This is a genomic window from Trinickia dabaoshanensis (genome assembly GCF_002879885.1).
Taxonomy (GTDB): Bacteria; Pseudomonadota; Gammaproteobacteria; order Burkholderiales; family Burkholderiaceae; genus Trinickia; species Trinickia dabaoshanensis.
On record NZ_PNYA01000026.1, the window covers coordinates 56,541 to 112,569 of the forward strand.

General features: G+C 62.2%; 57 protein-coding genes (2 of these 57 only partly in view). 34 read left to right on the forward strand and 23 right to left on the reverse strand.

What is annotated here, in order from left to right:
• Positions 1-187 carry the final stretch of a LysR family transcriptional regulator gene (locus C0Z18_RS24465; protein ID WP_102648032.1) on the forward strand. It extends 719 nt beyond the left edge of the window, so the window shows 187 of its 906 coding nt (coding positions 720-906); its start codon lies beyond the left edge, outside the window; it ends in the stop codon at positions 185-187.
• 14 nt (positions 188-201) lie between these two features.
• Here the strand turns inward: C0Z18_RS24465 and C0Z18_RS24470 are convergent, their stop codons facing one another.
• The 6 genes from C0Z18_RS24470 to C0Z18_RS24495 form a co-directional block, all read right to left on the reverse strand.
• Positions 202-855: a class I SAM-dependent methyltransferase gene (locus C0Z18_RS24470; RefSeq protein ID WP_102648033.1), complete on the reverse strand. Its 654-nt coding sequence runs from the start codon at positions 853-855 to the stop codon at positions 202-204.
• A gap of 439 nt (positions 856-1,294) precedes the next feature.
• Complete coding sequence (locus C0Z18_RS24475; protein WP_102648034.1) at positions 1,295-1,711, reverse strand: MarR family winged helix-turn-helix transcriptional regulator; 417 nt, start codon at positions 1,709-1,711, stop codon at positions 1,295-1,297.
• A gap of 197 nt (positions 1,712-1,908) precedes the next feature.
• Positions 1,909-2,295, reverse strand: a complete 387-nt coding sequence (locus C0Z18_RS24480; protein WP_102648035.1) for a type II toxin-antitoxin system RelE/ParE family toxin — start codon at positions 2,293-2,295, stop codon at positions 1,909-1,911.
• Between the two features lie 16 nt (positions 2,296-2,311).
• The gene (locus tag C0Z18_RS24485) at positions 2,312-2,611 is read right to left on the reverse strand and encodes a type II toxin-antitoxin system Phd/YefM family antitoxin (protein WP_102648036.1); all 300 of its coding nucleotides are present in this window, start codon (positions 2,609-2,611) and stop codon (positions 2,312-2,314) included.
• Positions 2,612-2,690: 79 nt separating this feature from the next.
• A complete protein-coding gene (locus C0Z18_RS24490; RefSeq protein WP_102648037.1) occupies positions 2,691-3,116 on the reverse strand; it encodes a GlcG/HbpS family heme-binding protein in 426 nt (141 codons plus the stop codon).
• A gap of 24 nt (positions 3,117-3,140) precedes the next feature.
• Positions 3,141-4,154: a zinc-binding alcohol dehydrogenase family protein gene (locus tag C0Z18_RS24495; protein WP_102648038.1), complete on the reverse strand. Its 1,014-nt coding sequence runs from the start codon at positions 4,152-4,154 to the stop codon at positions 3,141-3,143.
• 95 nt (positions 4,155-4,249) lie between these two features.
• On the opposite strand from C0Z18_RS24495, the gene C0Z18_RS24500 reads away from it, so the two are divergent.
• Positions 4,250-5,179: a LysR family transcriptional regulator gene (locus tag C0Z18_RS24500; protein ID WP_102648039.1), complete on the forward strand. Its 930-nt coding sequence runs from the start codon at positions 4,250-4,252 to the stop codon at positions 5,177-5,179.
• Between the two features lie 21 nt (positions 5,180-5,200).
• Here the strand turns inward: C0Z18_RS24500 and C0Z18_RS24505 are convergent, their stop codons facing one another.
• The 3 genes from C0Z18_RS24505 to C0Z18_RS24515 form a co-directional block, all read right to left on the reverse strand.
• Positions 5,201-6,712 carry a sensor domain-containing diguanylate cyclase gene (locus tag C0Z18_RS24505; protein ID WP_102648040.1) on the reverse strand — a complete coding sequence of 504 codons (1,512 nt, stop codon included), beginning with the start codon at positions 6,710-6,712 and terminating at the stop codon, positions 5,201-5,203.
• A 185-nt stretch (positions 6,713-6,897) separates the two neighbouring features.
• The gene (locus C0Z18_RS24510) at positions 6,898-9,159 is read right to left on the reverse strand and encodes a filamentous hemagglutinin N-terminal domain-containing protein (RefSeq protein ID WP_102648098.1); all 2,262 of its coding nucleotides are present in this window, start codon (positions 9,157-9,159) and stop codon (positions 6,898-6,900) included.
• A 388-nt stretch (positions 9,160-9,547) separates the two neighbouring features.
• Positions 9,548-10,186 (reverse strand): TetR/AcrR family transcriptional regulator, encoded by a 639-nt coding sequence (locus C0Z18_RS24515; RefSeq protein WP_102648041.1) that lies wholly within the window; start codon positions 10,184-10,186, stop codon positions 9,548-9,550.
• Positions 10,187-10,267: 81 nt separating this feature from the next.
• Here C0Z18_RS24515 and C0Z18_RS24520 point away from each other — a divergent pair, with 81 nt between their 5' ends.
• A complete protein-coding gene (locus tag C0Z18_RS24520; RefSeq protein WP_102648042.1) occupies positions 10,268-11,383 on the forward strand; it encodes an MBL fold metallo-hydrolase in 1,116 nt (371 codons plus the stop codon).
• 63 nt (positions 11,384-11,446) lie between these two features.
• Complete coding sequence (locus tag C0Z18_RS24525) at positions 11,447-11,815, forward strand: nuclear transport factor 2 family protein (protein WP_102648043.1); 369 nt, start codon at positions 11,447-11,449, stop codon at positions 11,813-11,815.
• Positions 11,816-11,869: 54 nt separating this feature from the next.
• Here C0Z18_RS24525 and C0Z18_RS24530 read toward each other — a convergent pair whose 3' ends face one another.
• Genes C0Z18_RS24530 through C0Z18_RS24545 form a run of 4 tightly spaced genes read right to left on the reverse strand, consistent with a single transcriptional unit; the run spans position 11,870 to position 15,349 of the window.
• Positions 11,870-12,709 carry a heavy metal-binding domain-containing protein gene (locus tag C0Z18_RS24530; protein ID WP_102648044.1) on the reverse strand — a complete coding sequence of 280 codons (840 nt, stop codon included), beginning with the start codon at positions 12,707-12,709 and terminating at the stop codon, positions 11,870-11,872.
• Between the two features lie 24 nt (positions 12,710-12,733).
• Positions 12,734-13,609 carry a heavy metal-binding domain-containing protein gene (locus C0Z18_RS24535; protein ID WP_102648045.1) on the reverse strand — a complete coding sequence of 292 codons (876 nt, stop codon included), beginning with the start codon at positions 13,607-13,609 and terminating at the stop codon, positions 12,734-12,736.
• A 29-nt stretch (positions 13,610-13,638) separates the two neighbouring features.
• Positions 13,639-14,055, reverse strand: coding sequence for a hypothetical protein (locus C0Z18_RS24540; protein ID WP_102648046.1), 417 nt, complete (start codon positions 14,053-14,055; stop codon positions 13,639-13,641).
• Between the two features lies 1 nt (position 14,056).
• The gene (locus tag C0Z18_RS24545; protein WP_102648047.1) at positions 14,057-15,349 is read right to left on the reverse strand and encodes a toxic anion resistance protein; all 1,293 of its coding nucleotides are present in this window, start codon (positions 15,347-15,349) and stop codon (positions 14,057-14,059) included.
• Positions 15,350-15,615: 266 nt separating this feature from the next.
• Between C0Z18_RS24545 and C0Z18_RS24550 the strand changes: the two genes are divergently transcribed.
• Positions 15,616-16,047 (forward strand): GNAT family N-acetyltransferase, encoded by a 432-nt coding sequence (locus tag C0Z18_RS24550; protein ID WP_199189538.1) that lies wholly within the window; start codon positions 15,616-15,618, stop codon positions 16,045-16,047.
• Between the two features lie 80 nt (positions 16,048-16,127).
• Here the strand turns inward: C0Z18_RS24550 and acnA are convergent, their stop codons facing one another.
• The 7 genes from acnA to C0Z18_RS24585 form a co-directional block, all read right to left on the reverse strand.
• Positions 16,128-18,845 carry an aconitate hydratase AcnA gene (gene acnA, locus C0Z18_RS24555; RefSeq protein WP_102648048.1) on the reverse strand — a complete coding sequence of 906 codons (2,718 nt, stop codon included), beginning with the start codon at positions 18,843-18,845 and terminating at the stop codon, positions 16,128-16,130.
• A 114-nt stretch (positions 18,846-18,959) separates the two neighbouring features.
• Positions 18,960-20,411 (reverse strand): bifunctional 2-methylcitrate dehydratase/aconitate hydratase, encoded by a 1,452-nt coding sequence (locus C0Z18_RS24560; protein ID WP_102648049.1) that lies wholly within the window; start codon positions 20,409-20,411, stop codon positions 18,960-18,962.
• A 24-nt stretch (positions 20,412-20,435) separates the two neighbouring features.
• Positions 20,436-20,933 (reverse strand): hypothetical protein, encoded by a 498-nt coding sequence (locus C0Z18_RS24565; RefSeq protein WP_102648050.1) that lies wholly within the window; start codon positions 20,931-20,933, stop codon positions 20,436-20,438.
• A 98-nt stretch (positions 20,934-21,031) separates the two neighbouring features.
• A complete protein-coding gene (prpC, locus tag C0Z18_RS24570; RefSeq protein WP_102648100.1) occupies positions 21,032-22,204 on the reverse strand; it encodes a bifunctional 2-methylcitrate synthase/citrate synthase in 1,173 nt (390 codons plus the stop codon).
• Positions 22,205-22,231: 27 nt separating this feature from the next.
• Positions 22,232-23,128 carry a methylisocitrate lyase gene (gene prpB, locus C0Z18_RS24575; protein ID WP_102648051.1) on the reverse strand — a complete coding sequence of 299 codons (897 nt, stop codon included), beginning with the start codon at positions 23,126-23,128 and terminating at the stop codon, positions 22,232-22,234.
• Positions 23,125-24,132 carry an HpcH/HpaI aldolase/citrate lyase family protein gene (locus tag C0Z18_RS24580; RefSeq protein WP_102648052.1) on the reverse strand — a complete coding sequence of 336 codons (1,008 nt, stop codon included), beginning with the start codon at positions 24,130-24,132 and terminating at the stop codon, positions 23,125-23,127. Before C0Z18_RS24580 ends, prpB begins: the two co-directional genes overlap by 4 nt.
• Positions 24,133-24,416: 284 nt before the next feature.
• A complete protein-coding gene (locus C0Z18_RS24585; RefSeq protein ID WP_102648053.1) occupies positions 24,417-25,400 on the reverse strand; it encodes a malate dehydrogenase in 984 nt (327 codons plus the stop codon).
• Positions 25,401-25,632: 232 nt separating this feature from the next.
• Here C0Z18_RS24585 and C0Z18_RS24590 point away from each other — a divergent pair, with 232 nt between their 5' ends.
• From C0Z18_RS24590 to C0Z18_RS24630, 9 genes are all read left to right on the forward strand, one after another.
• Positions 25,633-26,424 (forward strand): GntR family transcriptional regulator, encoded by a 792-nt coding sequence (locus C0Z18_RS24590; RefSeq protein ID WP_102648054.1) that lies wholly within the window; start codon positions 25,633-25,635, stop codon positions 26,422-26,424.
• 155 nt (positions 26,425-26,579) lie between these two features.
• Complete coding sequence (sdhC, locus tag C0Z18_RS24595) at positions 26,580-26,996, forward strand: succinate dehydrogenase, cytochrome b556 subunit (RefSeq protein ID WP_102648055.1); 417 nt, start codon at positions 26,580-26,582, stop codon at positions 26,994-26,996.
• A gap of 4 nt (positions 26,997-27,000) precedes the next feature.
• On the forward strand, positions 27,001-27,369 hold the full coding sequence (gene sdhD, locus C0Z18_RS24600) for a succinate dehydrogenase, hydrophobic membrane anchor protein (protein ID WP_102648056.1): 369 nt from the start codon (positions 27,001-27,003) through the stop codon (positions 27,367-27,369).
• A 4-nt stretch (positions 27,370-27,373) separates the two neighbouring features.
• Positions 27,374-29,149, forward strand: a complete 1,776-nt coding sequence (sdhA, locus tag C0Z18_RS24605; protein WP_102648057.1) for a succinate dehydrogenase flavoprotein subunit — start codon at positions 27,374-27,376, stop codon at positions 29,147-29,149.
• 28 nt (positions 29,150-29,177) lie between these two features.
• Positions 29,178-29,882, forward strand: coding sequence for a succinate dehydrogenase iron-sulfur subunit (locus tag C0Z18_RS24610; protein WP_102648058.1), 705 nt, complete (start codon positions 29,178-29,180; stop codon positions 29,880-29,882).
• A gap of 111 nt (positions 29,883-29,993) precedes the next feature.
• Entirely contained in the window at positions 29,994-30,236 is a 243-nt protein-coding gene (locus tag C0Z18_RS24615) for an FAD assembly factor SdhE (RefSeq protein WP_102648101.1), read from the forward strand.
• Positions 30,237-30,305: 69 nt separating this feature from the next.
• The gene (gltA, locus tag C0Z18_RS24620; protein WP_102648059.1) at positions 30,306-31,610 is read left to right on the forward strand and encodes a citrate synthase; all 1,305 of its coding nucleotides are present in this window, start codon (positions 30,306-30,308) and stop codon (positions 31,608-31,610) included.
• A 243-nt stretch (positions 31,611-31,853) separates the two neighbouring features.
• Positions 31,854-32,138, forward strand: coding sequence for a hypothetical protein (locus C0Z18_RS24625; RefSeq protein ID WP_102648060.1), 285 nt, complete (start codon positions 31,854-31,856; stop codon positions 32,136-32,138).
• A gap of 8 nt (positions 32,139-32,146) precedes the next feature.
• Positions 32,147-32,671, forward strand: a complete 525-nt coding sequence (locus C0Z18_RS24630; protein WP_102648061.1) for a helix-turn-helix transcriptional regulator — start codon at positions 32,147-32,149, stop codon at positions 32,669-32,671.
• A 50-nt stretch (positions 32,672-32,721) separates the two neighbouring features.
• Here the strand turns inward: C0Z18_RS24630 and C0Z18_RS24635 are convergent, their stop codons facing one another.
• Positions 32,722-33,213 (reverse strand): GNAT family N-acetyltransferase, encoded by a 492-nt coding sequence (locus tag C0Z18_RS24635; RefSeq protein ID WP_102648062.1) that lies wholly within the window; start codon positions 33,211-33,213, stop codon positions 32,722-32,724.
• 338 nt (positions 33,214-33,551) lie between these two features.
• On the opposite strand from C0Z18_RS24635, the gene C0Z18_RS24640 reads away from it, so the two are divergent.
• Entirely contained in the window at positions 33,552-34,217 is a 666-nt protein-coding gene (locus tag C0Z18_RS24640; protein ID WP_102648063.1) for a GntR family transcriptional regulator, read from the forward strand.
• A gap of 112 nt (positions 34,218-34,329) precedes the next feature.
• Here the strand turns inward: C0Z18_RS24640 and pdxR are convergent, their stop codons facing one another.
• The gene (gene pdxR / locus C0Z18_RS24645; protein ID WP_102648064.1) at positions 34,330-35,796 is read right to left on the reverse strand and encodes a MocR-like pyridoxine biosynthesis transcription factor PdxR; all 1,467 of its coding nucleotides are present in this window, start codon (positions 35,794-35,796) and stop codon (positions 34,330-34,332) included.
• Between the two features lie 161 nt (positions 35,797-35,957).
• On the opposite strand from pdxR, the gene C0Z18_RS24650 reads away from it, so the two are divergent.
• From C0Z18_RS24650 to C0Z18_RS24735, 19 genes are all read left to right on the forward strand, one after another.
• On the forward strand, positions 35,958-36,614 hold the full coding sequence (locus tag C0Z18_RS24650; protein WP_102648065.1) for a pyridoxamine 5'-phosphate oxidase family protein: 657 nt from the start codon (positions 35,958-35,960) through the stop codon (positions 36,612-36,614).
• A 214-nt stretch (positions 36,615-36,828) separates the two neighbouring features.
• A complete protein-coding gene (gene leuC / locus C0Z18_RS24655; RefSeq protein WP_102648102.1) occupies positions 36,829-38,238 on the forward strand; it encodes a 3-isopropylmalate dehydratase large subunit in 1,410 nt (469 codons plus the stop codon).
• Between the two features lie 4 nt (positions 38,239-38,242).
• Entirely contained in the window at positions 38,243-38,386 is a 144-nt protein-coding gene (locus C0Z18_RS24660; RefSeq protein WP_102648066.1) for an entericidin A/B family lipoprotein, read from the forward strand.
• Positions 38,387-38,393: 7 nt separating this feature from the next.
• A complete protein-coding gene (gene leuD, locus C0Z18_RS24665) occupies positions 38,394-39,044 on the forward strand; it encodes a 3-isopropylmalate dehydratase small subunit (RefSeq protein WP_102648067.1) in 651 nt (216 codons plus the stop codon).
• A 48-nt stretch (positions 39,045-39,092) separates the two neighbouring features.
• Positions 39,093-40,160 (forward strand): 3-isopropylmalate dehydrogenase, encoded by a 1,068-nt coding sequence (gene leuB, locus C0Z18_RS24670; RefSeq protein WP_102648068.1) that lies wholly within the window; start codon positions 39,093-39,095, stop codon positions 40,158-40,160.
• 133 nt (positions 40,161-40,293) lie between these two features.
• A complete protein-coding gene (locus tag C0Z18_RS33265; RefSeq protein ID WP_199189539.1) occupies positions 40,294-40,437 on the forward strand; it encodes a hypothetical protein in 144 nt (47 codons plus the stop codon).
• An 81-nt stretch (positions 40,438-40,518) separates the two neighbouring features.
• Positions 40,519-41,640: an aspartate-semialdehyde dehydrogenase gene (gene asd / locus C0Z18_RS24675; RefSeq protein ID WP_102648069.1), complete on the forward strand. Its 1,122-nt coding sequence runs from the start codon at positions 40,519-40,521 to the stop codon at positions 41,638-41,640.
• A 216-nt stretch (positions 41,641-41,856) separates the two neighbouring features.
• On the forward strand, positions 41,857-44,292 hold the full coding sequence (locus C0Z18_RS24680) for a FimV/HubP family polar landmark protein (protein WP_102648070.1): 2,436 nt from the start codon (positions 41,857-41,859) through the stop codon (positions 44,290-44,292).
• Between the two features lie 11 nt (positions 44,293-44,303).
• On the forward strand, positions 44,304-45,101 hold the full coding sequence (truA, locus tag C0Z18_RS24685; protein ID WP_102648103.1) for a tRNA pseudouridine(38-40) synthase TruA: 798 nt from the start codon (positions 44,304-44,306) through the stop codon (positions 45,099-45,101).
• Positions 45,102-45,105: 4 nt separating this feature from the next.
• A complete protein-coding gene (locus tag C0Z18_RS24690; protein ID WP_102648071.1) occupies positions 45,106-45,801 on the forward strand; it encodes a phosphoribosylanthranilate isomerase in 696 nt (231 codons plus the stop codon).
• Positions 45,802-45,856: 55 nt separating this feature from the next.
• Positions 45,857-47,050, forward strand: a complete 1,194-nt coding sequence (gene trpB / locus C0Z18_RS24695) for a tryptophan synthase subunit beta (protein ID WP_102648104.1) — start codon at positions 45,857-45,859, stop codon at positions 47,048-47,050.
• Positions 47,051-47,062: 12 nt separating this feature from the next.
• Positions 47,063-47,923 (forward strand): DNA-methyltransferase, encoded by an 861-nt coding sequence (locus C0Z18_RS24700; RefSeq protein ID WP_102648072.1) that lies wholly within the window; start codon positions 47,063-47,065, stop codon positions 47,921-47,923.
• 39 nt (positions 47,924-47,962) lie between these two features.
• Positions 47,963-48,763, forward strand: coding sequence for a tryptophan synthase subunit alpha (gene trpA, locus C0Z18_RS24705; RefSeq protein ID WP_102648073.1), 801 nt, complete (start codon positions 47,963-47,965; stop codon positions 48,761-48,763).
• A 90-nt stretch (positions 48,764-48,853) separates the two neighbouring features.
• On the forward strand, positions 48,854-49,726 hold the full coding sequence (gene accD / locus C0Z18_RS24710; protein WP_102648074.1) for an acetyl-CoA carboxylase, carboxyltransferase subunit beta: 873 nt from the start codon (positions 48,854-48,856) through the stop codon (positions 49,724-49,726).
• A 41-nt stretch (positions 49,727-49,767) separates the two neighbouring features.
• Complete coding sequence (gene folC / locus C0Z18_RS24715) at positions 49,768-51,078, forward strand: bifunctional tetrahydrofolate synthase/dihydrofolate synthase (protein WP_102648075.1); 1,311 nt, start codon at positions 49,768-49,770, stop codon at positions 51,076-51,078.
• A gap of 43 nt (positions 51,079-51,121) precedes the next feature.
• Positions 51,122-51,988, forward strand: a complete 867-nt coding sequence (locus C0Z18_RS24720) for an SPOR domain-containing protein (protein ID WP_102648076.1) — start codon at positions 51,122-51,124, stop codon at positions 51,986-51,988.
• 7 nt (positions 51,989-51,995) lie between these two features.
• A complete protein-coding gene (locus tag C0Z18_RS24725; RefSeq protein ID WP_102648077.1) occupies positions 51,996-52,490 on the forward strand; it encodes a CvpA family protein in 495 nt (164 codons plus the stop codon).
• Between the two features lie 61 nt (positions 52,491-52,551).
• A complete protein-coding gene (gene purF, locus C0Z18_RS24730; RefSeq protein ID WP_102648078.1) occupies positions 52,552-54,099 on the forward strand; it encodes an amidophosphoribosyltransferase in 1,548 nt (515 codons plus the stop codon).
• 262 nt (positions 54,100-54,361) lie between these two features.
• On the forward strand, positions 54,362-55,552 hold the full coding sequence (locus C0Z18_RS24735; protein ID WP_102648079.1) for an O-succinylhomoserine sulfhydrylase: 1,191 nt from the start codon (positions 54,362-54,364) through the stop codon (positions 55,550-55,552).
• A 52-nt stretch (positions 55,553-55,604) separates the two neighbouring features.
• Here the strand turns inward: C0Z18_RS24735 and C0Z18_RS24740 are convergent, their stop codons facing one another.
• A protein-coding gene (locus tag C0Z18_RS24740) for an AraC family transcriptional regulator (protein WP_102648080.1) crosses the window boundary here: on the reverse strand, positions 55,605-56,029 show its 3' portion. Its footprint extends 352 nt past the window's final position; only the last 425 of its 777 coding nucleotides appear in the window; its start codon lies beyond the right edge, outside the window; its stop codon occupies positions 55,605-55,607.

Here is a 56,029-nt window from a genome sequence, read left to right on the forward strand (position 1 = left end):
GATCCAGGCAGGTTCACCGGGCCTCGCCCAATACATCGAATCCGGGGCGTTAGTGGAAGTACTGCCGAATTTGCGGCCCCAGCCGTTGGACGCATCGATAGTCGTGGCACATCGGCGTAACCTTTCGCAACGGGTGAGGGCGTTTATGGGTTGGATCGAGAAGGTGATGCAGCCTTACTTTGATTGATGTGAGCGGGGCGCCTACGGCACCTGCGGTTGCTCATATGGACTCGCCGAGATTCGCGCTTTTTTAAAGCCGAGCCACGTCCATGTGACGCCGCTCCTGCGGTTGCCTTGCTGAACCGACTCTGCCTCCGCGTTAAGCACGAGGGCAAGGCCGTGAGCTTCGGCAAGCGCTATCGTCTCGGCGGCAGAAACATCAAACATGCGGCGGCCGATCGGCGTCGGCCCGTGACGCAGCGACATGATCAAATGACCGTCTTCCTCAATGAGTTTGCCGATCACGTGCATCCCCTGCTGCCGCTGCGACTCGTCAAGGTGCATCCAGACTGCGGTGATCAAGACAGCATTGAAGCGAAATGCGAGCTTCGTTATGGTCGCCAGTTCGGGAAGGCTGTCATCGAACCAGTGGATGTTGGGAGCAGGGTATAAGCTCGTCGCCGCCACACGTAGTTCGTCAACGGGCTCGACCGCCACGACTGAGTGCCCCATCGCCGCTAGAGCTGCGGCATCTCGGCCCATCCCGGAGCCTAAATCGAGAACGCGCGCTGGCGATTTCGGAACGAGATGCAAAACCGGGCGGTGAAGGTTCTCAAAAGAGACGTCACGCCATTTGGCGATCAGAGCGGGGGCCTCCTCGGCGTAGCCCTCGGTTCCGGGCACATTAGTTGACATTCGCTGGGCGGGGGGGGCAGGTGGACGGTATTCGATCCTACCGGTTTGATAAGGTCGGTGTCATTGGGCGGCAAGTCGCAGTGAACATCGCAGCGCTCGAATCCAGTCATCGCGAGCAGACCGTGATAGCTTGCACAAGTGCATCCTGCTCGCTTGGATTTCGAAAGAACGCTTCGAGGGTTGTGTGCTCCTCTTATGCCATCTCCTTCAGACAACGTTCGTTCACCGCAGGACGAGTAGAAATGCTTCGGACGGCAGCCGTGATGAACAACCCGAGAATCGTCAGCGTCACCACGACGCCTTTTACCCATTGTCGAGTCTCGAAGCTCGAGCCGTAGAGCTTGTGCCACCTAGGTTTCGTACTTACAGTCGATTCACACGCAGCCATTTCGCTCGCCCTATTTGATTAGCATGCTAATTATATGTTCCGTCGAATCCGTCACTCCAACGATTCCCGGACCGCTCGGATGTCGGTAACAGTCGCATCGAACAGAGTAGAACCAATTCGTTGTCGTAAACTCTTTGCGATCCGAGCGCTCGCTTGATTCAAAGGGTCGCCGATCAGCTTTCCGGATTCGGTAGGCTCCAACTGCCATTCACGACCGTCCGTTTCAGCTCGGCGGCGCGTAACCAGTTCCTTGACGCACAGGTTGTCGATCAGCCTTGTTGCGGTGGGACGTGAAATCCCCAGCACATCGGCAACCTCGCTGCCGAGGCAGCCGGGCTTAGCCAGGACGACGCGGAGTACGAACCCCTGTGCCGGCGTCAAATCGAAAGCCGCGTATGCGGCCGTCCACTCTCTTTCGACGAGGCGGGCCAACGAGGCGGAATTGAAGTAAAGGCAATGATCGAACATGTAGCCATTCAAACACAAAACGATTAGCAAGACAACTATATCGTGTGAAAAGAGTGTGCAGCCGGGGCAGTGCATGGGGAACTGCGGCTACACGGCGCCTTAGCGACCGTGCCATGGACCGATAGGCATCGCGTTGACCCGGGCCACCTGGGGCGTTGGCAGCATTGGGGCGTAACACCCATCTCTTGCCTTTCTGTTCACCCCGGCCAATGACTTGCAAAATCAAACGACAATTGCCTGTGGTGGCGAATGGAAAGCAGATACACCGCGCCCTCGATGGACGCGTACAGGACCAGGTAGTCCGTCATCACGTACTCGCGCAGTTCGCTTCCTTGCGAGATGGCGTCGAGTTGTTTAGTCAGACGAGCGATGCCGTTGCTCACCTCGACCGAACGAGCACGACGCTCGAGGAAGAGGTGACCCATGCTGGGAAAGCGCTCCAAATTAGGGACGACCGTATCCATCAATTCGTCCAGCAGCACGTCGAACGCCTGCGGAGCGCCGGCTTCCAACAGGAATGCTTCCACTTCTTCAAGGTTGCGTTCGAAGTTCGCGGTGAGCTTAATAGTATGGCGCGCTGTCACTGTGCAATCGAGTCAGTTAGCCTGCCGCCTTGACGCGGCGGCGCTTGATGGCAGACAGCGTGCTGCGGGCGTCTTTCACCTTACGTGCGGAAACATCGGCCAAGCCTTTGCTGGCGTCTTCTATCAGCAACAAGTGGATGCGCTCGCGCTCGAGTTGGTGGTAGTAATCGAGCCGCTGTGCGTCGATGATGGCAACGTAGCTTTCGCCGTTTTTTGTGACGATTTTCTCGGCCCCGGCCTTCACTTGGTCGGCCAGTTCGGAGAGATTGGCCCTGGCTTGCGACAGCGAAATCACATCGCTGGCTGTGATTGACATGGTTCACTCCCGGCAAGATGCTGTACAAAATAGCGTACATATTACCGTAGTTCGCCATAGAAGGCCACGGCCAATAGGCTTACTGCGCGAGCCCTACGCGACGCAATGCCTCCTCGGCGGCCTCGTGGTCTTGGGCCGATGTTCCCCCGGAAATACCGATGCCGCCTACCAGGCGCCCTTCATGGAAGATCGGCATGCCACCGCCGACCGGCATGAGCCGCGGATGGTTCGCCAGCGGGGCGACAGCAGGTTCGGCCATGTACTGATTCCATTGATGCGTGGACATTCCGAACGACGCAGCCGTCCATGCCTTGTCGATGGCGACGTCGACGGTCAGGAACGGGGCGGAATCCGCGCGCTCGAACGCACGCAGGTGGCCGCCTGAATCGGTAATGGCGATCGTCGCCGCGAACCCGCGCGCGGCGCACGCTCGACGTGCTTCTGCCAGCAGTTCTTGCGCAGCTTCGAGGCTGATCGTGGCCGTGTTGACGATTGGCGATTTCATGTTGATGCTCCTTCCCAAACGAGTTCAGTGGTTGGCAACGACGACCTTGCCGATCATGTTGCCTGCCTCGACCAGCGCGTGCGCTTCGATGAGATTTGCCGCATTGATGCCGTCGATACGTCGGGTCACGGTGTGCTTGAGACGACCCTGATCGACCAGTTCCGCCGCGCGGCGCAGCAAGGCATGTTGCCGTGCGATGGTGTCGGTGGTGAACATTGCGCGGGTGAACATGAGCTCCCAGTGAATCGAAATGGATTTCCCCTTGAATGGGCCGATATCCAGTCCAACCGGGTCGTCGATCAGCGCAAATTGGCCTTCCGGACGAAGCACGGCGGCGATTTGAGGCACATAGGCGGCGCTATGGGTCAACCCGGCGGCGTGGGTGACGTGCTCGATGCCCAGCGCGGCCAATTGCGGTGCCCAAGGTTGATGGTGATCGATGACGTGATGCGCGCCGTGAGCCAACGTCCACTCGCGCGTTTCCGGCCGCGAAGCCGTGCCGATGACGGTCATGCCGGTCAGCTCGCGCGCCAGTTGGGTAAGAATCGAGCCGACGCCGCCGGCCGCTCCGACTACGAGCAGCACGTTGTTCTCGGTCGGGTCGGCCGCCTGAACACGCAGGCGATCGAACAGCAGTTCCCAAGCGGTGATCGTCGTCAGCGGCAGCGACGCGGCTTCCGCGAAATCCAGCGATTTCGGCATGGGGCCGACGATACGTTCGTCCACGGCGTGCAGTTCGCTATTGCTGCCGGGGCGCTTGATGTCGCCTGCGTACCAGACTCGGTCGCCCGGCTTGAAGCGCGAAGCGGACGCACCCGTTGCGCGGACGATTCCCGCCGCGTCCCAACCGGCGATGCGCGCCGTTCCTTCCGGAATGTCGCCGCCACGACGGATTTTGGTGTCGACCGGATTCACCGACACCGCTTTCACTTCGACCAGCAGATCGTGGTCGCGCAGTTCCGGCGTAGGCAGCTCGATATCGCGCAGCGCCTCGGGGTGGTCGATGGGATGGTTTTGATAGAAGCCGACGGCTTTCATACATGCTCTCCAAGAGGGTTTGAGACCATGTTATCTTTCGTCGAAACGCGGATAAATATCTGCAGAACTCAAACACTTTCGGTATTTCGGTGAAAATGATTCGACTCGATGATGTCCAAATCTTCGTGCATACGGTGGACTACGGCAGCTTCTCGGAGGCGGCACGTCAGTTGAATATCGCGCCCGCGCATGCGAGTGCGTCGGTGCAGCGGCTCGAGAGGGCGCTGGACACGCGTTTGTTCACCCGTTCGACGCGAAGCATGCAACTGTCCGAGGCTGGCGAGCGTTATCTGCCGCACGCGCGGGTCATGATCGATGCGCTGGTGCAAGGGGAGCAGGCGCTGGCGAGCGGCCGAGGGGCGCTGTCCGGGCCGCTGCGGCTGTCGGCACCGTCTGACTTTGGGCGAAACCTGCTGTTGCCGTGGCTGGATGAATTTCAGCACCAGCACCCAGGGTTATCGCTGCACATCAAAATGAGCGACCGCGCGGCCGACCTCATCCGCCAGCCGCTGGATGCGGTCGTGCGCTACGGGGCGTTGCCTGATTCTTCTTTGCTGGCCCTGAAGCTCGTCGACGACAACCACCGGGCATTGTGTGCCGCGCCGTCATACATCCAACGACATGGCGCGCCGGCCAAAGTCGAGGACTTGCGGCGACACAATTGTCTGCGGTATGTCTGGAGCGAGCAAATACATGAACGCTGGCGCTTTACGCCGCCGGGTGGCGAGCGCACCGTGGCAGTGACAGGCAACCGCATCAGCGATGACGCCGATGCGGTTCGTCGATGGGCGATAGCCGGGGAGGGGATCGTCTACAAGTCGAGACTGGATCTCATCGACGATCTGAAGGCGGGACGACTGGTGGAGTTGTTTCCTCCGGAGCATTGCGAGCCTTCGCCGCTGCACTTGATCTGTGCCCACCGCGCGCAACTGACGCCGGCGATCACCGAGTTACATGCCTTCCTTCGTGAGCGCTGCGCCGCGTTGCTCGCTAGCTATCCCTTGGGAAGCTTTCGGGCTGTGTAGTGGAGGGAGCGCGGATCTTCCCTACGAGCGAATTTCGGTGTCAATGTCGGCGCTATCAGCGGCGACCACAGCGTTCCGTCCACTTCTTTTGGCCGCGTACAGCGCTTGATCGGCTAATTCCGTCAATTCGTCGAGCGACGAGGGCCGTGAGCGTCGACCAGTGGCGCATCCGATGCTCACCGTGAAGGGCGCGATTGTCGCGGAGCCCACGGTCGCTCGGTCATGCTCCACTTCACGACGGATTGCTTCAGCCACTTTAGCCGCTCCCTTCTCGTCCGTGTCGGGTAGCACCACGACGAATTCCTCCCCACCATATCGCGCCGACACATCGCCGGGACGATGTACGTGACGGTTGATGCACACCGCGAGATGCCGCAAGGCGAGATCGCCATGAGCATGGCCGTGGCTATCGTTATATTTTTTGAAGTTGTCCGCATCGACGAATAACAGCGACAGGCAACCGTCGTTGCGTTGAAGCCGGTTCCACTCGTTGTCGAGCACCTCGTCGAGAGCACGGCGATTCTTGAGCCCTGTCAACGCGTCGGTCTGCGTCAACTCCGTAAGCCGCGCCTGCACCTTCGCTTGTTCTTGCAGTGCGAACGCGAGCAACCAGACCGCTGCGCAAAATGCCAGGCTGACGGACGATGCAGCAATTCCGACAACCCACGACAAGTGCTTCCATGCGGCCAATACGTCGCTTTGCGCTGGCGCTACGACGGCGATGAGCGGCGTGCCGGGAATACGCTGGAAGGTATACAGGCGAAGTACCCCGTCAGAGATCGATTTCGCGGCATAGAACCCAGAGTCATGATTGACCATACGCGGAAACACCGGTGAGCGGCCCACATTGACCAGCGCGGCCCTACGGCTTGGGGGATTTCTGGCCATCAGGGTGCCGTCCGTTCGCACGATTGCCGAGATACCCCTTGGCCCCACGTTCAATTGCGTGAGGAGTTGCGTGAAGTACTCGACGTCGATAGCGACAATCGCTACTCCCGCGAATGACCCGTCGGGCCGGTTTATCCTTCTCGTGATCGCAATCGACTGCGCGCCCGGCCGAGAGCGCGCGCGATAGACTGATGACACGTACAGGCCGACATTCGGCGAGTCACGATGAACGGTGAAATAGTCCCGGTCGCTGAAATCCCATTTATGTGTGGAGGAACAGCAGCCATCGATAAGATGACCGCGATCGTCCGTCACGCCCATCCCCGTGACGTATTTCGCAGCGGTTCGATCAAACAGCAATTCGTGGCGCAGGTCGGAGTCCATGTTTTGGACTTCAGGCTTGTCCAGCGCCGAGATCAAGGCGAGAAGCGAGTTATTCGACGTTTCAATCGTCCTGGCGATGTTGCTGACCAACACGGCCGTGACGTTTCTGGACGTTTCATGGGCGTGTTCGATGGCAGCCTCACGGGAGGCCCGCAGTGTGATCAGACTTATTGCCAATACGCCCAATGCCATCAGACTGCCGAGCGTACCGACGATCAAAGGATGGCGGCCGGCGAGAACAGACAGTTTTCCGGGAGTCATGGAAAGAGACGCGGTAATGTTCTAATGGTGTTGCCACGGTCCTATCAACGTCTATCGGTAGTCGCCACCGTCAAGTCGGGCGGGCTGATGGAATCAGCCGCGAACGGTTCTCGAGGTTACTCGGATAGCCGATGACCGGGTTAACGGCAGCGGTCGAAAAAAATATACCCCGGGCGATCGCGGCCTTACTGCGGAGGCAACCCGTCGGCCAATTGCCACCGCAATACCGGGTGGGTCCACCCGGCCGGCATGGCCCAGGCGCCGGTTGCGCTGAAATCCCAACCCACGAAGCTGTCGGGATGACTCATTTGCGCGGTGGTCAAGCCGTTGCTGGCGGGCGCGCCGCCGCCGTTGGTCAGTCCTGTCGTTTGGACGTTCCAGTAGCTGTCGGGCGCGACGATGGCAGTCGTGTCTCCTGTAATCGCACCAGGGTTGGGATCAATGAAGATATCCGCGGGGACCTGGCCCGTGACGAACGACTGGCTGATTGTCCCCGTGTTGAAGAAGGCAAGCCCACTCGCTATGCTGTGGGAACCCGTGACCGGGCCGGTCGAATAGGTTTGAGAGATCGTGCCGGTATTCTCCGCCACCAATCCGGCCGCTAAGCCGAAGTCGGATTCGACCGTAACGTCCGTGGCCGATCGCTCAATGAGGCCTTCGTTCAGCCCCACAAGGCCGCCCAGAAACCTTAGCGCGTCGCTGGTGAGCGAGCCGCTAGCGAACACATTCGCGATATGTCCTTGGTTGACGCCGGCGAGCAGGCCGGCAAAGGGGGGCGGGTGATTAGCATCTCCTGACAGCGACGATCGGCTGTTCGTCAGATTCAGGTTGTGGACCACCCCGGCGATGCCGATGGCACCGAAGAGTCCAAACGATTGCAGCGAGGCGTCCGTCGAATACACAGGCATGATCGTGATGTCGTCGATCGAATGGCCCATCCCATTGAACTCGCCCGCAAACGGCGTCGTGGCGTTACCCATCGACGTAACGTCGGCCCCCGCGCCGTCGAGGTTCTCGCCGAGCGCGTATTTGCCGTTGAGATCTTGCGAGACGTTTTGCAGGTCGGAGATCGAGTTCACGAGCTCGTAGCCGGTGATCTGCGTCGGGGCACTGACTGGCGAGGGCATCCATACCGCGTTCGCTAGTTGCGTGCCGGGCGCGTAGGTGCCGTTCATGTCGTAGAGCGCGTTCACGATACCGGTGCTGTTCGACCAGTCGAGCGTACCGTTGTTGGTGACGCCGCCGTGATTGTCGATGCCCGTCGCATCCGCGCGCAGCGTGAGGTTGCCGGCGCCCTGATTGCCGATCGTCTTCCCTCGGTCGACGGTGATCGAGCCATATGCCCCGAGCATCAGCGACGCGTTGCCTTTCCAGCTCAGATTCGCCCCAACCTCGATGCTGCCACTGGTCGTATCGACGTCGACCGATGTGCCCGCGTTCAAACTATTCGAGAGCGCGGCGCTGATCGGCCACGTCACGGTCAAACTCGGGGTCTTGATGTTCCAGATGCCGGCCCTCACCGTGGTGCCGCCAAGCAGGGAAGGCGCGAACGTCGCGGCGATCGTATCGACGGTGCCGCCCGTGCCGTCGGCGTTCGTCGCATCCCCTCGCCCGACCTGCTTCACGTAGCCGGTATCCGCAACGAGCCAGATATGGCCGTCGCGCGCCGCCGTGCCGGTCGCCCGGATGACGGAATGATTGCCACAAAGCGCGTAGATGTTGCCGTCAGCGCCTTGCAGACTGATTTGCGCCGCCTGCAAGGCGCCGCGATTCAACACGGTGCCGTGGCTGCCCGTCTCCACAAAAACTTGCCTGCTCGTCGTTGAATCCTGCAGCAGCACGTTTTGGCCGACAACGAGTTCGATCGAACCCGCCGGAGCGGCGATACTGCCCGAGTTGCTCACCTCGCGACGCGCGATCATGAAGACGTCGCCGCCGCTGGAACCGATTGTGCCGAGGTTCACGACCTGTGCGTTCGAGTTGCCCGTGAACGTCAGCAGCCCGCCGTTCATGAAAGAGTTGTTGCCCACATCGAGCGTGGATACGACGAAACGGCCCCCCGTCGAAATGACGCCGCTCGGCGCGACGATGACGCCTTGCGGATTGATGAGATAGACACTGCCGGTGGACGTGAGCGTACCCGAAATCCACGACAGGTAATCACCGGTGACGCGATTGAGCGTGGCACCGTTGCCGTTATCGATGTCGACGCGATTGTTTCGGCCGATCGAAAAACCCTTCCAGTCGATGATGCCGCGGCTCGACGTCTGATTGATCGACAATCGCTTGCCGTTGTACTCGATCGACCCGGTGCCGGCGACGAAGTGACCGCCGGCCGGAAGTAGGCCGCCGGCGTGCACGTGAACCGAGGCCAACAGCGCGACCACGGCGAATGAAATAGCGGAAACGGATCTAGCTTTATGCGACGCAGAATTCGAGGATTTCACGGCCCCACTCCTTACCGTTTCGTCGGCCTGGTCGCGCGGCGGCGGCACGTCGCATTGGCGGACGCTGCTATGCGCATTGGATATGGACAAACCGATGAAGCGCTGACTCGAAGCGTTCGCTACGCCGGAGCGGTAAAGTCGAGTACGAGAGATGAATCTATAGGGAGGATAGCTTTTCGTCGTGCAAGGATGCCGGCCTAATCAGTCAATATTGAGGTGTTCCTGGACGTTTTTGGCCAAGCTAACAACCCAATAGCGCGGCGGCCTAAACATCGACGCCTTCATGAACCACGACTTTCGCGCCAATGATCGCGCCGATACGTTCAACAGCAACGGAGATTGCCACGGCTGCTTCTCGTCCCGCAAAAGCGGCCGGCCTCCGATCGATTCACGACCCTACGGAATCGCTACGGCCCGCATACAACGCGAGAAACATATCCGCGGCCGATCCAGCCACCTTCTTCTGCTCGGCCTTACTCAAAGGCGGTTGCCCCATCGTCACCTGCGGCCAAAACGCGAACGCTTTCATGAGCCCTTGCAATTGCAACGCCGCAAACAAAGGATCCGATGTCTTGATCCGGCCATCGGCCGCGGCTGCCCGAATCCATACGGTGAGGTCTTCCTCGCGCTCACCGATACGCGCCACCATATCGCGCGCCCGCTCCGGCGAGTGGATCCCCGCAGCGATAGCCACACGTGCGAGCGACACGAACGCGTCGTCGTTCAAAAGACGCAGCTTGCGCATCAGCAACTCGAGCAACTGCGGACGTAACGGCTCATCGGCGCGATAAGCCGGTGCTTCGCCATCTCGGCTTTCGTCCCAAAGCTCGCGCAAGATCGCCGCGAACAACGCCTCCTTGCTCGAGAAATGGTTATAAACCGTGCGCTTGGACACACCCGCGCGAGCGGCGACGCGATCCATGCTGGTCGCTTCGAAGCCGGCCGCTTGGAATTCCTCGATGGCCGCATCGATGATGGCCGCGCGTTTCCGGTCGGTTAGACGTTGAGGGGGAGTACTTGATTGCATTGCAAAATTCTACACCAGACAGTTTACTTTTCTTGAAAACAAACTACACTATTCAGTCTACTTTTGTCTCGGGCCCTCAGCATGCCGTCGATCATAGACTTCGCCAGCCGTACGCTCGGTTTCACCGCTGCACAGCGTGGGCGCGTGTTATCGCACACGTCGCCGCAACACGACGGTCAGCGTTTTCGCAACGTGAAGCCACGTCCCGTCGAAGGATTCGGTAAAACGCTGAGCATCGCTTGGAACGTTTTATTCAACAAGCCGCGCGGCACGGTTCCCGCAGGCGCGTTGCCGGTCGATACGCTCAACCGCGACGATCTCCATGCCGCGCCCGATCGCAGTCTCTATCGGCTCGGACATTCCACGATGCTGCTGAAATTGCGCGGCCAATACTGGATGACCGATCCCGTTTTCGGCGAGCGAGCATCGCCTTTTCGTCGCGTCGGCCCCAAGCGTTTCCATGCGCCGCCTATCGCGCTCGAAGCGCTCCCGCCGTTGCACGGCATTATTCTGTCGCACGACCACTACGACCATTTGGACCGCGAGACCGTGCTCGCACTCGCGAAGACGACGAACGTGTTTCTCGTCCCGCTAGGCGTAGGGGACAGGCTGATCGAATGGGGTATCGATGCGGCGAAGGTGCGTCAGTTCGATTGGTGGCAGGGCACGGAGATCGACGGCCTGCAGTTCACGGCCACGCCCGCTCAACACTTCTCTGGGCGCAGTTTGTTCGACGGCAACAGCACATTGTGGGCGTCGTGGGTGATCGTCGACGACGACTTGCGCGTGTTCTTCAGCGGCGACACCGGTTATTTCGACGGCTTCAAAACGATCGGCGAAAGGCTCGGCCCGTTCCATGTCACGTTGCTTGAAACCGGCGCCTATGACGCCCACTGGCCGTATGTTCACATGCAACCCGACGAGACTGTGCAGGCGCATATCGATCTGCGCGGCGAATGGCTGGTCCCGGTTCACAACGGTACGTTCGATCTAGCCATGCACCATTGGCACGAACCGTTCGAGCGCGTGACCTCGCTGAGTGCCGCCCAAGGTATCGCGCTTTCGACGCCGCGTATGGGTGAGCGCCTCGATCTCGCTGCGCCGCACCGCGGCGAGCGGTGGTGGCGTAACGTCGCCGAGATCGCCCAGGTCACCCGGCGCACGGGATGGAAGTTTCTGTGTCGAGACGCTGGGTAAATCGATGAACTAAACTGCACGAACGCAGCGCGCCAAACTCGATTCCATATCTGGGAACAGCACATGGACATCAAAGCGGTGATCGACGAACACGAGCGAATGCTTCGGCAAGCCATGCTCGAAAACGATGTCGATGTCCTCAGCCGCTTGTTGGCCGACGAACTCGTTTTTACGGGGCCGGACGGGCGGGTGTTGTCGAAGGATGACGATTTGAGCGTCCACCGGAACAAGCTTTTACGTCTGGATCGATTGGATCTCTATGATTCCCAAATCCACTCGATCGGATCGTTCGTCTTGGTGACGACGAAAGCCAAACTAGCCGGCCGTTTCGCATCGACGCCATTCGACGGGGATTTCGCCTATACCCGCCTGTGGAGGCAAAACGGCGCCGGCTGGCAAATCGTGGCAGGGCAGGCCGCCCAAATCGGCTAAGCCTGGCCTATACGATGGTCGGCTCGAAAAATCGAACCCGAGCCTCGACCGAACTCAGTCGTTCACCGACAAAACGAACGTCGGCGCCGGAATGTCCTTGGCATCGATCTCGACGTGCAGCGGGGCGACCGCTGTGCCGATGGCGAAAAATTCGATCACGTGGCTTTCCCAGCGGTACGACTTCTCGTGAATGGTGGTGCCGATCACGCCTTCGGCCTTCGCCGTTTGCGCTTCCACCTGCATGCGTTCGATCGCCAACTCGCGAGCGCTATAAATGGCTTGCGTGAATTGCTCGAGTTCGACGTTGCGGCCTACCTGGCTCCACGCCTTCAACATGCCGCGATGCGCGACGTGGTACACGCAGCTTCCCATCACGAGTTCGATCGGCCGATAGCCGGAATTGAGCAGCGTATAAAAATCTTGCCCGGATAGGTCGGAAGTGAACGGCCCGCCGTCATGGGCGCGGAATCCTTCACGGTCGTGATTGTGTACGACACCGGTGCCGATCGCGACGAACTCCAGAATGTCGGCGTCCCATTCCACGTGCTTGATTTCGAGGCGCACGCCGACGATCCCGTCCGCGCCCATCCCGCGAGCCTCTTCGCGCATACGCGACATGGCCAATTCGCGCGCGTGATACATCGCTTGCGAAAGCACTTCGAGTTCTTGATTCTTGCTCCAGGAGCCGTATTGAATCCCAACGTGGTAAATGCTGCTGCCGACGCACAGGCCGATCGGCTCGAACCCGGCCTTGCGCACGAGCAAGAACTCATTGACCGATAGGTCGGAGGTAAACACGGCGGTAGGGTGGGCACTGCTGCGCAAACCTTGCAGGCGCGCGCGTGCGTTCGCGGGCAACTGCGTCGCGGGGTTTTGCGTGGTGGTTTCGCTCATGGTGTGTTCTCGTTGATGGGCACGTCAAATGCCATCGTTGTAAGAATTGTGATGAACCGAGGTCGTCCGCAAATTGTCGGGCTTGCCGCTCAGATCGAGCACGAACTCGACGGGGTGGTGGAACGTGGCGCTCTCTTCGCAATCCACCACGGTCCCGATGACGATGTGCCGGCCAAGGAGCCGGCCCGGCTCCGGGCTCTCGACCTTGAACAGTTGACTGAATTGCAACTGCGCCAGTACGCCCGTTCCTTGTCTTGCGGCGTCGGCTCGTAAATCGGCGTGCGCATTGCGCCGGATTTGTTCCCAGAACGCGGTGGTCTGTTTAAGCGCTTGATTGCGCCAGGACGCGGCGGAAGCGGTGTCCAACGGTCCGTTGCTCCACTGAAAGCGCGCCCCCACCGCCAGCCCCACCGGAATGATGCCGGCCTCCAACAATTGGACGAATTCGAGCGCAGGCACCGTCGATACGACAGGCGCGCTGCTCGGCGGTAAGCCTTCCACTCTCACGGCCGTGCCGACGAGCGAATAGTCCATGCTGTTTTCCATCGCCAGATCGACCGTCACCATCCGCGTATCGATCACGGCGTTCGCGCCGAGCGCGGCAGCCTCGGCTTGCAATCGGTTCAATGCGCTACGCCACCCCTGCGCGTGGCCCTCCGTCCAGGAGAAGCCATAGTGCATCCAGCAGGTAGCGGCGATCGGCGCCAGCATCTTCAGTCCGTGACTGCGCGCAAGCGACATCTCCGGTGCCGTCAACGTGGACACCCACGGAAGGGCACCGCTTTTCGAATCGGCTAGACGACGATGCACGAGGCGCGGCACGCCGTCTTCGTCGAAGAAACTTTGCTCGGGCACGACCGGCGCGGATTTGTTGCCAAACAGCGAATTCAACCAGCCCATCGGGTTCTCCCAGGCGTAATCGACAAGCGTTAAAGCGCGGCCAACATCTCCGACATCGCGCGCGCCTGTTCGGTGCGTTCGCGCACGTGCGCCATCAATCCGCTCATCCAGGTATGGGCGTCGACTTGGCGAGTGGAGAGCACCACGCCTTTGACCTTCTTCTCGATTTCAGTGGCGAGGTGATGGCCGTCTTTCAATCGCATCCAATACGTTTCGTTCTCGAATGCGACGGCGATGCCGACGATCTCCTCGGTTTTGCGAATCAGTCCGCGCCGCACTTTTTGGACTTCGGTTTGATGCGGCAACGCTTGCGAGACGATCGCGACGAAGCGCGAGAGAAACGCCCCGCGGTCGGCTTCCGCATGACGCAGCCATGCCGCTGCAAGATCGAAGTTCATCGGCGTATCGAAATTCCCGCTGCCGGATAGGCTATCGAGTTTGCCCATGTCACTCTCCGAGCGGTCGCGAGAGCGCCTGGGTCTGGACGCCACGCATGCCGGCGACGAGTTTGTCCCGGATCGCGATCAGTTTCTGTTCGCGTTCGCGATCCTGCGCAAGGACCTGTTGCTCGATTTCTTGGACTTCTTTCATCGTGGCGATCGATTGATCGGCAGCGGCGGCGAGCGTTTCCAGGTTCCGCGGGTCCCCGCCAAGGCTGCGCGCCGCGTCCACGGCGGCGGCATGCGTGCCTTGAACGGCCAACTCGGTGATCTTGCGCGCGGCATCGTCGAGTTTCTCGCTCTCCTCGCCGGCACGCCGTGTATCGGCCTGCACGACGGCCTGCGCGGCCACGGCCATCAGGCGCGGTATCGTCACCATGATGCCGGTGCTGAGCTTGCTTGCACGTGTCTCGGCGGCTTTGCGGTTCGAGGCGATCAATGGAATGAGGCTTGCCGCGGAAATCACCGCTTCGCGCAGATCGGCGATTCGGCCGCGGAAATTGGCGAGCGTATTGCGGTAATCCATTGCAATGGCCGCGTCGCCCGCGGTATTCGTGCGTAATGCGACCTGACGCAATTGCTCGGCTTCGAGCAGGCCGCGGTCAAGCGCGATCTGCATGGCGGCGATGCCGATCGACAACTCGGATACGCCGGTCCGCACCGATTGAGATTGCTGGTCGAGCTGCTGAATCGTGATCATCAAGTCGCTTTTGATGCGACGGGCTCGGGCAACCTCCTCATCCATCAGCGCGAGAAACGCCTTGCGGTTTTCTTGGAACGATTTGATCGCACCGTGCGCGACTTTGCCGAGCCGGCCCAGGCGGCTGAGAAAACCCGTCGCCTTCGGTGCGACTTCGCGGGCTTCTTCCTGCAATTCCTCGATTCGCAAAATCTTGATTCCGTCGATGACGGCGGCCGCGATGCGCCCGATTTCACCGGCTTCGCCCACGGTCGTTTCCGACAACAGACGGCGCGACGCCGTGGCCAGCGGAGCCAGGGCGTTGTCGACGAAATTCAACGTGGACGTGGCGTCGTCGAAGCGGATCGCGTCGGCCCGCTCCTGCGCGATGGCGCGCTGCTCGGGGGACAGCGAGGACAGATCGACGAACCGCGCCATCGGCGCCATCGGGGCGAGGACTTCGGGCGGAAGATTCGCCGGAAGCGCCGGCTCGGCCGCCACGATCGCCAGGGACGGCTCGGCGGCCGTGGACGGCTCGGTTTCTTGGTTGAGATAGGCCGATAGATCGAGCGGTGTCTCGGACGTATCGGTAGGTTTCATATTCGACGTTTCGTCGGTCATACCTATGCTCGGTTAAGAGGACGGAAAAAGCGGAACGGCCCTATGCGCTTTAGCATCTAGATAGGAAGGATTCTTATCTCGATGTCTATGTCATTTAGCTTTCATTTTCGTTTGCGCGCTTCGGCGCCGGCGGCGCCAAATTTATTCCGCGAATTTATATCACGCGTTTGAGCCCGGCGGTATAGGTCGCTGTCGAATTCGAGGTTTGCTCGAACGATTTTGAGGTATGTTCGACGATTCTCGGTCTTTCGGAACAGAGCAAATTCATGCAAGCGAGCCACGGTATTTCCTTGGGGGTTCGGAGGCTATCTCCGGCGGAATGGCCCAAAGCGTTTCCCGTCATTGCACAACTGCGTACGCTGGACGAAGCGGAGTTCTTGCGGCGTGCCGCTAGACAATCGTTTTCCGGTTACGAGCTAGTCGGGGCTTTCATGGCGGGGCAAGTCGTCGGCGTGCTCGGAATGCGTCCGGTTCATACGCTGGCACGCGGCGCGTATTTGCATATCGACGATCTGGTCGTTACCGAAGAGGCGCGAGGCAGCGGAGTAGGGGCGGCGCTATTGGAATTCGCGGAAGCCGATGCGCGCGTTCGCGAGATGACCTCGGTATTTCTCGATGCTCGGCCGCAAGCGGTTTCATTTTACGAAGGCCGCGATTACGTCTTGCATGCGGCGCCGTCCATGAAAAAGATGCTATAAAAAAAGCCCGGCCGAGGCCGGGCTCCGAATGCACCGCGCTTCCCAACGAAGCGCGGCACCTGCAAAAACGCAGTGAATGCTTACGCCGCCAACAGCGAACGCAGCACGAACGGCAAAATCCCGCCGTGCTTGTAGTAGTCCACTTCGATCGGCGTGTCGATACGAAGCAACACGGGTACGCGCTGCGTCTTGCCATCTTTACGATGGATGACGAGCGTGACTTCTTGTTGCGGCTTGAAGTCGTCGCCGAGTCCTTCGAGATCGAATGTATCGTCCCCCGTGATGCCGAGCGATTGGACGCTGTCCGCCCCCTTGAATTGCAGCGGCAGCACACCCATGCCGACGAGGTTCGAACGGTGGATCCGCTCGAAGCTGCGCGCCACGACCGCCTTCACGCCCAAGAGTTGGGTACCCTTCGCCGCCCAGTCGCGCGACGAACCGGTGCCGTACTCTTCGCCCGCGAAGATCATCGTCGGCGTACCTTCGTCGATGTACTTCATCGCCGCATCGTAGATCGACAGTTGCTCGCCGCTCGGCTGGTGAATCGTCAGGCCGCCTTCCACGCGTGTGCCGTCGGCCTTCGCCGGGATCATCAGGTTCTTGATCCGCACGTTGGCGAACGTGCCGCGCATCATCACGTCATGATTGCCGCGGCGCGAGCCGTAGCTGTTGAAGTCGGCCTTTTGCACGCCGTTCGCCTTGAGCCACTTGCCTGCCGGCGAATCCTCCTTGATCGAGCCGGCCGGGCTGATGTGGTCGGTCGTCACCGAATCGCCGAAGATGCCGAGCGCACGCGCACCCTTGATTTCGACGATTTCATCGGACGGCGTCATCGAGAAGTCCTGACCGAAGAACGGCGGCTCGGCGATGTAGGTCGATTTCGGCCAGTCGTACACTTGGCCTTCCTCGCCTTCGATCTTGCTCCACAGGTCGCCTTGCTTCGTCAGATGGGCGTAGTTCGTGCGGAACGCGTCGGCGTCCAGCGCGTACTTGAGCAGCGCGTTGACTTCCTCGCTCGACGGCCAAATGTCGCCGAGGTAGATGTCGTGGCCGTCCTTGCCCTTGCCGACCGGTTCGGTCATCAGATCGCGCGTGATCGTGCCTGCGATCGCGTAGGCCACGACGAGCGGCGGCGAGGCGAGGAAGTTGGCGCGAATATTCGGGTGGATACGCGCTTCGAAGTTACGATTGCCCGACAGCACGGCCGCGGCCACGACGTCGTTCTTCGTGATGGCTTCGTTCAACTCGGGCGTCAGGTCGCCCGCGTTGCCGATACAGGTCGTGCAGCCGTAGGCCGCCAATTCGAAGCCGAGCTGCGACAGGTACGGCAACAAGCCCGTCTTCGTCAGATACTCGGTGACGATGCGCGATCCCGGCGCGAGCGACGTCTTGATGTGCGGCGCGACGGTGAGGCCCGCTTCGACGGCCTTTTTCGCGAGCAGACCGGCGGCGAGCAGCACGCTCGGGTTCGACGTGTTCGTGCACGAGGTGATCGCGGCGATGAGCACGTCGCCGTTCTTCAGCTTTACGCCGTTGGTCGTTTCGTACTGGGCGTCGAGGTCGGCCGGCTTCTTGGCGAAGCCGTTTTCGGCGACGGGCTTGCTGAACAATTCCGAGAACGTCGATTTGACGTTGCCGATTTCGATGCGGTCTTGCGGACGCTTCGGACCGGCCAGCGACGGCGCCACCGTGGCTAGGTCGAGCGTGAGCGACTTCGTGTAATCGATCTGGCCTGCCTTCGGAATGCCGAACAACTGCTGCGCCTTGAAGTAGTTTTCGAAGGCGGCGATTTCGGCTTCGGTGCGGCCCGTGCCCTTGAAGTAGTCGATCGTCTTCTCGTCGACGGGGAAGAAACCCATCGTCGCGCCGTACTCGGGCGCCATATTGCCGATCGTCGCGCGGTCGGGCAGCGTCAGCGAGGCCGTGCCTTCGCCGAAGAACTCGACGAACTTGCCGACGACCTTCTCCTTGCGCAGCATCTCGGTGATCGTAAGCACGAGGTCGGTCGCAGTCACGCCTTCGCGCAACTTGCCTTTCAGTTCGACGCCGACGACGTCCGGCGTCAGGAAGTACACCGGCTGGCCGAGCATGCCGGCTTCCGCTTCGATGCCGCCCACGCCCCAGCCCACCACGCCGATACCGTTGATCATCGTCGTATGGCTATCGGTGCCGACCAGCGTATCCGGGTAGTACACCGTATCGCCGTTCTCGGCCTTCTTATGCACGCCGCGAGCGAGATATTCGAGGTTCACCTGGTGCACGATGCCGACGCCCGGCGGCACGACCTTGAACGTGTCGAACGCCTGCATGCCCCACTTCATGAACTGATAGCGCTCGTTGTTGCGCTGGAATTCGAGCTTCATGTTCAGATCGAGCGCGTCTTTCTGACGGAAGTAATCGATCTGCACCGAGTGGTCCACCACGAGATCGACCGGTACGAGCGGCTCGATCGCCTTCGGATTCTTGCCCGTACGCTGAGCCACCCCGCGCATCGCCGCGATGTCGGCCAAGAGCGGTACGCCCGTGAAGTCTTGCAGCACGACGCGCGCGACCACGAACGGAATTTCATCGACCCGCGCGGCCGTCGGCTTCCAATTGGCGAGTTGCTTGATGTGCTCTTCCGAGACTTTCTTGCCGTCGAAGTTGCGCAGCACCGATTCGAGCACGATACGGATCGATACCGGCAGCCGGTCGATCTTGACGTTCAGTGCCTTGCCGAGTTCGGGCAGCGAGTAGAACTTGCCTTTGCCGTTACCGCTATCGAATTCCTTGAGCGTGTTGTGCAGATTGTGGGCCATGGTTTTTCCTAGGTTTAGAGCGAGGAAATGACGTTGCTACGTTTTTCTTGAACCTTGAACCAGCGTTCGGAGATGCCCGCACGCGGGCGTCCTGAATTGCCAAATCACCAAATGCTAAATCACATACAAGTCGACGTACTCGTTCACGGGCATCGACTCGAGCTTCGCTTGATCGAGCGAGGCGTCGAGAATCGCCCGGCGCTGCTTCTCGGGAAAGCGGCGCGCGAGATTCGTCTTGAACTTCTCCACGAGCAGCGGGATACCTTCGGCCCGGCGCCGCTTGTGTCCGATCGGGTATTCGACCACCACTTCGTTCAGCTTCGTCCCGTCCGCGAACTCCACCGTCAATGCGTTGGCGATCGAGCGCTTGTTCGGGTCGTGGTAATCGGCCGTGAATTGAGGATCCTCCACGCAAACGATCTTCGCGCGCAACGCGTCGATGCGCGGATCGGCCGCAATCGCGTCCTCGTAGTCGGCCGCCGTCAGCCGCCCGAAAATCATCGGCACCGCGACCATGTACTGGATGCAGTGGTCGCGGTCGGCGGGATTGGCGAGCGGGCCGGTTTTATCGATGATGCGGATTGCCGCCTCGTGCGTGCGGATCGTGATCTTCGCGATGTCTTCGATCCGCCTGCCGTTTGCCCGCAGTCGACCATGCAGCGTCATCGCCGCTTCGGCCGCCGTTTGGGCGTGAAACTCGGCAGGGAACGAAATCTTGAACAGCACGTTTTCCATCACGTACGAGCCGTAGGAACGTTGGAACGTAAACGGATGCCCCTTGAACAAGACATCGTAAAAGCCCCAAGTCTTGGCGGTGAGCGCTGTCGGATACCCCATCTCGCCGGTCTTTGCGATCAACGCGAGACGCACGGCGCGCGCGGTCGCGTCGCCGGCCGCCCACGACTTGCGCGAGCCCGTATTCGGCGCGTGCCGGTAGGTGCGCAGCGCGTGTCCGTCGACGAAGGCGAGCGACACGGCATTGACGAGTTCGTCGCGCGATAAGCCGACCATCTGCCCCACGACGGCCGTCGATGCGAGCTTAACGAGCAATACGTGATCGAGCCCGACCTTGTTGAACGAATTTTCGAGCGCGATGACGCCTTGGATCTCATGCGCCTTGACCATCGCGACGAGCACGTCCTTCATGACGAGCGGCGGCTTGCCGGCCGCGACGGCGGTGCGCGATAGCCAATCGGCGGTCGCGAGAATCGCGCCCAGATTGTCGGACGGATGCCCCCATTCGGCGGCGAGCCAAGTGTCGTTGAAGTCCAGCCAACGAATCATCGCGCCGATGTTGAAGGCAGCCTGCACGGGATCGAGCTGGAATTGCGTGCCGGGGACCTTGGCGCCGTTCGGCACGACGGTGCCCGGCGCGATGGGGCCCAGCAGCTTGGTGCAGGCAGGGTAGGAGAGCGCCTCGAGCCCGCATCCGAGCGTATCGATCAGGCAGTTGCGCGCCGTGTCCAGCGCGAGCGCACTGTCGATCCGATAACCGAGTACGTAATCGACGATATCGACGAGTACCTGATCCGGCGCGGGCCGGACGCTTGAAATCGGTGCGGACATGGGTCGAGGCTCCCTTGCCGGGGTTTAGCTACCCGATTTTTGCAGCGCGTTCGATTGCGTCGGAGCCGGGGCGCCTTGCGTCATGGCGGCCGTCTTGCATTCGTCGGCGAGACGCGAGCCGTCGTGATCGGAGAACAGCATGGCCTTCGTCGGGATCACGACGAGGTCGAGGCCCGTGGCGGCGTCGTGGAAGCGGTCGGCGCCCGTGGTCGTGGCTTCGCGCGGCAGGTTGTAATTCTTGTTGGCCCAGTGAACCGTCACGATTTGGTCACGTTGCATGTCGCCCTTCAGCGCGAACGACAGGCCGTCCTGGCAGGACCACTGCACCGAACCTTCCGGCACCGGATCGGTCTTGGCGACGCTTTTCGTCGACTTGCGCTTGATGAGGCGATGCTTCGGTGCCGGCGCCTTGGCCTTCTTGGTGGCCGTCCTGCTGCCGTTTTGTGCGAATGCGGGGCTCGCGACGAAGAGCGTCGTGGCGGAGAGCGAGGCAACGACGGTGGCGATCAGCAATTTCTTCATGGAATCAAGACCTTTTGAATAACGGTGAGACAAATAGAACACGAGCCGCGCGGCGGGGGCGCCCGCCGGCTTGCGCGCATCGGGGCGCGCGGCGGTGGCTATTTTCTCCTATTTAGCGATACAAACTTCAGATTTTCGGGCCCGGTGTAGTTTGCGCTCGGGCGGATGATCTTATTGTCGATACGTTGCTCGATGACGTGCGCGCTCCAACCCGACGTGCGCGAGATCACGAACAGCGGCGTGAACATGGCGGTCGGCACGCCCATCATGTGGTACGAGACGGCGCTGAACCAGTCCAAATTCGGGAACATCTTCTTGGCGTCCCACATAACGGATTCGAGCCGTTCGGCGATGTCGAACAGCTTCGTATCGCCGGCTTGCTTCGAGAGCTGCTTCGCGACGTCCTTGATGACCTTGTTGCGCGGGTCGGAAATCGTATAGACAGGGTGGCCGAAGCCGATCACGACTTCCTTGTTCTCCACGCGCAAGCGGATATCGGCCTCGGCGTCGTCGGGCGAGGCGTAGCGCGACTGGATCTCGAAGGCGGCTTCGTTCGCGCCGCCGTGCTTCGGTCCGCGCAGTGCGCCGATCGCGCCCGTGATCGCCGAATACATATCCGAGCCCGTACCGGCGATGACGCGGCCCGTGAAGGTCGAGGCGTTGAATTCGTGTTCGGCATATAGGTTCAGCGACGTATGCATCGCCTGCACCCATGCCTTGGGCGGCTCTACCCCGTGCAGCAGATGCAGGAAGTGGCCGCCGATCGAATCGTCGTCCGTTTCCACCTCGATGCGGCGGCCGTTGTGCGAGTAGTGATACCAATAAAGCAGCATCGAGCCGAGCGAGGCCATCAGGCGGTCGGCGATATCCCGCGCGCCGGCGATGTTGTGATCGTCCTTTTCGGGCAGCAACGTGCCGAGCACGGACACGCCCGTGCGCATCACGTCCATCGGATGGGCGGAGGCCGGGATCCATTCGAGCGCGGCTTTCAAGTTCGCGGGCAGGCCGCGCAATGCCTTCAGTTTCTTCTTGTAGGCCGTCAGCTCGGCGGCGGTCGGCAATTTCTCGTGCACGAGCAGGTGAGCGATTTCCTCGAATTCGCACGTGGTGGCGACGTCGAGAATATCGTAGCCGCGGTAATGCAAATCGTTGCCCGTGCGGCCAACCGTACACAGCGCCGTGTTGCCGGCCGTCACGCCCGAAAGCGCGACCGACTTCTTCGGCTTGAACGTGCCGGCGGCCGGCGCCGCACCTTGGCTCGCGTCACTCATGGTCTTGTCCTTAGGCGCCATACGCTGTCATTTTTGAGCGGCGAAGAGGGCATCGAGCTTCTCTTCGTAGCTGTGGTAGTCAAGGTATTTGTAAAGATCCGCGCGCGTTTGCATCGTCGGCACGGCCGCCTTTTGCGTGCCGTCGCGGCGCACGGTCTCGTAGAAGTTCAGCGCCGCCGCGTTCATCGCGCGGTAGGCGCCGCAGCAATAGAGCGCAATATCCACGTTCGCCGTTTTCAATTCGTCGGTCGTGAAAAGCGGCGTCGAGCCGAACTCGGTCAAGTTCGCGAGGATCGGCACCTTCACGGCCGCCTTGAACTTGCGGTAGTCGTCGAGCGTGCGCATCGCCTCGGGGAAGATCATATCGGCGCCCGCTTCCACATAGGCCACGGCGCGCTCGATGGCCGCATCGATGCCTTCGGAGGCGGCTGCATCGGTGCGCGCCATGATGACGAATTGATCGTCGGTGCGCGCATCGACGGCCGCCTTCACGCGATCGACCATCTCTTCCTTCGGCACGCACTCCTTGCCGGGGCGATGGCCGCAACGTTTTTGTCCGACCTGATCTTCGATGTGCACGGCGGCGACGCCGGCTTTGATGAACGAGCGGATCGTGCGCGCGATGTTGAAGGCGCCGCCCCAGCCCGTATCGATGTCGACGAGCAGCGGCAGCGAGCAGGCGTCGGTGATGCGGCGCGCGTCGATGAGCACGTCTTCCATCGTGCTGATGCCCAGATCGGGGATGCCGAGCGAGTTGGCGGCCACGCCACCGCCCGACAGATAGACGGCCTTGAAGCCGGTGGCCTGCGCCATCTTGGCGGCATAGGCGGTGATCGCGCCGACGACTTGCAGCGGCTGCTCGTTCGCGACGGCTGCACGAAATGCGGCGCCGGGCGAGGGAAGGGGTGATTGAGGTGCTGTCATGGCATTTCCTTCGATACGGGGCCGAACAAGGTGGCCGCGTCTGGCGGCAACGGCCGGCCGGTCGCGCGCGCCCGGCGCAGCACCGACCAGTAGTAGCGGTAGCTCGCGCGGTCGTGCAATGTGTCGCCGTGACGCGTGGGCCCCCACTGCGCGGCTTGGGCTTGCAGCAAGATCGCGGCCGCGTTGGCGATCGCTTCGTCGCGTGGCGCGAACGCGGCGACGATCACGGGCACTTGCGCGGGATGGATGCTCCACATGCGCGTGTAGCCGAATTCGTCACGCGCCCGGGCCGCATCGGCGGCGACCACCGACATATCGCGAATTTCCGTGGTGACGTTGTGCGAAGGTACGCGCCCGTACGCATGGCACGCCGCTGCGATTTCGAGTTTCGCGCGGCGCACGAGCGGATGGTCGAACTGACCGGGCGAGCGCATGCCGGCATCCGGAATCGCCCCGCCGTGAGCCGATACGAAGTCCATGAGACCGAACGAGAGCGCCTCGACGGTCGGTAGCGACGCGAGCCGAAAGACGTCGGCAAGCGCACCGTGCGTCTCGATCAGGAGTTGAGTGGGAACCGGTTTCTCGATGCCGAACTCGCGCCGGGTGGCCTCGATGAAGGCGCACATTTCGGCGGCGTCGGCGACGCTGCGAATCTTAGGCAGCGTGACGTAAGCAGGGGCGCGCTTTGCCGCTCGAAGCACGAGCCGCACGTCGTCGCGCCAGTGCGGGTGCGCGAAGTCGTGGATGCGAATGCCGACGCGCCCGAAGCGGTCGTGCTCGCCGCCGATCAGCGATGCGACCAGCTCCGCATGCTCGGCCTCATGGCCGACAGCGGCTCCGTCCTCGCAATCGAGCGTCACGTCGAACACGGGCCCGAGTTCCGCCTGCAGCGCGAGCGATTTGAGCATCAGCTTTTCGCTGCCCGCGTAGTGATCGCATACGGGCAGCAACGCGGGCGGCGTTTCGCCGTCGAACAACACTTCCGCGGGAGTGAGGGCGCGCATCTTCGGCGTCAGAAGCTTTCAAATCTGTTCAAAAACCGGATTCGGGCGGGCTCTGCAAGCAACGCGTGCCGTTGGGCCTCGATGCGGGGAGCGTGCCGAAAGGCTGTCTCGCCCGGTGATCGGCTACCCGGCGCTGCGACACACTGTCGCAAAGCGCGCGCGAATCCGAGATGGTGAGACGGCGCCGGACGCCTGCGTCATGACGACGCGGCGTACACGGCGCCGGACTCTCGAATCGTTCGCGGTACGCCCCGCCCATGCGGAGCGCACCGACGCCTCGGCGATTAGCCGAGCAGGTGTTGCACGCCGTCGCGCTCTTCGAGGAGTTCTTTCAGCGTGAAGTCCATCTTTTCGCGCGAGAAGGCGTCGATTTCGAGGCCTTCCACACGCTTGTACTCGCCGTTTTCGCAAGTGACGGGCACGCCGTAGACGATGTCTTCGGGGATGCCGTACGAGCCGTCCGAGGGGATGCCCATCGTGACCCACTTGCCGTTCGTGCCGAGCACCCAGTCACGGACGTGATCGATGGCGGCGTTGGCTGCCGAAGCCGCCGACGACAAGCCGCGTGCTTCGATGATGGCCGCGCCGCGCTTACCGACGGTCGGCTGGAACACGTCGCGGTTCCATTGTTCATCGTTGATCAGCGCTTTGACCGACTGGCCGTCGGCCGTCGCGAAGCGGTAGTCGGCGTACATCGTGGGCGAGTGGTTGCCCCAGACGGTGACCTTCTCGAGCGACGAAACCGGCTTGCCCGACTTGGCTGCGATTTGCGACAACGCGCGGTTGTGGTCGAGGCGCAACATGGCCGTGAAGTTCTTCTTCGGCAGATCCGGTGCCGACTTCATGGCGATGTAAGCATTCGTGTTGGCCGGGTTGCCGACCACGAGGACCTTTACGTCGCGGCTGGCGACTTCGTTCAGCGCGCGGCCTTGAACCGTGAAGATTTCGGCGTTGGCCGAGAGCAGGTCCTTGCGTTCCATGCCCTTCGAGCGCGGGCGCGCACCCACGAGCAGCGCGATGTCGGCGTCCTTGAACGCCACCTTCGGGTCGTCCGTCACGACCACGCCGGCCAGCAGCGGGAACGCGCAGTCTTCGAGCTCCATGACGACGCCCTTGACGGCGGCTTGGGCTTGCGGGAGGTCGAGCAATTGCAGAATGACGGGCTGGTCCTTGCCGAGCAGATCGCCGTTGGCGATACGAAACAGCAGCGAGTAACCGATTTGACCTGCGGCGCCGGTGACGGCAACGCGCTTTGCGGACTTAGCCATTTAGAACTCTCCAGGAAATCAGGAAATGCGTTGGTGCGTGGGTGCGTCTACGCTACGGAAAACGCCATTCTATGCGCGTTACGCGAAGCGTGTAGGTGTACTGTTCCTTGCCCGCGACGGAGTGTAGGAGCGAGGCTGTGCAAAGTCAACCGTATCTTATGTCTTATATAAGACATATGAATTCCGCACGAAAGCCTGGACGGGCGCGGGCGCTTTGTGTTGAAATGCGCGGATGAATGCGAACGAGGCAAGCGCGGGCAACCCGAAGAACGGCCAGGCCGGCGACGGCGCGGCCGCGGCCGCCCCATCGCCGACGTTCAGCCCGCTGTACCAGCAGATCAAGGGGCTCATTACTCAGAGCCTCGAGTCCGGCGAATGGAAGCCGGGCGAGATCATCCCGAGCGAGGTCGAGCTCGCGGCGCGCTACAAGGTCAGTCAGGGTACCGTCAGAAAAGCGATCGACGAATTGGCGGCCGAGAATTTGCTCGTGCGACGCCAAGGTAAAGGTACGTTCGTTGCGACTCACAACGAGGATCGCGCCCAATTCCGCTTCCTGCGGCTGTTGGCCGACGACGGCGCCGAACATCCGCACATCAGTAAGCTGCTTGAATGCCGCCGCCAGCGCGCGCCGGCGGAGATCGCACGCCAACTCGACTTGAAGCCGGCCGATCCCGTGGTCCAGATCAGGCGGCTGTTGCAGTTCGACGGCGTGACGACGGTGCTCGACGAGATCTGGCTGCCCGGGGCCATGTTCCGCGGGCTGACGCTCGAGCGCCTGAGCGAGTACAAAGGCCCCCTGTATGCGATGTTCGAGGCGGAATTCGGTACGCGCATGATTCGCGCCTCGGAGAAAATACGCGCGGTGGCGGCGGAGCCCGCCGTCGCGGAGTTGCTCGCCGTGCCGGCCGGATTTCCGTTGCTCTCGGTGGAGCGCGTGTCCTATACCTACGGGGATCGGCCTGTCGAAGTTCGTCGTGGTTGGTATGTCACAACCGGGTACTACTATCAGAACGACTTGAGCTGACAGAGGGCCGACATGGTCGAGGCGCGCCGGCGCGAACTCGCGTCGCGGCGCGATCATTGCGCAAACTGGAAGAGTCTTCACCGGTTTTCGCTGCGCTGCGGAATGAAAAAGCGCTAAAATCGCGGGTTAGTGTGACTACATAGTAGGGGTCTAGCATGACAGAAGCGGTAAAAAAACCGAGACCGGAGTTCCGGAACATCGGAGTGGGGCAAATTTTGACGGCATACCGTCTACCGCTAGCAGGGCGGGTATCGATCCTGCATCGGGTTAGCGGCGCGCTTCTCTTCGTTTTCCTTCCCTTCCTGCTCTACCTCTTCGATCAGAGCCTCACTTCCGAAATGAGCTTCGAGTTCTTCAAGCTCTTTCTCTCCAATATCGTCGTCAAGCTCGTCACGCTCGTGCTCGCGTGGGCATTTCTCTTTCACTTCTGCGCCGGCGTACGCCATCTCGTGATGGATACGAACCACGACGCGGTGTCGAAAGAGAGCGGCAAGCGCACGTCCGTCGTGGTTTTCGTGGTGTCGTCGGTCTTGACGATCGCCTTCGCGCTCAAACTGTTCGGAGCATTCTAAGAAAATGGCAGCCAACAACCGAATCGGCTCGAAGCGCCTCGTCGTCGGCGCGCATTACGGCTTGCGCGACTGGCTCGCGCAGCGCGTGACCGCCATGATCATGGCGATCTATACGGTCATCCTGCTCGCCTGGTTCTTCAGCGCACAGGCTTTCTCCTACGACGGCTGGGCCTCGATCTTCGCCACGCAATGGATGAAGCTCGCGACGTTCGTCACCTTGCTCTCGCTGTTCTACCACGCGTGGGTAGGCATTCGGGACATCTGGATGGACTATGTGAAGCCCGTCGGCACGCGCCTCGTATTGCAAGCGTTGACGATCGTCTGGCTGCTCGCGTGTGCGGGCTACGCTGCGCAGATTCTCTGGAGAGTGTAAAAGAATGGCTGCAATCAAGAATTCTCTGCCGCGTCGCCGCTTCGACGTGGTCATCGTCGGCGCGGGCGGTTCGGGGATGCGCGCGTCGCTGCAACTCGCGCGTGCGGGTCTGTCGGTTTGCGTGCTCTCGAAAGTGTTCCCGACGCGTTCGCACACGGTCGCGGCGCAAGGCGGGATCGGCGCATCGCTCGGCAACATGAGCGAAGACAACTGGCATTACCACTTCTACGACACCATCAAGGGTTCCGACTGGCTCGGCGACCAAGACGCGATCGAATTCATGTGCCGAGAGGCACCGAACGCCGTCTACGAACTCGAACACTTCGGCATGCCGTTCGACCGTAACGCCGATGGCACGATCTATCAGCGTCCGTTCGGCGGCCACACGGCCAACTACGGCGAGAAGCCCGTCCAGCGCGCGTGCGCGGCGGCCGACCGTACCGGCCACGCCCTGCTCCACACGCTCTATCAGCAAAACGTCGCCGCGAAGACGCAATTCTTCGTGGAATGGATGGCGCTCGATCTGATTCGCGACGCCGACGGCGACGTGCTCGGCGTGACCGCGCTCGAGATGGAAACCGGCGACGTCTATATCCTCGAAGGCAAGTGCACGCTGTTCGCCACGGGCGGCGCGGGCCGGATCTTCGCGGCATCGACGAACGCGTTCATCAATACCGGCGACGGTTTGGGCATGGCGGCCCGCTCGGGTATCGCGCTGCAGGACATGGAGTTCTGGCAGTTCCACCCGACCGGCGTGGCCGGCGCGGGCGTGCTGATCACGGAAGGCGTGCGCGGCGAAGGCGGTATTTTGCGTAACGCGAACGGCGAGCGCTTCATGGAGCGCTACGCGCCGACGCTGAAGGATCTGGCGCCGCGCGATTTCGTCTCGCGTTCGATGGACCAGGAAATCAAGGAAGGCCGCGGCGTGGGTCCGAACAAGGATCACGTGCTGCTCGACCTCTCGCACATCGGCGCCGAGACGATCATGAAGCGTCTGCCGTCGATCCGCGAAATCGCGCTGAAGTTCGCGAACGTCGACTGCATCAAGGAGCCGATCCCCGTCGTGCCGACGATCCATTATCAAATGGGCGGCATCCCGACGAACATTCATGGTCAAGTCGTCGGCACGCCGCGCGGCCACGAAGAGGTCGTGAACGGTTTTTACGCCGTGGGCGAATGCTCGTGCGTCTCGGTGCACGGCGCGAACCGCCTGGGCACGAACTCGCTGCTCGACTTGGTCGTCTTCGGCCGCGCCGCGGGCAACCACATCGTCAAGCACGTGAAGGACCTGAAGGAGCACAAGCCCCTGCCGGCCGATGCCGCCGATTTCGCTCTGTCGCGCCTCGATAAGCTCGACAAGTCGACCTCGGGCGAGTACACGCAAGCGATCGCGGGCGATATTCGTTCGACGATGCAATCGCACGCGGGTGTGTTCCGCACGTCGAAGCTCCTGGCCGAAGGCGTCGAGAAGATCAAGGAAGTCGCCGAGCGCGTTAATCACGTGCACTTGAAGGACAAATCGAAGGTGTTCAACACGGCTCGCGTCGAAGCGCTCGAGTTGGCGAACCTGATCGAAGTGGCGCGTGCAACGATGGTTTCGGCCGAAGCGCGCAAGGAAAGCCGCGGCGCGCACGCGCAAAGCGATTACGAACATCGCGACGACGAAAATTGGCTGCGCCATACGCTGTGGTTCAGCGAAGGCGATCGCCTCGATTACAAGCCGGTGCACATGCAGCCGTTGACGGTCGAATCGGTGCCGCCGAAGGCGCGTACCTTCTAAGCCGGTGCATTCAAAGGACACACGCGAAATGGCAAAACGTACTTTCGAAATCTATCGTTACGATCCGGACAAGGATGCCGCGCCGCGCATGCAGACGTACGAGCTCGATCTCGGCGTGGGCGATCGCATGCTGCTCGACGCGCTCGTCAAACTGAAAGCGGTCGACGAAACGCTGTCGTTCCGCCGCTCGTGCCGTGAAGGCGTCTGCGGTTCGGATGCGATGAACATCAACGGCAAGAACGGTCTCGCCTGTCTGACGAACCTGAACGATCTGCCGCAAAAGATCGTTCTGCGTCCGCTGCCGGGTCTGCCCGTGGTGCGCGATTTGATTTGCGACTTCACGCAATTCTTCAATCAGTACCATTCGATCAAGCCGTATTTGATCAACGACACGCCGCCGCCCGAAAAGGAGCGCCTGCAATCGCCCGAAGAGCGCGACGAGCTCGACGGCTTGTACGAGTGTATTCTTTGCGCGAGCTGCTCCACGTCGTGCCCGAGCTTCTGGTGGAATCCGGACAAGTTCGTGGGCCCGGCCGGCCTGTTGCAAGCCTACCGGTTCATCGCCGATAGCCGCGACCAAGCCACGGGCGAGCGCCTGGATAACCTCGAAGACCCCTACCGTCTGTTCCGTTGCCATACGATCATGAACTGCGTCGACGTTTGCCCGAAGGGGCTGAACCCGACGAAGGCGATCGGCAAGATCAAGGAACTCATGGTGCGCCGTACGGTTTAAGCAATGAAATTCGCCTTTAGGCGCTCGCTTCATTCGCCGTCCCCCGAGGAGTCCTTCGGGACATCCGGGGGCGCCTCGGCGCATAATGACGCATCGCATCAATCAGACCCGCTGCGCCGCGCGCGCCTTCGTTGGCGCTCGAGGCGCGGTCTGCTGGAAAATGATTTGATCTTCGAACGTTTTTTCAGCCGTTACGAAGAGAGCCTCAGCGACGCGGACGTGGGTGCGCTGACACGTCTGCTCGAGCTGAGCGACAACGACCTGATGGACTTGCTTCTCGCTCGCAAGGAACCGGAAGGCGACCTTTCCGACCCGGACATCGTCCGGGTGCTGGGCCTGTTGCGCGCTGTTTGAGCGCCGCATTGCTGGAACGCGCCGCGCGCGCATGATCGGAAACCCGTTCCAACTTCGATTGAGGATGCTATGACTCCGTCAGATGTTAAAGCCACGCTCTCGTTCAGCGATAATTCGCCGAGCGTCGAACTGCCGATCTACAAGGGCACGATGGGCCCGGACGTAATCGACATCCGCAAGCTGTACGGCCAAACCGGCAAATTCACGTACGACCCCGGCTTCATGTCGACGGCATCGTGCAATTCGGCCATCACGTATATCGACGGAGATAAGGGCGAGCTGCTGTACCGCGGCTTCCCGATCGACAACCTCGCGCAAAACGCGGACTTCCTCGAAACGTGCTACCTGTTGCTCAAGGGCGAACTGCCCACGGCGAAGGAAAAGCAAGAGTTCGTCAGCACGGTCACGCGCCACACGATGGTGCACGAGCAGATGCAATTCTTCTTCCGCGGTTTCCGGCGCGATTCGCACCCGATGGCCATTCTGGTCGCATCGGTGGGCGCGCTCTCCGCGTTCTACCACGACTCGCTGAACATCAACGATCCGCATCATCGCGACGTCTCCGCGATTCGCATGATCGCCAAGCTGCCGACGCTGGTCGCTATGGCGTACAAGTACAGCATCGGCCAGCCGTTCGTCTACCCGAAGAACGATCTGTCGTATAGCGCGAACTTCATGCGCATGATGTTCTCGAACCCGTGCGAAGAGTACAAGATCAACGACGTGCTCGTGCGCGCGCTCGATCGCATCTTGATTCTGCACGCCGATCACGAGCAAAACGCGTCGACTTCGACCGTGCGTTTGGCCGGTTCGTCGGGTGCCAATCCGTTCGCCTGTATCGCTGCCGGTATCGCCTGCCTCTGGGGCCCGGCGCACGGCGGCGCGAACGAAGCGGCGCTGAACATGCTCGAGCAAATCGGCTCGCCGGACAACATCCCCGAGTTCATCAAGCAAGTGAAGGACAAGAACTCGGGCGTGAAGCTGATGGGCTTCGGTCACCGCGTGTACAAGAACTACGATCCGCGCGCGAAGCTGATGCGCGAAACGTGCCACGAAGTGCTCGAAGAGCTCGGCCTGCACGACGATCCGCTGTTCAAGCTCGCGATGCAGCTCGAAAAGATCGCGCTCGAAGACGAATACTTCGTGTCGCGCAAGCTGTATCCGAACGTCGATTTCTACTCGGGCATCGTCCAGCGCGCGCTCGGCATCCCCACCTCGATGTTCACGTGCATTTTCGCGATGGCACGTACGGTGGGCTGGATCGCTCAGTGGAACGAAATGATTTCGGAAGCCGAGCAAAAGATCGGCCGTCCGCGTCAGTTGTTCATCGGCGAAACGCCGCGCGAAGCAAAGCCGATCGGCCAACGCGGCTAATCGCAAGCCCGGTGCCGGTTCGAACGAACCGGTTTGCCGAGCGCAGTATTCAAAGCCCCGACGGGTCATGCCGTCGGGGCTTTTTCGTATGGGGCGCCCGCTGCGGAGCGATGCGTTCTCGAACGACTATGCCGTTCGGAGGACTGCTCGTCGCGGGGCCGAGCCGGTATCGTGCATTCGTCAGCAACCAAGGTTGTCACTTGACAACCTCTTAACCGGGCGGTACTCTTGCCGCAGTGACAAATGCAACGACCACATCCGAAGAAGGAAATTGAAGCAGCGCTCGTGTACGCGGAAACCTGCGGCTGGCGAGTGCAACCGAAGCGAGGAAACGGGCACGCCTGGGGCAAGATGCTTTGCCCCTATCACGACGTTCAGTGCCGGTGCGGCGAGTTTTGTATCACGAGCATCTGGAGTACGCCGCGCTGTGCGGCCAATCATGCGAAAGACTTGAAGCGGGTTGTCGATCACTGCGCGGTAGTGCAGCAGATCGTCGCGTTCAAAGCGGGCGTACTCGCCAAAATTTAGGAGTCCAAATGGAATACGTTTTTACGCTGAAATATCAGCTTGCGGACGAAGATCAGGACCACGAGCAGATCGTCGAGCGACTGTTCGAGGCCGGGTGCGACGATGCCACGATCGGCATGGGCCAACCGGGAAGAATCGCATTGGCATTCAGGCGAGTGGGGGCCGATGCGTGGTCGGCCATTCATTCGGCGCTGCACGACGTGAAGAAAGCGCTGCCGGCCGCTAGGTTGGTCGAAGCGGGCCCCGACTTCGTCGGTCTGACGGATGTCGCGGATTTGGCCGGCATGACGCGACAGAATATGCGCAAGCTGATGCTGGCTCATGCATCGCGCTTTCCGCTGCCTGTCCATGAAGGGAGCGCGTCGGTTTGGCACTTGTCGGACGTGCTCGTGTGGCTGACCGGCCGCGGCGCCTATTCGATCAACTCGGGGCTCGTCGATGTCGCGAAGGCCACTAAGCAAGTGAATCTGGCGAAAGAGGCACGCCAAATCGAGCCGCGTCTGAACCGGCAGTTGGCGTTGCTTGTCGTTTGAGCGTTGCCAGTGCGCGGCAGCGTAGGAGCGGTACGGCCACGATGGCGCGGTCAGTCGGTGCCGGCGATCGACCCGCCGGGCAGGACGTAGTGCATCTCGTAGAAGAGAAGGTCACCCCGCGAAGGCAGCTTGAACGGTGGCGATGCCGATGCGAAGCCCAGTGCTTCGTAAAAGCCGCGAGCTGTTTCGCGCGCCGTGCACCAGGCGAGTCCGCCTCCGTGTCGGCGTGCGTGGTCGCAACACAGTTTCATCAGCGTGCGGCCGAACCCGAATCCGCGCGCATGCGGTTGGACAGCCACGCCACGCAGGCGCCAAGCCGTGTTGCTTCGTGCTCCGGGCCGCGGCAGCGCCTCGCGGCAGACAGTTGAAACAGCGATGATCGTGTCGCCTTGGTATACCGCGAGATGCAACGTCGTTGGGTCGTCGTCGCCGCGGAACCGGCAGGGATCGGTTTCATTGTCTAAAAGAATCGACGACCGTAACGGTAGAACGTGTTCAGTCGCAACGGCATGAATGGAAAAAATTGCGGGGCTGTCGGGCATAGGAAATTGTATCGCTCGCGGCGAATAAAATATTTAGAATTCGCGCAACAATTGAACCGGTTTGTATATATAAAACGAGATCGCCGGCGTTACATTAAGAGATCGTCAGCATCGTCTTCGGTTTGGCGCCGGTCGAAAAACATTCCTTGTTTGGAACATAGCTGCCGGGCTTGCTTTATCGGTCCTGTCGGTTGCCGCTGCCGCGGGTCCTGCCGGTAGATATGCCGCGGTCGCCGCGTCAATACTCCGAAAAATATCAGGTTCTATTCGACCGGTAATGCGGTAAGCTGTTTCTGAGCCGGAATTATTCCGAAATAACTATCTAATTGAGATCATAGATGACGGCTGACCGTCAATCCGATACGCACACCGCCTATACACAAATACGCTCTCGAATTCTCGATGGGCGCCTGGCACCTGGCAATCCGGTTTCTCCGCGCAATATGGCCGATGAGTTGATGCTGGGTCATATGCCCGTACGTTCAGCAATACAGCGGCTCGTGGTAGAGGGCTTGGTGGAAGTGGTTCCGCGTCGAGGAACCTACGTAACGGCGCCGACCAGAATCGATTTGCGCGAGATTTTCGAAGTCAGACTCGCATTGGAAAGCACGGCCGCCTATTTGGCGGCGGTGAGCGGCGCGACCGAGGGGCTGTCGGCAGCGGCGGATCAATTGCGCCGGATTGCGGGCGGCGAATCGACGGACCTGATGACGGAGCAGCGCGTCGGTTGGGTGTTCCATCAAGAAATGTTCTCCGCTGCAAAAAACGAGCGGCTCTACACCTCGTACCGGCTGCTACGCGCACAGAGTGGACTCGCACTGAACGAACTGCATCGGGACGACGCCTCGACGGTGCGGCGCGGCACGTCGGAGCACCTCGTTATCTACGATTCGATCCGGTCGCGGGAACCCGAAGCGGCGCGACGGCACATGTGGAATCACATCCTGGACGGGACCGACGCGCGCATCAAACTGATCCGGGGCCAACATGACGCAGCGACGTAGACGTATTCCCGTCTGCCTATAGAGCCGTGCTTCGCCGAGAATCGCGTCGACAGGCGGATTAGCGGCCGCCTCGCCCGCCGGTCGCATTTCTTTTCGCTTACGCGTGCGCTTGTCAGCGCTCGATCGCGCCATGGCGTTCGACGATCCTGGCAAAGTGCGTTGCCGCCTTTTCTATCGTCGCGTCGGCGAGGCCGGCGTAGCCGAGCACGAAGCCGTTGTACGCCTGACCGTTCGCGACTCGATAGTGGCTCAATGGCTGCAACATAAGACCCTCGGCGAATGCGTGCCGCGCAATGTCCGCGTCTTGAACGGGCACCGCAAGTTCTGTCGAAAGATGCATGCCGCCGGAGCTTTCGCGAAGGGTAAGCGCTGCCCCGAGACGCCGGCAAAGCGCACGCTCGAGCGTGCCTCGCCGATGGATATAGAGCGCCCGCATTCGACGCAGATGGCGAGCGAACAGCCCCGTGTCGATAAATTCCGCCATGGCCAATTGATCGGCGGGATGGCCGCGATGAACGAGCTCGCGCAGTGTGTCCCGAAAGCGCACGACCAACACGGGTGGAACCACCATGAAGCCCAGCCGCAGCGCAGGAAACATCGTCTTGCTAAACGTTCCCAGATAGCAAACCGGCGCGTCGGCCGCCAACCCTTGGATCGCCGGTAGCGGTTCGCCGCTGTGGCGAAATTCGCTGTCGTAGTCGTCCTCGATGATCCAGGCACCGCACGCGCGCGCGTTTTCGACGAGCGCCGCGCGTCGCTGAATGCTCATCAAGGACCCGAGCGGATATTGATGCGACGGCGTCGTATAGATCAGTTTGGGCGGATGGCGGCGCCACGCGTCCTCGGTCGGCGCCATCCCCTCGCGATCGACTTCGATCGGAATCAGTTGTAGCCCGGTCGAGCGGAACGCGGTCCTTGCGCCGCCGTAACAAGGGTTCTCGAGCCAGCCGTAGTCGCCGGGGTCCGCGAGCATGCGGGCGCACAATTCCAGGCTGCTTTGGGTGCCATCGGTGATGAACACTTGATCGGTTTCGCAACGGACGCCACGCGACACCTTGATATACGCGGCCACGGCGCGCCGCAACTCGGGTAGGCCCTCCGCGGGACCGTATGCGAGTTGCCCCGGTCCCATGCGCCGCCAGGCTCGATCGACGCAACGGCGCCACTGAACCAGCGGAAATTCGTCGAGCGAGGGCAGTCCAGGGACGAAGGGCAACATTCGATCGGGCTCGGGTTGCGCGTTTTCCAGTCCCCGGACGCGATCGGACAGGCTGATCGAAAGCGGCGCGGCCGCCTGCCGTGGATCGCGACGCGCGCGCCCATTCCAAAGCGTCACGGTACCGTTGCGCGTTGCAGCCACGAAGCCCTCTTCGGCGAGCCGTTCGTACGCGTAGACGGCCGAATTGCGGGCGATCCCGAGCTCGTTGGCGAGCACGCGCGTGGACACCAAACGCGTGCCCTCCGCAATGCGACCATCGAGCAGCATATCGCGCAAGCTTCGATACAGCACCTCTTGCTGGCTGCGCTTACCCGAGTCGTTTTGCGCGGAGAACGTGGAGATCAGAAGAGCGAGATCCATGTCGTGGTTCTAAAGTTTTTTGCCGCGTTGGCTCTTTTTCACGTTCGTCTCGTCTTGTATCGTTCGATCCCATTCAAGGCGAGGCGCGATTGCAGGTGGCCCTCGTCGGCGAGCGCGAGCCGCGGTTCGCAGTTTAAATTGCGTGAATAGGATAGTTAAAGATGAATCAGTCCACGACCGTATCGCCCACCGACCGCACTACGATTCGTCGTCTGCCTGAACTGGCCAATCACGATCGAGCGACGCTTCACCGCATCGTCGACGAAGCGTATGTCTGTCACATTGCGTTTGGCGCCGACGATGATACGCACTGCATTCCCACCGCGCACTGGCGAAGCGGCGATTATCTGTATATCCACGGGTCCAACGGCAGCCGCATGATCAAGGCCTTGTCCGCGGGCGCGCAAGCATGCATTGCCATGACGCTCTTGGACGGTCTGGTTCTGGCGAAGTCCGCGTTTAGTCACTCGATGAATTATCGGTCCGTCGTCGTATACGGGCGATTCGAGCCCCTACAGGCAAGTGCCGACAAGTTGGCCGCCTTGGACGCGTTCATGGACAAGATCGCACGAGGGCGCAAGCATGAAGCGCGGCCCGGCAACGGCAAGGAGATCAATGCGACCAGCGTGCTGCGGATTTCGTTGGCGGAGGCGGCGGTAAAGGTGAGTGCCTCGCTTCCCTCCGATAAGCCCGAGGATCTCGAGCTTGCCGTATGGGCCGGTGTCTTGCCGTTGAGGATGGCACACGCAATGCCGATCCCCGCTGAAACCAATGGGAGCGTGGCCGTGCCGGACTATGTCACGGGTTGGGCTGATTGAATCGCCTTCGGGATGTCCGTGCTCGAAGGTAAGCCGAACCATGTATGGGCGCTTCCCGCAAGGCGCCGGGTAACAGCGAGCCTAGTACTGGAACTACCACCCAACTCTATGTTTCTTATCGCTTTTTTCTAAATTGCCGGTGCCGCGGGGGCGTCGTGCGTGGCATAATCGACCGCACCGGGAATTGCCCGTTGCCACGATTACCGCGCATACCATGTCAAAGACTCTTTACGACAAGCTGTGGGATTCGCACGTTGTCCATACCGAAGAGGATGGCACGACGCTGCTCTACATCGACCGCCATTTGCTGCACGAAGTCACGAGCCCGCAGGCGTTCGAAGGGCTCAAGATGCACGAGCGTCCGCTCTGGCGCGTGAGCGCCAACCTGGCGGTGTCGGACCATAACGTCCCCACGACCGATCGCAGTCACGGCATTGCCGATCCGGTTTCCAAGCTTCAAGTCGATACGCTCGATGCGAACTGCGACGCCTACGGCATCACGCAGTTCAAGATGAACGATATGCGTCAAGGCATCGTTCATATCATCGGACCCGAGCAAGGCGCGACGCTGCCCGGCATGACGATCGTCTGCGGCGATTCCCATACGTCGACGCACGGCGCGTTCGGCGCGCTCGCGCACGGCATCGGCACGTCGGAAGTCGAACACGTGCTGGCCACGCAAACGCTGCTGCAAAAGAAGAGCAAGAACATGCTCGTGAAAGTCGACGGCCAATTGCCGCGCGGCTGCACGGCCAAGGACATCGTGCTTGCCATCATCGGCAAGATCGGCACCGCGGGCGGCACCGGCTACGCCATCGAATTCGGCGGCTCGACGATACGCGCGCTGTCGATGGAAGGCCGTATGACCGTTTGCAACATGGCCATCGAAGCCGGCGCGCGCGCCGGCATGGTGGCCGTCGACGATACGACGATCGAATACCTGAAGGGCCGCCCCTATTCGCCGCAAGGCGCCGAGTGGGACCATGCCGTCGCCTATTGGCGCACGTTCGCCTCCGATGCGGGCGCGCACTTCGATCGCGTCGTCGAACTCGACGCGGCCCAAATCGTGCCCCAGGTCACATGGGGTACGTCGCCGGAAATGGTGACGGCGATCGACGGCCGCGTGCCCGATCCCGAGCGCGAAAAAGATCCCGTCAAACGCGATGCGATGGAGCGCGCGTTGCAGTACATGGCGCTCGAACCGAACGCGCCGATCGAATCGATCAAGATCGACAAGGTGTTTATCGGCTCGTGCACGAATGCGCGTATCGAAGATATCCGCGCGGCGGCCTACGTCGTGAAAAAGCTCGGGCGCCGCGTTGCCTCGAACGTCCGCCTGGCGATGATCGTGCCCGGTTCGGGCTTGGTCAAAGCGCAAGCCGAACGCGAAGGGCTCGACAAGGTGTTCGTCGATGCCGGGTTCGAATGGCGCGAGCCTGGATGCTCGATGTGCCTCGCGATGAACGCGGACCGCCTCGATCCGGGCGAGCGCTGCGCATCCACCTCCAACCGCAATTTCGAGGGGCGTCAGGGCGCGGGCGGACGTACGCACCTCGTGAGTCCCGCGATGGCTGCGGCCGCCGCGATCGAAGGGCATTTCGTCGACATTCGGAAGTTGGGGTAGCGCCATGAAAGCTTGGATGTTTTTGCGGCGGGCCGCGCTGCTCGCATTGGCCGGCGCGTTGCTCGGCCTCGCCGGCTGCCACACGGTTTCCGGTTTCGGTCAGGACATGAGCGAAGCGGGTCACGCGATCAAGAAGGCTGCGGAGTAATAGGAACATGGACAAATTCGTCGTGCATACGGGGCTCGTTGCCCCCCTCGATCGCGAGAATGTCGATACCGACGCGATCATCCCGAAGCAGTTTCTGAAATCGATCAAGCGCACCGGCTTCGGTCCGAACCTGTTCGACGAGTGGCGTTATCTCGACCACGGCGAACCGGGGCAGGACAACTCGAACCGTCCGCTGAACCCCGATTTCGTGCTGAACCAGCCGCGCTATCAAGGCGCATCGGTTTTGCTCGCACGCAAGAACTTCGGTTGCGGCAGCTCGCGCGAGCACGCGCCGTGGGCATTGCAGCAGTACGGTTTCCGCGCGCTGATCGCGCCGAGCTTCGCCGACATCTTCTTCAACAACTGCTTCAAGAACGGCGTACTGCCGATCGTCCTGTCGGAGCAGCAAGTCGATCACTTGTTCAACGACACCTATGCGTTCAACGGCTATCAGTTGACGATCGATCTCGAGGCGCAACTCGTGCGTACGCCGGACGGCCGCGAGTACAAGTTCGAGGTCGACGGTTTCCGCAAGTACTGTCTGCTGAACGGCTTCGACGACATCGGCCTCACGCTGCGCCACGCCGATAAGATCCGCGCGTTCGAAGCGGAACGGATCGCAAAGCAGCCGTGGCTTGGCCATCGTATCGTCGGCTAACGCTTTAGGCGAACCGGTTAGGCAATCGCAAACTCGATAGGACTCCGAATGAAAATCGCAGTGCTCCCAGGTGACGGCATCGGCACCGAAATCGTCGCGGAAGCGGTCAAGGTATTGAACTCGCTCGACGAGAAGTTCGAGATGGAAGAGGCGCCCGTCGGCGGCGCCGGTTACGAGGCAAAGGGTCATCCGCTGCCCGATTCGACGCTTGCCCTCGCTAAAGAGGCCGATGCGATCCTGTTCGGCGCCGTGGGCGATTGGAAATACGATTCGCTCGAGCGCGCGCTGCGTCCCGAGCAAGCGATCCTCGGGCTGCGTAAGCATCTGCAGTTGTTCGCGAACTTCCGTCCGGCTATTTGCTATCCGCAATTGACGGGGGCTTCGTCGCTGAAGCCCGAAATCGTCTCGGGCCTCGACATCCTGATCGTGCGCGAACTGAACGGCGACGTTTATTTCGGCACGCCGCGCGGCACGCGCAAAGCGCCGGACGGTCCGTTCGAAGGCGCTCGCGAAGGGTTCGATACGATGCGTTATTCGGAGCCGGAAGTGCAGCGCATCGCGCATGTCGCGTTTCAAGCGGCGCAAAAGCGCGGCAAGCGCTTGACGTCGGTGGACAAGGCCAACGTGCTCGAAACGTCGCAATTGTGGAAGGACGTCATGATCGACGTCGCCAAGCAATACCCGGACGTCGAGCTCTCGCATATGTATGTCGATAACGCGGCGATGCAACTCGTGAAGGCGCCGAAATCGTTCGACGTCATCGTGACGGGCAACCTGTTCGGCGACATTTTGTCCGACCAAGCGGCGATGTTGACGGGCTCGATCGGCATGCTGCCGTCGGCCTCGCTCGACAAGAACAACAAGGGCCTGTACGAACCCTCGCACGGGTCTGCGCCCGATATCGCCGGTAAGGGTATCGCCAATCCGCTCGCGACGATTTTGTCGGCCGCGATGATGTTGCGCTACTCGTTGAACAAAGCCGAACAAGCCGAGCGTATCGAGAAGGCCGTTCAAAAGGTGCTCGAGGCCGGGTACCGGACGGGCGACATCGCCACGCCGGGCTGCCGGCAGGTCGGCACGGTCGAGATGGGCGATGCGGTTCGCGCGGCACTCTGATCGATCCGGCACGCTTTGACGTAACGGGCTTTCGGGCCCGTTCGTTCGAAAAAGTGCCTAAATAGCGTGGTTTTTACCGAATCGGCCGCGTCGCGGGGCGCGCCGGCGCGGATTTTTCGTGTAGACTGTGCCGATGGCGAAAGTGACCCAAATCTCCTCGATTGACAACCTGCACGGCGATACGGCCCGTGTGGGCGGGTTCGCCATCGCTGGTGTGGTCGGCATTGCCGGCATCGCCATCATTACGATTACCCCCAAAACGATCACGAAACGCTGATCGTCCGTCGTGCCCGCTCGTCTTCCCCGCGCGGTCACGCCGGGCAAAGTTGCGGGGAAGCGTCCACTCCAAGGGTTAGTCATGAACGTAGGTCTCGTAGGTTGGCGCGGCATGGTCGGCAGCGTCCTGATGCAGCGGATGCAGCAGGAAGGCGATTTCGATCTGATCGAACCGGTGTTTTTCAGCACCAGCAACGTGGGCGGCAACGCGCCGTCGTTCGCCAAGAACGAGACGAAGCTCAAAGACGCCACGAGTATCGACGATCTGAAGAAGTGCGACGTCGTCATCACCTGCCAAGGCGGCGACTACACGAACGACGTGTTTCCGAAGCTGCGTGCGGCGGGTTGGAACGGCTACTGGATCGACGCGGCTTCGTCGCTGCGCATGGCCGACGACGCGGTCATCATCCTCGATCCGGTCAACCTGGACGTGATCAAGGATGCCCTCGTGAAGGGCACGAAGAATTTCATCGGCGGCAACTGCACGGTCAGCTTGATGCTGATGGCGCTCGGCGGCCTGTTCAGCGAGAACCTCGTCGACTGGATCACGGCCATGACGTATCAGGCCGCATCGGGCGCGGGTGCGCAAAACATGCGCGAGCTGCTCTCGCAAATGGGCACGCTGCATGGAGCGGTCAAGGAGCAATTGGCCGATCCGAGTTCCGCCATTCTCGACATCGACCGCCGCGTGCTGGAAACGATGAATTCCGAGGCGATGCCCACGCAGCATTTTGGCGTGCCGCTGGCGGGTTCGTTGATTCCTTGGATCGACAAGGATCTCGGTAACGGCATGTCCAAGGAGGAGTGGAAGGGCGGCGCCGAAGCGAACAAGATTCTCGGCAAGCCGGCCATGGGGCAGCCCGGTTCGATCCCCGTCGACGGTTTGTGCGTGCGTATCGGCGCAATGCGCTGCCACTCGCAAGCGCTGACGATCAAGCTGAAGAAGGACGTGCCGCTCGACGAAATCAACGGCATCCTCGCGTCGGCCAACGACTGGGTCAAGGTCGTGCCGAACGAGCGCGAAGCGTCGATGCGCGACCTGTCGCCGGCCGTCGTGACGGGCACGCTGTCCGTGCCGGTCGGCCGTCTGCGTAAGTTGGCGATGGGCGGCGAGTACCTGTCGGCGTTCACCGTCGGCGATCAGCTTCTGTGGGGCGCGGCGGAGCCGCTGCGCCGCATGCTGCGCATCTTGTTGGACCGTTAAGCCACGTGGGGCGGGGCGCTCGATCGGAACCCGAGCGCCATCGCGGCCCTCTGCATGGTGGTCTTGACCGGGTTCCTCACGTAAACTATGCGGTTACGACGCATAGGAACCCCTGAAAGGCGTCGCTTTGCCGCGACGCCTTTTTCTTTTGCAGCAGCCATTGTGGTTTCTCCCAAACGCCATATAGAGGCGCGCTCCCAAGCGCGTGACACCTCCATGACAATACGTTCGACGCGTCGCGCCGTCTCGCTTGCGATCGCCTGCGCTTGGCTCGCTTGCGCGTCGCCCGCCGGTGCCGCGGCTGCCGCCGCGCCGGCCTCCGCGCCGGCGGCGCAAAGCGCCGCATCGGTTTCGGCCCCGACACAGGTCACGGTTAAAGCGGGGCAGTCGCTGGCGGACATCGCCGCGGCCGCCACCGGCTCGCACGACAAGATCGTGCTCGGTCGAGCCTCGCGATCGATTTTCGAAGCGAATCCGTCGGCGTTCATGCGCGGTGATCCGAGTCTGTTGAAACTCGGCGCTGTGTTGAACGTCCCGGCCCTCGACGCGACGGGCGCGGTCGCCAAGACCGAGAACGCAACGGCCGCGACGGCGGCGAGCGCACCGAATACGACCCCTGCCGCCAGCGCGGCATCGCAGGTTGCCGCAAGCGGCGCGAAGGCGAGCGGCGCTCAGGCGGCGAAGCCGGCTTCGCCCGCGGCGCCGGCCAGCGCTTCGCCCGCCGCGAGTGCGGTCGCGCCCACGGCCAATATGGTTCCGCATCCCGTCCCCGCGCCCGCGCCTGCCCATGCGCAGCCAGCCGTGCCGAGCGGCGCGAGCGGGACGCATGCCTGGTCTGGCGCCATCGAACCTGCGCCCGTCGCTCCCGCTAGCGCGGCGGCGCAGGCGCCGGCCAGCGCAGTCGGTGCCTCCGGCGAGCCGGCCGCATCGGCCGTGGCACAGGCATCGACGCCTGCCGCTGCGGGCGCCAGCGCGCCGGCGGCAAGCGGCACAACGCCGGCGGCGCCTGTTTCCGCTGCAGCGCCGGTGCGAGCGCCTGCGCCGGTTGGATCGGCACCGGCCGTTGCTTCCGCGGCCGTCGCGGCGTCTCATCCGAAAGTGTCGAGCCTTCAACAACTGCTCGCGCTGAAGAATCGTGTGCTGATGGAATTGCAGCGGCACGGAATCGGTGCGCCGGCGGGGCAGCACCCCGTAGCGCCGAACGGTGCGTCCGGTTTTGCAGTTCCCCCGGCGTCCGGTCCCGTGAGCGCACGCGCGCCCGGTCAATCGCGGGCCGCGGCCGCGGCCAATCAGCGATTCATCGGTATCGGCGATTACGGCGTCACGTTGGCGCGAAATCAGATTCCGGTCGTCGCGGCGATCGTGGCCGCGATCGTGGCGGCGTTGCTGGTCCTTTTGATCGCGCTCGGCGTGAGTCGCCGCCGCCATAAACCGGCGGCGGCCGGGTCGGCCGACGGCTCGGGAGCCGGCACAGCGTCGGCGGAGCGCGGCACGCAAGCCGAGCCGGCGGCGGCTTTGTCCGCCGCGCTGCCCGATGATCCCATCGAGGCGGAGTTCTTGGCGATCCTCGCGCGGACACCCTCGAGCAAGCGAGCCCTGATGGGGCTAGCCGCGCATTATGCGGAGCGCAAGAACGTACAAGGCTTCGACGAGATCGCCCAGCGCATCTACCGTCTGTCGGGCGGCCGTGGTCCGAATTGGACGCATGTCGCCGCGATCGGGCGGCAACTCGATCCGGAGAATTCGCTCTTCGCGCTCGAAGCCGGGGCAACCGACGAAACCGCGTTGTCGCCGGACGATGAGGACGCTGCACCGGGCGCGGCAGTCACTGACGAGCATGCGGCGTTGCCGCCCTCGGAAGCCGTTGCGCCTTCAGAGGCGGCCGCGCCGCTCGCGCATCAGGACGAATTGTCGCCGCCACCCGTGTCCGGGCACGGCGAATCCGAAGCGGTGGGCGGGCTCGAGCCGGAGGCGCACCGGCCGCAAGCCGTAGGCGAAGCCGAGCACCGAGAGATGCCTGCTCAGGCGCCCGAACCGAGTCCGCCGGAACCGCACGAGCCGGCGGTAGCGCACGAAGCGCCGCCCGCGCCTGTCGAGCCGCAGGCCGAGCCGACGCTTCCGCCGGAGGCGATCGCCGCGCTGGACGGACTCGACATTGGTCTGCCGCCGCGGGTCGGCCCGGCGCCCGAGACGCAAGTCGAGCCCGGAGAGGCGCAAGGGGGCGAGCAGGAGGAAGCGTTGCCCGCTGAGCCCACCTCGGCCGAGCAGCCATCGCACGAACACAGTGACGAGGCGGAGCACGCGGACGAAGAACCCCCAGCGGCGATACATACACCTTCGGCGCCCCCCGCCGTAACGGGCCTGGGCGCCGCGCCGGTCGGCAAGCTGAACTTGTCGTTCGATCTGAATTTACCGGGTGCCGACGCGGCCACCGGCGAGGGAGCGCAAGCGGAGGCCGAGCCGCAACCGCAATTCACGCCTGAGCAACTCGCGAGGATCGCTCGCAACAAACTCGATCTGGCCGCCGAATACATCGCGCTCGGCGATCTGGGCGGCGCCCGCACGCTGATCCACGAGGTGATCGAGTCGAACGATACGGCCACCCACGACGAAGCGCATGCGATGCTCGCCACGCTTGCGCCGCTGTCTTGACGCCGGCCACCATGCGCATCGCTCTAGGTGTCCAATACGACGGCACGGCGTTTTGCGGCTGGCAGTCGCAACCGCATGGCAAAACCGTGCAAGACGCGCTCGAGCGCGCGTTGGCCGATTTCGCCTGCAAGCCGCTGCATACGGTCGTCGCGGGCCGCACGGATACGGGGGTGCACGGCCTGGGCCAAGTCGTTCACTTCGACACGGACCTCGATCGCGAGGATTTTTCGTGGGTGCGCGGTACGAACGCCTTTTTGCCGCCGAGCGTGGCCGTGCTGTGGGCCAAGCGGATGCCGGACGATTTTCACGCTCGGTTTTCCGCGTTCGAGCGGACCTATTACTACGTTCTTTATGTGAGCCCGGTTCGTTCGCCGATGCTGACGGGCCGCGCCGGCTGGATTCATACGCCGCTCGAGCTCGAGGCGATGCGCGCGGCGGCGAGTTGCCTGATCGGCGAACATGATTTTTCCGCGTTTCGTTCGTCCGAGTGTCAGGCGAAGACACCGGTCAAGCATTTGTATCAGATCGATATCCGCCCGGCCGGGGACTTGATCCATTTTCGTTTTCGGGCGAACGCGTTCCTGCATCACATGGTTCGCAACTTGATGGGCTGTCTCGTCGCCGTCGGGCGAGGGCGCTATCCCGTGTCGTGGATGGCCGATGTATTGGCCAGCCGCAATCGCGATCGCGCCGCGCCCACATTCATGCCCGAGGGGCTTTATCTAGCCCATGTGGGCTACCCCGAGGTGTTCGCGGTGCCGCCCGCGCCCCTCGGCAGCGTACCTTGGAGCGGCATCTGGAGCGAGTGAGCCGATGAGCAGCGCTGTCCCCGTTTCGTCCGCCGTGGGCCCCGTCGCCGGGCGCACGCGCATCAAGCTGTGCGGTTTGTCCCGCCGTGCCGACGTCGAATTGGCCGTCGACCTGGGCGCCGACGCGATCGGTCTGGTGTTCTATCCACCGAGCCCGCGCTCGGTCGGGGTGGCCGAAGCCATCGATTTGGCGAGCGCGTTGCCGCCGTTCGTCTCCGTCGTCGGCTTGTTCGTGAATCCGACGGCGGATTGGATCGGCGAAGTCACGAGCAACGTGCCGTTGACGATGCTCCAATTCCACGGCGACGAAACGAATGCCCAGTGCGAACAGCTCGCGAGCGTCGCGGGATTGCCGTGGCTGCGCGCGTTGCGGATCGGCGCCGATACGCGGCCTGCCGATTTGGTAGAATCTGCCCTTAACTATGCGACAGCCGGCGGCTTGCTGTTCGACACCTTGGTCGAAGGCTATGGCGGCGGCGGGAAGACATTCGATTGGTCACTTATCCCAGCAGAGCTCGCGCGTCGGGCCGTTTTGAGTGGTGGGTTGAACTCGCAAAACGTCGGTGACGCCATTCGACGCGTGCGCCCGTACGCGGTCGATGTCTCGAGCGGCATCGAAGTACCGGGCGCCAGGGGCGTGAAAGATCCCGCCCGAATGGCGGCGTTCGTGCGCGCGGTGCGCGAAGCGGATGCCGGGTGATATTGGCAAGGCGGCGCGGCAACGTGCCTCGCCGCCGCTGCGAAGAGTGACAACCATGTACAACCTTCCTGATCAACGGGGCCACTTCGGCCCATACGGCGGCACGTTCGTCGCCGAAACGCTCGTCCATGCCCTCGACGAGTTGCGCGTTGCCTACGAGAAGTACAGCAACGATCCCGAATTCATCGCCGAATACCAGCACGAACTCAAGTACTTCGTCGGCCGTCCGTCGCCCGTCTATCACGCGCGGCGCTGGAGCGAATTGCTCGGCGGCGCCCAGGTGTTCCTCAAGCGCGAGGACCTGAACCACACGGGCGCGCACAAGGTGAACAACGTGATCGGCCAAGCCCTGCTGGCCAAGCGGATGGGTAAGCCGCGCGTGATCGCCGAGACCGGCGCGGGCCAGCACGGCGTGGCAACCGCCACGATCGCGGCTCGTTTCGGCATGGAATGCGTCGTCTACATGGGCGCGGAGGACGTGCGTCGCCAGGCGGCCAACGTCTACCGGATGAAACTGCTCGGTGCCACGGTGGTGCCCGTCGAATCGGGTTCGCGCACGCTCAAGGATGCATTGAACGAGGCGATGCGCGACTGGGTGACGAACGTCGAATCGACGTTCTACATTATCGGCACCGTCGCAGGCCCGCATCCGTACCCGATGATGGTGCGCGATTTTCAGCGCGTGATCGGCGACGAGTGCCGCGTGCAGATGCCCGAGCTCACGGGGCGTCAGCCCGACATGGTGATCGCGTGCGTCGGGGGCGGCTCGAACGCGATGGGGATCTTTTATCCCTACATCGACGATACGGCCGTCAAGCTCGTCGGCGTCGAAGCGGCGGGCGAGGGCATCGAAACCGGACATCACGCAGCCTCGCTGATCGGCGGCAGCCCCGGCGTGCTGCACGGCAACCGCACCTATCTGCTCCAGGACGAGAACGGCCAGATCATCGAAACCCACTCGATTTCGGCCGGCCTCGACTATCCGGGCGTGGGTCCCGAGCATGCTTGGCTCAAGGATAGCGGCCGCGCGCAGTACGTCGGTATCACCGACGAAGAGGCGCTCAAGGCTTTTCACGATTGCTGTCGAATCGAGGGCATCATCCCCGCCCTCGAATCGAGTCACGCACTCGCGTATGCGGCCAAGATCGCGCCCACGCTGTCGCGCGATACGCATCTGCTCGTGAATCTGTCGGGCCGAGGCGACAAGGATATGCACACGGTCGCCGAACGTTCGGGCCTCGCGCTCTAAGCCACGCTCGGCATGCGTGATCTCATCGACGAATTCGACGCGCCGCCGCCGGCGGCCGCCGGTGGCGCGCCCGATAGCACGGGCGCGTCGCGGCTGCCCATCGATCTGCGCAATCGCGATTTTCTGGCGGATGCGCAGGCGTTGCCCGATGGCTCCATCGACCTGATCGTCGCCGATCCGCCGTACGGACTCGGCAAGGATTACGGCAACGATTCGGACATGCGTTCGGGCGAGGACTATCTCGCCTGGACCCGTTGCTGGCTCGAGCTGGCCATCCCGAAGCTGAAGGCGAGCGGTTCGCTTTACGTCTTTTGCACCTGGCAATACGCGCCGGAGATCTTCTCGTTCTTGAAGACGAAGCTCACGATGGTCAACGAGATCATCTGGGACCGGCGCGTGCCCAGCATGGGCGGTACGACGCGTCGCTTCACTTCGGTGCACGACAACATCGGCTTTTTCGCGGTATCGAAGGATTACTACTTCGATCTCGATCCCGTGCGGATTCCGTACGACGCGGCGACGAAGAAGGCGCGTTCGCGCAAGCTCTTCGAAGGCAGCAAGTGGCTCGAAGTCGGCTACAACCCGAAGGACGTGTGGTCGGTGTCGCGGTTGCATCGCCAGCACGCCGAACGGGTCGATCATCCGACGCAAAAGCCGCTCGAGATCGTCGAGCGAATGGTGTTGTCGAGCTGCCCGCCGGGCGGGCGCGTGCTCGACCCGTTCATGGGCAGCGGAACGACGGCGGCAGCTTGCGCGCGGCATGGGCGTGCGTTCGTCGGCTATGAGATCAATGAAAATTACTGCGCGATTGCGCGCGAACGCGTGGCAGCCCTAAGCGGCGCACCGTCCGACGCGCCCGCCGTCGCCTCTTGAACGGCGCGGCGAATCGCACTTATCGGTAGAGAAGACATCATGTCCCGTATCGAACAGAAGTTCGCGGCACTGGCCGCGCAGAACAAGAAAGGCTTGATCCCGTTCATCACGGCCGGTTATCCGGACCCGGCGCGCACGGTCGAATTCATGCATGCGCTCGTCGCCGGCGGCGCCGACGTCATCGAACTCGGTATTCCGTTTTCCGATCCGATGGCCGACGGTCCGGTGATCCAGCGCTCGTCCGAACGGGCACTGGCGAACGGCGTGACGCTCAAGCAGGTGCTCGCCGACGTCAAGCGCTTCCGCGAGCAAGATGCGGCGACGCCGGTCGTCCTGATGGGCTATGCCAACCCGATCGAACGGATGGGCGTCGACGCCTTTGCGGCGGCCGCGCTCGACGCCGGCGTCGATGGCGTGCTGACGGTGGATTACCCGCCCGAGGAAGCGGAGGCGTTCGCAGGGCGTCTGCGCGGAGCCGGCATCGATCCGATCTTCTTGTTGGCGCCGACTTCGACGGACGAGCGCATCGCCGCGGTCGGCAAAGTGGCGAGCGGTTATGTCTATTACGTCTCGCTGAAAGGGGTGACGGGCGCCGCAAATCTGGACGTTTCCGCCATCGCGAGTAGAATTCCGGCCATCAAGTCGCAGGTGCGGTTGCCTGTCGGGGTCGGATTCGGTATTCGCGACGCCTCGACGGCGCGTGCGGTGTCCGAGGTGGCCGACGCGGTCGTCATCGGCAGCCGCCTGGTCCAACTGCTCGAAGAGGTGCCGCCTCAGACGGCCGCTTCGGCGCTGACGAGCTTCGTGGCCGACATTCGGCAGGCGCTCGACGCCGCCTGAGGCGGCTTGATGCGGGGCGGGCTCGTTTCGTCGGACGAAAGCGAGCCCCTTCCCGCATGCGCGGAATCAATATTATTTGAAGGAACGACGATGAGCTGGCTCGACAAACTGCTGCCGCCTAAGATCAAACAGACCGACCCCAAGAGCCGCAAAGGCGTCCCCGAGGGGCTGTGGGTCAAGTGTCCGGCTTGCGAGGCGGTGCTGTACCGCAATGACGTCGAGGCCAACCTGCACGTTTGCCCCAAGTGCAGCCATCACATGCGCATCGGTGCGCGCGCGCGTATCGACGGCCTGCTCGATGCCGAAGGCCGTTACGAAATCGGCCAGGAAATCGTGCCGGTCGACGCGCTGAAATTCAAAGATAGCCGCAAGTACCCCGAACGTATCAAAGATGCGATGGACGATACGGGCGAAACGGACGCGATGGTCGTCATGGGCGGGGCCATCCATACGTTGCCGGTGGTCGTTTCGTGTTTCGAATTCGGCTTCATGGGCGGCTCGATGGGCTCGGTCGTCGGCGAGCGTTTTGCCCGTGGCGCGCAAAATGCGCTCGAACAGCAGGTGCCGTTCATTTGCTTCACGGCCTCGGGCGGTGCGCGGATGCAAGAGAGCTTGCTTTCGTTGATGCAAATGGCCAAAACCACGGCGATGCTGACGAAGCTGGCCGATGCCAAGCTGCCCTTCATCTCCGTGCTGACCGATCCGACGATGGGCGGCGTGTCCGCGAGTTTCGCGTTCTTGGGTGACGTGGTGATCGCCGAGCCGAAGGCGCTGATCGGTTTCGCCGGCCCGCGCGTGATCGAGCAGACGGTGCGCGAGAAACTGCCGGAAGGCTTCCAGCGCGCCGAGTTCCTGCTGCAAAAGGGGGCGATCGATATGATCGTCGATCGTCGCAAGCTGCGCGAAGAATTGGCGCGGCTCATCGCGCTGCTTCAACGCCAGCCCGCGGACGCCGTCGCCTAAGCATTCAACGTTGTTCTACGCGGGGCGGCCCGCGCTTTTCGATGACCACTTTTTCTTCTCTCGGCGCCTGGCTCGAGCATCTCGAGTCGGCGCATCCGGTCGGCATCGACATGGGCCTCACGCGCATCCGAAAGGTGAAGGATGCGCTCCGGCTCGAGTTGCGATGCCCCGTCATTACGGTAGGCGGCACGAACGGCAAGGGCTCGACCTGCGCGATGCTCGAGTCGATTCTAAGGGCAGGCGGCTATCGCGTTGGCTGCCATACGTCCCCGCATCTGCTGGAATTCAACGAGCGTGCGCGTATCGATGGCCGCAACGCCACCGATGAAGAATTGCTGCCGCACTTCGAGGCGGTGGAGGCGGCGCGCACGAGCTTGGCCGAACCTGTTTCGCTGACTTACTTCGAATTCACGGCGCTCGCGATCTTGCATCTGTACGCGTCGCTGCCGCTCGACGCGGTGATTCTCGAAGTGGGGCTCGGCGGGCGGCTCGACGCCATGAATATCGTCGATGCCGATTGTGCGGTCGTGACCAGTATCGATATCGATCACACCGAATACCTCGGCGATACGCGCGAGAAAATCGCTTTCGAGAAGGCGGGCATTTTCCGCCCGGGACGTCCCGCGATCTGCGCCGATCCGGCCGCGCCGCAGACGTTGATCGACCACGCGCACGCCATCGGCGCGCAGTTGTGGTTGTTCGGGCGCGACTTCCGCTACGAAGGCCAGGCGGGCAGCGAGCGGCAGCAGTGGAGCTACGTCGGGCCTACGCAACGGCGTTCAGCGCTCGCCTATCCGGCGTTGCGCGGCGCGAATCAACTGATCAATACGTCCGCTGCGCTCGCCGCGCTCGAAGCGCTGCGCGATCGGCTGCCCGTGTCGGCGCAAGACATTCGGCTCGGTCTCGCGAACGTCGAATTGCCCGGACGTTTCCAGGTGCTGCCGGGGCGTCCCGCGGTGGTACTCGACGTGGGCCACAACCCGCATGCGGCCGCCGTTCTCGCCCAGAATTTGGGCAGCATGGGCTTTTTCCGGTACACGTACGCGGTGTTCGGCGCGATGCGCGACAAGGATATCGCGGGCGTCGTCAAGCACTTGAAAGGCGAAGTGGATCATTGGTGCTTGACCGATCTGCCGCTCGGGCGCGCGGCCAGCGCGCAGGAGTTGGAGCAGGTTCTACGCGAAGCGGGCGTCGAAGACGGACCCGACAGCAGCATCAAACGATTCGCTTCTCCGGCCGAGGCGTTTCAAGACGCACTGAGCCGCGCGACAGAGGATGATAGAATCGCGGTTTTCGGCAGTTTCTATACGGTTGCAGGCGTCATGGCCTACCGTAAGTCTCGGCAACATTGACCGACGCCTGCCAGACGGGCCGTACCCTCGAACTCAGCGATTCATGGGATTTTTTTCGTTCGGCAAGAAAGACGACGCACCGCGCCGGCGGGGCGCCGCCGCTAAACCCACGCGCGGCGGGGCCGCGTTCGAAGGGCGCGAGACGCGACGTAGCCGTCGCAGCGAGCGTGCGGGCGATGCCGACGCGATGCTGCTCGATCCGACGCTGCCCGAAAAGCAGCGGGCGCGCCGGCGGCTCGTGGGTGCGATCGCGCTCGTGCTAGCCGCGATCGTCATCTTGCCGATGGTGCTCGATTCGCACCCGAAGCCCGTTACCGACGATATCGCCATCGACATCCCGAACCGTCCGGCGACGGTGCCCGCGCGCGCGGGCGACGACAGCGATGCCGACGCGCAAGCCGCTGTCGCTCCCGACCGCGCCGATCCGAGCGATGCCGAAGCGGGCTCGAGTGCCGCTGCCGCCGGCATTGCGTCCGCTCCCGCCCCCGCTACTGCTACTCAAAGCAAAGCCACGCACACCGAATCGAAGCCGGCGCCGGCCAAGCAGGCGCCATCGGGTGCTTCGTCCGCTCCGGCCGCGCGTCCGAGCACTGCTCAATCGTCTAAGCCCGCCGCCGTTGCTTCGCCGAGTCCGGCCGAGGCCGACTCGGGCACGCCCGCGGCGCCGCCGGGCGCGCGTTTTGCCGTTCAACTCGGCGTGTTCGCCGACGATGCGAGCGCTCGCGCGTGGGAAACGAAGCTCAAGGCGGCGGGTGTGCCGGCCTATATCGAACATCGCAAGCAAGCCGACGGCAAGACGCGTGCATTGTTGCGCGCCGGTCCGTTCGCGGATCGGGCGGCTGCGTCCGCCGCGATCGCGAAAGTCCGCGACGCGGGCTTGACGGCTAACGCCGCCAACGCAGGACAGTGACGACGCGATGCTGACGGCATTCGATTATGCGGCGCTGGCCGTGATTGGTTTATCGGCCCTGCGCGGGGCGTGGCGCGGCATTTTGTCGGAAATTTTCGGATTGATCGGCTGGGTGGTTGCTTTTTTCGTTGCCTGCCACTATGTACAGCTCCTGGTGCCCTATATTCCAAGCGACTGGCCTGGCGGTGCGCTGACTCAGTGGCTTTTGGCCTTTGCGGTGATCATGGTGGGCGTCGTGCTCGTGGCGAGTGTCGCCAATGCTTTGATCGCCCGGCTCGTCGCCGTTACCGGCCTCGGCGGAGTGGATCGGTCGCTCGGCTTGCTGTTCGGTATCGTGCGCGGCGCGGTGCTGGTACTGCTGCTGTTCACCCTGGCGAGCCTGACCGAGCTGCCGAAGCAAGAATTTTGGCGCAAGGCGCTCTTGCGGCCCTATGCCGAGCAAGGCGTGCGCGAGTTGAAGCCTTTGTTACCCCCGGCGCTCGCCGCGTACGTGCGCGTGTGATCGCGCTCGCGCCGGCCAACGGGCCGGCGTCAATGTTTTCGTATCTTTGAAGGACCCTGCCATGTGCGGCATCGTAGGCGTAGTCTCCCATTCCCCGGTCAATCAGCTGATTTACGACAGCCTGCTGCTGTTGCAGCATCGTGGCCAGGACGCAGCCGGTATCGCGACGGCGAACGGCAGCACGTTCCACATGTACAAGGCCAACGGCATGGTGCGCGACGTGTTCCGCACGCGCAACATGCGCAGCTTGCCCGGAACCGCGGGCATCGGCCAGGTGCGCTATCCGACGGCCGGTTCGGCGTCGAGCGAAGAAGAAGCGCAGCCGTTTTACGTGAACGCGCCGTTCGGCATCATCCTCGCGCATAACGGCAATCTCACGAACTGGCAACAGCTCAAAGACGAGATGTTCCGCATCGATCGTCGCCACGTGAACACGAACTCGGACACCGAGGTGCTGCTCAACGTGCTGGCGCATGAGATGCAACTGGCCAGCTCGGGCCTGCAGCTCGACCCGGGCACGGTGTTCAAGGCGGTGGCCGGCGTGCATCGCCGCGTGCGTGGCTCTTATGCGATCGTGTCGTTGATTGCCGGTTACGGGCTGCTCGCGTTTCGCGATCCGTTCGGCATTCGTCCCCTTTGTATCGGCAAGCATGAAACGGAGCACGGCGTCGAGTGGATCGTCGCGTCCGAATCGGTGGCCGTCGAGGGCATCGGGTTCGAGTTCGTTCGCGACGTGGCACCGGGCGAAGCGATCTTCATCGACATCGACGGGCATCTGCATAGCCAGCAATGTTCGGACACGCCGAGCCTGAACCCCTGCATCTTCGAATACGTCTATCTCGCGCGGCCCGATTCGGTGCTCGATGGCGTGTCCGTGTACAACGTCCGCTTGCGCATGGGCGACTATCTCGCCGAGAAGATCAAACGCGTGTTGCCGGGGGTGCCGATCGACGTGGTGATGCCGATTCCCGATTCGTCGCGTCCGGCGGCGATGCAGGTCGCGTCCAAGCTTGGCGTCGAATACCGGGAAGGTTTTTTCAAGAACCGTTACGTCGGCCGCACGTTCATCATGCCGGGCCAGGCGGTACGGAAGAAGTCGGTGCGTCAGAAGCTCAATGCCATGACGATCGAGTTCAAGGACAAGAACGTGCTGATCGTGGACGATTCGATCGTGCGCGGCACGACCTCGCACGAGATCGTACAAATGGCGCGCGATGCGGGCGCCAAGAGCGTGATTTTCGCGTCGGCGGCGCCGCCCGTGAAGTTTCCGAACGTCTATGGTATCGACATGCCTACGCGCAGCGAGCTCGTCGCTCACGGGCGCACGGATCAAGACGTCGCCAAGATCATCGGCGCCGATCATCTCGTCTATCAGGATGTGGATGCGCTCAAGCAAGCGGTCAGCGATATCAACCCCGCGCTGTCGCGTTTCGAGGCTTCGTGCTTCGATGGCGAGTACATCACGGGCGATGTGACGACTGAATATCTCGATGCGATCGAGCGCGCGCGCCTTTCGCCTCAGTCGCAGTCGGAGCGCGATTCGGCCGGCGATGCGGTGGATGGAACGGTGACCCGCTCGCAACTGCACTTGCAACTGTCGGTGGAGTGAGCGGGCGGGGGCGGGGACGCAGGTCGCTCGCGTCTCGTGCTACCATGCGAATCAGCGTCGATTTGAATTCAGCTTGCGGACGCGGGGCAACCCAAAACAGCTAAAGCGAAAGACGGCAGCCATGTCGTCCGACGCCGAACCGGCCCCGCACACGAAGCCCGCTTTTGCCGACGCGAAGCGGGCTTTTTGCTGGCTGCCGTTTCTTGCGGCCGCCGGCCTTGGGAAACGGCGTAGAACGCCTAAGGCATAGGGCATCAGGACCATGGACGACTCTTTGAACTTCGATACGCTCGCCGTGCGGTCGGGCACGTTGCGCACCGATTACAACGAGCACTCGGAAGCGCTCTTTCTGACATCGAGCTTTTGCTTCAACAGCGCGGCCGAAGCAGCCGAACGCTTCAAGCACTCCGAGGACTACTACACGTACTCCCGCTTCACGAACCCGACCGTCACGATGTTCCAGGAGCGTCTGGCCGTGCTCGAAGGCGGGGAAGCCTGTATTGCAACGGCCTCGGGCATGAGCGCCATCCTGTCCGTCGTGATGGCCGCGATGCAGGCCGGAGATCATATCGTCAGTTCGCGAGCGTTGTTCGGCTCGACGCTCGGTATGTTCTCGCAGATCTTCGCACGCTTCGGGATTACGACGACCTATGTCGATCCGAACGACCTCGACGCATGGCGTGAGGCCGTTCGTCCCGAAACGAAGCTCTTTTTCGTCGAGACGCCGTCCAATCCGCTCACCGAACTCTGCGATATCGAAGCGATCGGCAAAATCGCCAAAGCGGCGGGCGCGCTGTTCGTCGTCGATAACTCGTTTTGCAGCCCGGCGGTGCAGCAGCCGCTCAAGCTCGGCGCCGATGTGGTCATGCATTCGGCAACGAAGCTCATCGACGGCCAAGGCCGTGTACTGGGCGGCGCGCTCGTCGGCTCGCGGGCCTTCATCATGGAGAAGGTGTTTCCGTTCGTGCGCACGGCGGGGCCGACGCTGTCGGCGTTCAACGCATGGGTGTTGTTGAAAGGCCTCGAGACGCTTTCGCTGCGTGCGGAGCGCCATTCCGCCAGTGCGCTCGCCGTTGCGCGCTGGCTCGAGTCGAATCCGGCCGTTAAGCGCGTCTACTACCCCGGGCTGGAATCGCATCCTCAGTACGAACTTGCGCAACGCCAGCAGCGTTCGGGCGGGTCGGTGCTCGCGTTCGAGGTGGTGGGCGAGACGCCCGAGGAACAGCGTGCCAACGCTTGGCGCGTAATCGACGGGACCAAGCTGTGTTCGATTACGGCTAACTTGGGCGATACGCGAACGACGATTACGCATCCGGCCACCACGACTCATAGTCGCGTGACACCCGAAGCGCGTGCCGCCGCCGGCATCACCGAAGCGCTGCTTCGTATGGCGATCGGGCTCGAGGACGCCAGGGATATTTGCGCGGATCTAGCTCACGGATTGGGCGCCTAAGCGAGGCAGGGAATGCCGCTGGTTTAAGGAACAGAAGGGCAGCCCGGCGGCATCAATGCATTCGCATCGCCCGCCACTGCCCGGGCGCGAGCCCGAAACGCCGCGTGAAAGCGTGCGTAAAAGCGCTTTGATCGGCGAAGCCGACCGTCAGTGCCACGTCGGTCAACGTATGGCGCGTATCGCCGAGCAGGGTGAGCGCCGCATCGAGGCGCAGCCGCTGCAGGTAGCGGTACGGCGTCGTGCCGAACGCTTCATCGAAAAGCTGATGAAACCGCCGTTCACCGAAGCCGCAGTGCGCGGCGAGGTCCGGCACGCGCAACGGTTCCGATAAGTGCGCGCGCAACCATTTGTCGATGCGCAAGAAATCTAGCCGCGCGGCGGGTGCTTCGGCGCCGATGCTATCGCCGAGCAAAGCCGCTAACCGTGCCGCTGTCTCCCATGCCAATCTCCGCGCTCGATCATCCAAGGGCGGCGCGT

Bases quoted from the DNA above. Each gene is read 5' to 3' on its own strand.
- C0Z18_RS24470 (WP_102648033.1), bottom strand. From the start codon at position 855: ATGTCAACTAATGTGCCCGGAACCGAGGGCTACGCCGAGGAGGCCCCC.
- C0Z18_RS24475 (WP_102648034.1), bottom strand. From the start codon at position 1,711: ATGTTCGATCATTGCCTTTACTTCAATTCCGCCTCGTTGGCCCGCCTC.
- C0Z18_RS24485 (WP_102648036.1), bottom strand. From the start codon at position 2,611: ATGTCAATCACAGCCAGCGATGTGATTTCGCTGTCGCAAGCCAGGGCC.
- C0Z18_RS24490 (WP_102648037.1), bottom strand. From the start codon at position 3,116: ATGAAATCGCCAATCGTCAACACGGCCACGATCAGCCTCGAAGCTGCG.
- C0Z18_RS24495 (WP_102648038.1), bottom strand. From the start codon at position 4,154: ATGAAAGCCGTCGGCTTCTATCAAAACCATCCCATCGACCACCCCGAG.
- C0Z18_RS24500 (WP_102648039.1), top strand. From the start codon at position 4,250: ATGATTCGACTCGATGATGTCCAAATCTTCGTGCATACGGTGGACTAC.
- C0Z18_RS24505 (WP_102648040.1), bottom strand. From the start codon at position 6,712: ATGACTCCCGGAAAACTGTCTGTTCTCGCCGGCCGCCATCCTTTGATC.
- C0Z18_RS24515 (WP_102648041.1), bottom strand. From the start codon at position 10,186: ATGCAATCAAGTACTCCCCCTCAACGTCTAACCGACCGGAAACGCGCG.
- C0Z18_RS24520 (WP_102648042.1), top strand. From the start codon at position 10,268: ATGCCGTCGATCATAGACTTCGCCAGCCGTACGCTCGGTTTCACCGCT.
- C0Z18_RS24525 (WP_102648043.1), top strand. From the start codon at position 11,447: ATGGACATCAAAGCGGTGATCGACGAACACGAGCGAATGCTTCGGCAA.
- C0Z18_RS24530 (WP_102648044.1), bottom strand. From the start codon at position 12,709: ATGAGCGAAACCACCACGCAAAACCCCGCGACGCAGTTGCCCGCGAAC.
- C0Z18_RS24535 (WP_102648045.1), bottom strand. From the start codon at position 13,609: ATGGGCTGGTTGAATTCGCTGTTTGGCAACAAATCCGCGCCGGTCGTG.
- C0Z18_RS24540 (WP_102648046.1), bottom strand. From the start codon at position 14,055: ATGGGCAAACTCGATAGCCTATCCGGCAGCGGGAATTTCGATACGCCG.
- C0Z18_RS24545 (WP_102648047.1), bottom strand. From the start codon at position 15,349: ATGACCGACGAAACGTCGAATATGAAACCTACCGATACGTCCGAGACA.
- C0Z18_RS24550 (WP_199189538.1), top strand. From the start codon at position 15,616: ATGCAAGCGAGCCACGGTATTTCCTTGGGGGTTCGGAGGCTATCTCCG.
- acnA (WP_102648048.1), bottom strand. From the start codon at position 18,845: ATGGCCCACAATCTGCACAACACGCTCAAGGAATTCGATAGCGGTAAC.
- C0Z18_RS24560 (WP_102648049.1), bottom strand. From the start codon at position 20,411: ATGTCCGCACCGATTTCAAGCGTCCGGCCCGCGCCGGATCAGGTACTC.
- C0Z18_RS24565 (WP_102648050.1), bottom strand. From the start codon at position 20,933: ATGAAGAAATTGCTGATCGCCACCGTCGTTGCCTCGCTCTCCGCCACG.
- prpC (WP_102648100.1), bottom strand. From the start codon at position 22,204: ATGAGTGACGCGAGCCAAGGTGCGGCGCCGGCCGCCGGCACGTTCAAG.
- prpB (WP_102648051.1), bottom strand. From the start codon at position 23,128: ATGACAGCACCTCAATCACCCCTTCCCTCGCCCGGCGCCGCATTTCGT.
- C0Z18_RS24580 (WP_102648052.1), bottom strand. From the start codon at position 24,132: ATGCGCGCCCTCACTCCCGCGGAAGTGTTGTTCGACGGCGAAACGCCG.
- C0Z18_RS24585 (WP_102648053.1), bottom strand. From the start codon at position 25,400: ATGGCTAAGTCCGCAAAGCGCGTTGCCGTCACCGGCGCCGCAGGTCAA.
- C0Z18_RS24590 (WP_102648054.1), top strand. From the start codon at position 25,633: ATGAATGCGAACGAGGCAAGCGCGGGCAACCCGAAGAACGGCCAGGCC.
- sdhC (WP_102648055.1), top strand. From the start codon at position 26,580: ATGACAGAAGCGGTAAAAAAACCGAGACCGGAGTTCCGGAACATCGGA.
- sdhD (WP_102648056.1), top strand. From the start codon at position 27,001: ATGGCAGCCAACAACCGAATCGGCTCGAAGCGCCTCGTCGTCGGCGCG.
- sdhA (WP_102648057.1), top strand. From the start codon at position 27,374: ATGGCTGCAATCAAGAATTCTCTGCCGCGTCGCCGCTTCGACGTGGTC.
- C0Z18_RS24610 (WP_102648058.1), top strand. From the start codon at position 29,178: ATGGCAAAACGTACTTTCGAAATCTATCGTTACGATCCGGACAAGGAT.
- gltA (WP_102648059.1), top strand. From the start codon at position 30,306: ATGACTCCGTCAGATGTTAAAGCCACGCTCTCGTTCAGCGATAATTCG.
- C0Z18_RS24625 (WP_102648060.1), top strand. From the start codon at position 31,854: ATGCAACGACCACATCCGAAGAAGGAAATTGAAGCAGCGCTCGTGTAC.
- C0Z18_RS24630 (WP_102648061.1), top strand. From the start codon at position 32,147: ATGGAATACGTTTTTACGCTGAAATATCAGCTTGCGGACGAAGATCAG.
- C0Z18_RS24635 (WP_102648062.1), bottom strand. From the start codon at position 33,213: ATGCCCGACAGCCCCGCAATTTTTTCCATTCATGCCGTTGCGACTGAA.
- C0Z18_RS24640 (WP_102648063.1), top strand. From the start codon at position 33,552: ATGACGGCTGACCGTCAATCCGATACGCACACCGCCTATACACAAATA.
- pdxR (WP_102648064.1), bottom strand. From the start codon at position 35,796: ATGGATCTCGCTCTTCTGATCTCCACGTTCTCCGCGCAAAACGACTCG.
- C0Z18_RS24650 (WP_102648065.1), top strand. From the start codon at position 35,958: ATGAATCAGTCCACGACCGTATCGCCCACCGACCGCACTACGATTCGT.
- leuC (WP_102648102.1), top strand. From the start codon at position 36,829: ATGTCAAAGACTCTTTACGACAAGCTGTGGGATTCGCACGTTGTCCAT.
- C0Z18_RS24660 (WP_102648066.1), top strand. From the start codon at position 38,243: ATGAAAGCTTGGATGTTTTTGCGGCGGGCCGCGCTGCTCGCATTGGCC.
- leuD (WP_102648067.1), top strand. From the start codon at position 38,394: ATGGACAAATTCGTCGTGCATACGGGGCTCGTTGCCCCCCTCGATCGC.
- leuB (WP_102648068.1), top strand. From the start codon at position 39,093: ATGAAAATCGCAGTGCTCCCAGGTGACGGCATCGGCACCGAAATCGTC.
- C0Z18_RS33265 (WP_199189539.1), top strand. From the start codon at position 40,294: ATGGCGAAAGTGACCCAAATCTCCTCGATTGACAACCTGCACGGCGAT.
- asd (WP_102648069.1), top strand. From the start codon at position 40,519: ATGAACGTAGGTCTCGTAGGTTGGCGCGGCATGGTCGGCAGCGTCCTG.
- C0Z18_RS24680 (WP_102648070.1), top strand. From the start codon at position 41,857: ATGACAATACGTTCGACGCGTCGCGCCGTCTCGCTTGCGATCGCCTGC.
- truA (WP_102648103.1), top strand. From the start codon at position 44,304: ATGCGCATCGCTCTAGGTGTCCAATACGACGGCACGGCGTTTTGCGGC.
- C0Z18_RS24690 (WP_102648071.1), top strand. From the start codon at position 45,106: ATGAGCAGCGCTGTCCCCGTTTCGTCCGCCGTGGGCCCCGTCGCCGGG.
- trpB (WP_102648104.1), top strand. From the start codon at position 45,857: ATGTACAACCTTCCTGATCAACGGGGCCACTTCGGCCCATACGGCGGC.
- C0Z18_RS24700 (WP_102648072.1), top strand. From the start codon at position 47,063: ATGCGTGATCTCATCGACGAATTCGACGCGCCGCCGCCGGCGGCCGCC.
- trpA (WP_102648073.1), top strand. From the start codon at position 47,963: ATGTCCCGTATCGAACAGAAGTTCGCGGCACTGGCCGCGCAGAACAAG.
- accD (WP_102648074.1), top strand. From the start codon at position 48,854: ATGAGCTGGCTCGACAAACTGCTGCCGCCTAAGATCAAACAGACCGAC.
- folC (WP_102648075.1), top strand. From the start codon at position 49,768: ATGACCACTTTTTCTTCTCTCGGCGCCTGGCTCGAGCATCTCGAGTCG.
- C0Z18_RS24720 (WP_102648076.1), top strand. From the start codon at position 51,122: ATGGGATTTTTTTCGTTCGGCAAGAAAGACGACGCACCGCGCCGGCGG.
- C0Z18_RS24725 (WP_102648077.1), top strand. From the start codon at position 51,996: ATGCTGACGGCATTCGATTATGCGGCGCTGGCCGTGATTGGTTTATCG.
- purF (WP_102648078.1), top strand. From the start codon at position 52,552: ATGTGCGGCATCGTAGGCGTAGTCTCCCATTCCCCGGTCAATCAGCTG.
- C0Z18_RS24735 (WP_102648079.1), top strand. From the start codon at position 54,362: ATGGACGACTCTTTGAACTTCGATACGCTCGCCGTGCGGTCGGGCACG.